General features: G+C 71.0%; 35 protein-coding genes and 1 rRNA gene. 18 read left to right on the top strand and 18 right to left on the bottom strand.

All coding sequences use genetic code 11. The features are described from left to right. Positions 1-117: ribosomal RNA gene (gene rrf, locus FLX07_RS34770) — 5S ribosomal RNA — on the top strand. A gap of 221 nt (positions 118-338) precedes the next feature. Here rrf and FLX07_RS34765 read toward each other — a convergent pair. Next, positions 339-2,750 (bottom strand): ABC transporter permease, encoded by a 2,412-nt coding sequence (locus FLX07_RS34765; protein ID WP_142576019.1) that lies wholly within the window; start codon positions 2,748-2,750, stop codon positions 339-341. Continuing rightward, positions 2,750-3,484 (bottom strand): ABC transporter ATP-binding protein, encoded by a 735-nt coding sequence (locus FLX07_RS34760; protein WP_142576017.1) that lies wholly within the window; start codon positions 3,482-3,484, stop codon positions 2,750-2,752. The genes FLX07_RS34765 and FLX07_RS34760 overlap by 1 nt, the downstream gene beginning before the upstream one ends. Before the next feature lie 87 nt (positions 3,485-3,571). Here FLX07_RS34760 and FLX07_RS34755 point away from each other — a divergent pair, with 87 nt between their 5' ends. Both FLX07_RS34755 and FLX07_RS34750 read left to right on the top strand, forming a co-directional pair. Continuing rightward, on the top strand, positions 3,572-4,267 hold the full coding sequence (locus tag FLX07_RS34755) for a response regulator transcription factor (protein WP_142576015.1): 696 nt from the start codon (positions 3,572-3,574) through the stop codon (positions 4,265-4,267). Between the two features lie 10 nt (positions 4,268-4,277). After that, on the top strand, positions 4,278-5,351 hold the full coding sequence (locus FLX07_RS34750) for a sensor histidine kinase (protein WP_223854393.1): 1,074 nt from the start codon (positions 4,278-4,280) through the stop codon (positions 5,349-5,351). A 67-nt stretch (positions 5,352-5,418) separates the two neighbouring features. Here the strand turns inward: FLX07_RS34750 and FLX07_RS34745 are convergent, their stop codons facing one another. Then, a complete protein-coding gene (locus FLX07_RS34745; protein WP_142576011.1) occupies positions 5,419-5,892 on the bottom strand; it encodes an Lrp/AsnC family transcriptional regulator in 474 nt (157 codons plus the stop codon). Positions 5,893-6,053: 161 nt separating this feature from the next. On the opposite strand from FLX07_RS34745, the gene FLX07_RS34740 reads away from it, so the two are divergent. After that, positions 6,054-6,914 (top strand): phenylalanine 4-monooxygenase, encoded by an 861-nt coding sequence (locus FLX07_RS34740; protein ID WP_229689983.1) that lies wholly within the window; start codon positions 6,054-6,056, stop codon positions 6,912-6,914. Between the two features lie 18 nt (positions 6,915-6,932). On the opposite strand, the gene FLX07_RS34735 is transcribed toward FLX07_RS34740, so the two are convergent. The 4 genes from FLX07_RS34735 to FLX07_RS34720 all read right to left on the bottom strand — a co-directional run bounded on the left by FLX07_RS34735 (position 6,933) and on the right by FLX07_RS34720 (position 11,339). Further along, positions 6,933-8,402, bottom strand: a complete 1,470-nt coding sequence (locus tag FLX07_RS34735) for a phosphodiester glycosidase family protein (protein ID WP_142576007.1) — start codon at positions 8,400-8,402, stop codon at positions 6,933-6,935. A 132-nt stretch (positions 8,403-8,534) separates the two neighbouring features. Beyond that, positions 8,535-8,738 carry a hypothetical protein gene (locus FLX07_RS34730; protein ID WP_142576005.1) on the bottom strand — a complete coding sequence of 68 codons (204 nt, stop codon included), beginning with the start codon at positions 8,736-8,738 and terminating at the stop codon, positions 8,535-8,537. 205 nt (positions 8,739-8,943) lie between these two features. Next, entirely contained in the window at positions 8,944-10,554 is a 1,611-nt protein-coding gene (locus tag FLX07_RS34725) for a PucR family transcriptional regulator (protein ID WP_142576003.1), read from the bottom strand. 74 nt (positions 10,555-10,628) lie between these two features. After that, a complete protein-coding gene (locus tag FLX07_RS34720; RefSeq protein WP_142576001.1) occupies positions 10,629-11,339 on the bottom strand; it encodes a TetR/AcrR family transcriptional regulator C-terminal domain-containing protein in 711 nt (236 codons plus the stop codon). 81 nt (positions 11,340-11,420) lie between these two features. Between FLX07_RS34720 and FLX07_RS34715 the strand changes: the two genes are divergently transcribed. The 4 genes from FLX07_RS34715 (at position 11,421) to FLX07_RS34700 (ending at position 17,005) form a co-directional block, all read left to right on the top strand. Then, positions 11,421-12,890, top strand: a complete 1,470-nt coding sequence (locus FLX07_RS34715) for an MFS transporter (RefSeq protein ID WP_142575999.1) — start codon at positions 11,421-11,423, stop codon at positions 12,888-12,890. Between the two features lie 69 nt (positions 12,891-12,959). Next, positions 12,960-14,255 (top strand): aspartate aminotransferase family protein, encoded by a 1,296-nt coding sequence (locus FLX07_RS34710; protein ID WP_142575997.1) that lies wholly within the window; start codon positions 12,960-12,962, stop codon positions 14,253-14,255. Beyond that, entirely contained in the window at positions 14,242-15,735 is a 1,494-nt protein-coding gene (locus FLX07_RS34705; protein ID WP_142575995.1) for a CoA-acylating methylmalonate-semialdehyde dehydrogenase, read from the top strand. Before FLX07_RS34710 ends, FLX07_RS34705 begins: the two co-directional genes overlap by 14 nt. Before the next feature lie 73 nt (positions 15,736-15,808). Beyond that, positions 15,809-17,005 carry an extracellular solute-binding protein gene (locus FLX07_RS34700; protein ID WP_142575993.1) on the top strand — a complete coding sequence of 399 codons (1,197 nt, stop codon included), beginning with the start codon at positions 15,809-15,811 and terminating at the stop codon, positions 17,003-17,005. A 166-nt stretch (positions 17,006-17,171) separates the two neighbouring features. Here FLX07_RS34700 and FLX07_RS34695 read toward each other — a convergent pair whose 3' ends face one another. Continuing rightward, the gene (locus FLX07_RS34695; RefSeq protein WP_079318901.1) at positions 17,172-17,420 is read right to left on the bottom strand and encodes a hypothetical protein; all 249 of its coding nucleotides are present in this window, start codon (positions 17,418-17,420) and stop codon (positions 17,172-17,174) included. Between the two features lie 170 nt (positions 17,421-17,590). Next, a complete protein-coding gene (gene gabT / locus FLX07_RS34690; protein WP_142576034.1) occupies positions 17,591-18,940 on the bottom strand; it encodes a 4-aminobutyrate--2-oxoglutarate transaminase in 1,350 nt (449 codons plus the stop codon). 123 nt (positions 18,941-19,063) lie between these two features. Between gabT and FLX07_RS34685 the strand changes: the two genes are divergently transcribed. After that, positions 19,064-20,761, top strand: coding sequence for a PucR family transcriptional regulator (locus tag FLX07_RS34685; RefSeq protein ID WP_142575991.1), 1,698 nt, complete (start codon positions 19,064-19,066; stop codon positions 20,759-20,761). 6 nt (positions 20,762-20,767) lie between these two features. On the opposite strand, the gene FLX07_RS34680 is transcribed toward FLX07_RS34685, so the two are convergent. Then, positions 20,768-21,397, bottom strand: a complete 630-nt coding sequence (locus FLX07_RS34680) for a TetR/AcrR family transcriptional regulator (protein WP_142575988.1) — start codon at positions 21,395-21,397, stop codon at positions 20,768-20,770. A gap of 218 nt (positions 21,398-21,615) precedes the next feature. Here FLX07_RS34680 and FLX07_RS34675 point away from each other — a divergent pair, with 218 nt between their 5' ends. After that, complete coding sequence (locus tag FLX07_RS34675; RefSeq protein ID WP_142575986.1) at positions 21,616-23,061, top strand: aldehyde dehydrogenase family protein; 1,446 nt, start codon at positions 21,616-21,618, stop codon at positions 23,059-23,061. 69 nt (positions 23,062-23,130) lie between these two features. On the opposite strand, the gene FLX07_RS34670 is transcribed toward FLX07_RS34675, so the two are convergent. After that, positions 23,131-24,483: a S41 family peptidase gene (locus FLX07_RS34670; RefSeq protein ID WP_142575984.1), complete on the bottom strand. Its 1,353-nt coding sequence runs from the start codon at positions 24,481-24,483 to the stop codon at positions 23,131-23,133. Between the two features lie 87 nt (positions 24,484-24,570). On the opposite strand from FLX07_RS34670, the gene FLX07_RS34665 reads away from it, so the two are divergent. Both FLX07_RS34665 and FLX07_RS34660 read left to right on the top strand, forming a co-directional pair. Beyond that, positions 24,571-25,224 (top strand): response regulator transcription factor, encoded by a 654-nt coding sequence (locus FLX07_RS34665; protein WP_142575982.1) that lies wholly within the window; start codon positions 24,571-24,573, stop codon positions 25,222-25,224. Then, positions 25,221-26,312, top strand: a complete 1,092-nt coding sequence (locus FLX07_RS34660) for a HAMP domain-containing sensor histidine kinase (RefSeq protein ID WP_142575980.1) — start codon at positions 25,221-25,223, stop codon at positions 26,310-26,312. Before FLX07_RS34665 ends, FLX07_RS34660 begins: the two co-directional genes overlap by 4 nt. Positions 26,313-26,384: 72 nt before the next feature. Here FLX07_RS34660 and FLX07_RS34655 read toward each other — a convergent pair whose 3' ends face one another. Next, positions 26,385-26,951 carry a TetR/AcrR family transcriptional regulator gene (locus tag FLX07_RS34655; protein ID WP_142575978.1) on the bottom strand — a complete coding sequence of 189 codons (567 nt, stop codon included), beginning with the start codon at positions 26,949-26,951 and terminating at the stop codon, positions 26,385-26,387. Positions 26,952-27,045: 94 nt separating this feature from the next. Here FLX07_RS34655 and FLX07_RS34650 point away from each other — a divergent pair, with 94 nt between their 5' ends. Both FLX07_RS34650 and ppk2 read left to right on the top strand, forming a co-directional pair. Next, positions 27,046-28,011, top strand: a complete 966-nt coding sequence (locus FLX07_RS34650) for an aldo/keto reductase (RefSeq protein WP_142575975.1) — start codon at positions 27,046-27,048, stop codon at positions 28,009-28,011. Between the two features lie 116 nt (positions 28,012-28,127). Further along, entirely contained in the window at positions 28,128-29,045 is a 918-nt protein-coding gene (ppk2, locus tag FLX07_RS34645) for a polyphosphate kinase 2 (RefSeq protein ID WP_229689984.1), read from the top strand. A gap of 85 nt (positions 29,046-29,130) precedes the next feature. Here the strand turns inward: ppk2 and FLX07_RS34640 are convergent, their stop codons facing one another. Together FLX07_RS34640 and FLX07_RS34635 are read right to left on the bottom strand one after the other, a co-directional pair. After that, positions 29,131-30,240 (bottom strand): trypsin-like serine peptidase, encoded by a 1,110-nt coding sequence (locus tag FLX07_RS34640; RefSeq protein WP_223854394.1) that lies wholly within the window; start codon positions 30,238-30,240, stop codon positions 29,131-29,133. A gap of 51 nt (positions 30,241-30,291) precedes the next feature. After that, entirely contained in the window at positions 30,292-31,413 is a 1,122-nt protein-coding gene (locus tag FLX07_RS34635) for a trypsin-like serine peptidase (protein WP_142575973.1), read from the bottom strand. A gap of 242 nt (positions 31,414-31,655) precedes the next feature. Here FLX07_RS34635 and dxr point away from each other — a divergent pair, with 242 nt between their 5' ends. Beyond that, entirely contained in the window at positions 31,656-32,843 is a 1,188-nt protein-coding gene (dxr, locus tag FLX07_RS34630) for a 1-deoxy-D-xylulose-5-phosphate reductoisomerase (protein ID WP_142575971.1), read from the top strand. A 51-nt stretch (positions 32,844-32,894) separates the two neighbouring features. On the opposite strand, the gene FLX07_RS34625 is transcribed toward dxr, so the two are convergent. Beyond that, positions 32,895-34,046, bottom strand: a complete 1,152-nt coding sequence (locus FLX07_RS34625) for a lytic polysaccharide monooxygenase (RefSeq protein ID WP_208762548.1) — start codon at positions 34,044-34,046, stop codon at positions 32,895-32,897. Positions 34,047-34,381: 335 nt separating this feature from the next. Here FLX07_RS34625 and ispG point away from each other — a divergent pair, with 335 nt between their 5' ends. From ispG to FLX07_RS34610, 3 genes are all read left to right on the top strand, one after another. Then, the gene (gene ispG / locus FLX07_RS34620) at positions 34,382-35,548 is read left to right on the top strand and encodes a flavodoxin-dependent (E)-4-hydroxy-3-methylbut-2-enyl-diphosphate synthase (RefSeq protein WP_142575968.1); all 1,167 of its coding nucleotides are present in this window, start codon (positions 34,382-34,384) and stop codon (positions 35,546-35,548) included. Between the two features lie 124 nt (positions 35,549-35,672). After that, positions 35,673-37,343, top strand: coding sequence for an alpha/beta hydrolase (locus tag FLX07_RS34615; protein ID WP_142575966.1), 1,671 nt, complete (start codon positions 35,673-35,675; stop codon positions 37,341-37,343). 56 nt (positions 37,344-37,399) lie between these two features. Further along, positions 37,400-38,242, top strand: a complete 843-nt coding sequence (locus FLX07_RS34610) for a GNAT family N-acetyltransferase (protein ID WP_142576020.1) — start codon at positions 37,400-37,402, stop codon at positions 38,240-38,242. 66 nt (positions 38,243-38,308) lie between these two features. Here the strand turns inward: FLX07_RS34610 and FLX07_RS34605 are convergent, their stop codons facing one another. From FLX07_RS34605 to FLX07_RS34595, 3 genes are all read right to left on the bottom strand, one after another. Then, positions 38,309-38,710, bottom strand: a complete 402-nt coding sequence (locus FLX07_RS34605; RefSeq protein WP_142575964.1) for a DUF3037 domain-containing protein — start codon at positions 38,708-38,710, stop codon at positions 38,309-38,311. Continuing rightward, on the bottom strand, positions 38,707-39,546 hold the full coding sequence (locus FLX07_RS34600) for a HipA family kinase (protein ID WP_142575962.1): 840 nt from the start codon (positions 39,544-39,546) through the stop codon (positions 38,707-38,709). Before FLX07_RS34600 ends, FLX07_RS34605 begins: the two co-directional genes overlap by 4 nt. Before the next feature lie 67 nt (positions 39,547-39,613). Beyond that, positions 39,614-40,936, bottom strand: coding sequence for an alkyl sulfatase dimerization domain-containing protein (locus FLX07_RS34595; protein WP_142575960.1), 1,323 nt, complete (start codon positions 40,934-40,936; stop codon positions 39,614-39,616). Between the last annotated feature and the right edge of the window lie 516 nt (positions 40,937-41,452).

Below are 41,452 nucleotides of genomic sequence, written 5' to 3'. Positions count from 1 at the left end.
TACGGCGGTTATAGCGGCAGGGAAACACCCGGTTACATTCCGAACCCGGAAGTTAAGCCTGCCAGCGCCGATGGTACTGCACCGGGGACGGTGTGGGAGAGTAGGACGCCGCCGGACAATCTTTGTGGAGGGCCATCCCATTGGGGTGGCCCTTCCGCATTTGTTGGGGTTTTTTCCCCGTGTTTGTTCCTGGGATGTGGTGCCCCGGCTGTGGTTGGCCGGGGCTTTCGCATGTCCGGGGTTGCCGGCCGGCACCGGATGAAAACGTCGGCTGAGATTGTGGTGCAGGGCCGCCCCGGCTCCTCAGCAGCCAATCGGCCAAGCGATTGACGAAGGCATCATTCGAGGGACAGCCCTGCCGCTGGAGTGACCCGGGCGGCCCGGCGTGCCGGGAGGACAGCGGCGAGGAGTCCGGCAAGGGCGGTGATGAGGACGACGGCGCTGATAGACGGCCAGGGGACTTGCATGACGGCGTCGCTGACAGCCCGCTTCACGATGGTCTCGTAGCCGACCCAGGCGAACCCGACACCGATCACGGTGCCGAGCAGGGTGGCCACCACTGACAGCAGCACTGCCTCGGTCGCCAGCATCTGTCGCAGTTGTCTACGGGTGAGCCCGAGCGCGCGGAGCATCGCGTGTTCGCGGGCGCGTTCGAGCACGGAGAGGCCCAGGGTGTTGGCGATCCCGATCAGGGCGATCACGACGGCGATGCCGAGCAGGCCGAGCGCTGACCAGGTGTAGATCCCCAGCTGCTGGTCCAGCGATTCCCAGGTCCGCAACCCGTTCTCGATGGTCGCGCCGACCGGATCCGCGAGCTCGTCCAGGTCGATGCCGAGCCGAGCAGGGTCGGCCTGGGAGGAGGCGCGGATCCAGATGGCGCGCGGCTGGGCGGCGTCGGTGAGTGTCGCCAGCGTCTCGGGCGCGACCACGCCCACCGGGCCCCAGCCGGTGCCGACCGCGACCTGCAACTGGGCTTGCCGCTCGCCGACGCGCACGGTGACCCGGTCACCGGGCCGGAAACTCAGGTTCTTGCCGAAGGCCCCGGAATCCATTTTGATCTGCCCCGGTTCGACGCGGGCGAACGCCCCGCCGTCGCGGGCCACCTGCGCCACGGCCGGCGCGGCGACAACCGGGATCGGTTTGTCGAGCCCGGCCACTCGGGCCACGGCGCCGTCCACCGCAATGGCCTGCTCCACACCGGGCGTGTGACGTACCCGGACGAGGAGGTCGGTGGTGACCGGCTCCTTGGGCGAGGTGAGCGCGACATCGACGGGGTGGTCCCTGCCGATCTGCTCGTCCAACGACGAACGCCAGGTGGCCATCCCGGTGAGTACAGCGGTCGTCAAGGTGACGCCGACCAGCAGGGAGGCAGTGGTGGTGGCGGTCCGTCGCGGATTGCGCACAGCGTTCTTGGTCGCCAGCCGCCCGGCGGGGCCGAGCAGCGCGCCGATGATCCGAACCAGGCGGGGAACGAGCACCGGTCCGAAGATGAGCACGCCGGCGAACACCGCTCCGCCGCCTGCCACCATCACCGGCGTACTGCCTTGGGCCATCGCCACCCCGAGCAGGGCCAGCCCGGTGAGCAGGAGGATCGCCGCGAGCGCCAGCCGCACCAGGCCGGTAGCCGTCCGCACGCCGACCGGGGCATCCGGGCGCAGCGCCGCCAGAGGGCTCACCTGCACCACACGTCGAGTCGGCAACCAGGACGCGACCATGGTGACCACCAGGCCGACGGCGAAACCTCCGAGCAGCCAGGGCGTGGGCACCCCGGCGGCGCCCATCGGGATGGCGGGCGTGAAGGCGTTGATCAGGACGATCAGCCCATAGCCGAGACCGATACCGACCAGTGTCCCGGTCAGTGACGCGAGCACCCCGACGACGGCTGCCTCGCGGCGTACCGAACGCACCACCTGCCGCCGCGTCGCGCCGATGCACCGCAGCAGCGCGAAGTCGCGGAGTCGTTGCGCGAACAGGATGGAGAACGTGTTCGATATGACCAGGACCGAGACGAAGATCGCGGTGCTGGCGAACAACAGCAGCATCACTGACAGGCTGTCCACCCGGTTCTGGACATAGGTCAGCCGCTCCGCGGCGAACGCGTCCGGCGACTGCGCCTTCGCGCCTTCGGGGAGCTGACCCACCTCCCCGCGCACCGCCACCGCGGTCACGTGGAGTTGGTCGCGCCACTGCAGCAACTGCGGCCAGGTGACGTACATCGAGGCCTGGGCCGGAGGCGAGGGCGACTCCACGAGACCGACCACTCGTACGTCACGCGCGGCGGCGCCCTCGCCGATCCGAACCTGGTCGCCGGCCGCGATGTTCTCGGCCAGCGCGAAGTACACGTCCGCCACCGCTTCGCCCGTGCCTGCCGGGAAGTGACCCGAGCTGAGCTTCTGCCAGCGCCAATCCTCCGAGGTGGCGATCGGCCCTACGGTTGTTTCCGAGAGCCGTCGGCCGTTCGCGCGCGCCGACAGCATTGCCCGGCCGGTCGCGGCCGCGTTCTCACCGTGTCGCTCGGTGTAGGCGATCGCGGCCTTCGGGTCCAGCTCGTTTGATGGCCACCTCGCCGCCGAGACCACGTGGTCGGCATTGCGGTACGGCGCCCCCAGGCCGTCCAAGAGTCCGCTGTGTGCCCCGGACGTGAGCACGCCGACCACGACGACGAAGGCGACCGCGACGGCGACCGCGATGGCCGCTGCGACATACCTGCGGATGTGGGCGCGCAGCGACGCGAGGAGGACGGTACGCATCAGACGATCCGCCCGTCCTGCATGGTGACCACGTAGTCGGCGTACGCCGCCGCGTCCCGCTCGTGCGTGACCATCACGACGGCCTGGCCGAGCTCGCGCGACGACCGGCGCAGGTGATCCAGCACCTCCGCCGACGTGGTGCTGTCCAGGCTTCCCGTGGGCTCGTCGGCGAAGAGCAGATCCGGCTGGGTGATCAGCGCCCTGGCGATCGCGACTCGCTGCTGCTGACCGCCGGACAGCTCCGCGGGCCGGTGGCCGAGCCTGCCAGCCACGCCGAGGATGTCGGCAAGCATGCGCGCGCGCTCCCGCGCCGCGTCGTCGACCCGGCGACCGCCCAGCTCAAGGGGGAGCACGATGTTCTCGCCCGCGGTGAGCATCGGCAGCAGGTTGAACGACTGGAAAACGAAGCCGATGTGCTCGCGGCGGAAGATCGTGAGCGCGTCGTCGTCGAGTGATCCGAGGTCGGTGCCGGCCACGGTGACGGTGCCGCCGCTGGGTTGGTCGAGTCCGGCCAGGCAGTGCATCAGCGTGGACTTGCCCGATCCGCTTGGGCCCATGATCGCGGTGAACCTGCCTCGCGGGAGGTCGAGGTTGGCGCCACGCAGGGCATGCACCTTGGTGTCGCCTTGGCCGTGGCCGTAGGTCTTGGTCAGGTTCCGCGCGCTGGCGGCAACCGAGTCCCGGGTCTGGGCTGGGTGGCGGGGTGCTGTTCGCGCCGGTTCGCTGCAGGTCATGCCTGCAGTCAAGGCAGCATGGTGTTGTCAGGGCCTATGCGGTTTTCGATATGCCGAGGATATGTTCCGGCTCGTAGCCTCGAGAGTATGCGTGTGTTGATCGTCGAGGACGAGCCCTACCTGGCGGAAGCCGTCCGCGATGGCCTGCGCCTGGAAGCGATCGCCGCCGACATCGCCGGTGACGGTGACACCGCTCTGGAACTGCTGACCATCAACGCCTACGACATCGCCGTCCTCGACCGCGATGTCCCCGGCCCCTCCGGGGACGAGATCGCCAAGCGTATCGTCGCCTCCGGCAGTGGCATGCCCATCCTCATGCTCACCGCTGCCGACCGGCTCGACGACAAGGCCTCCGGATTCGGGCTCGGCGCCGACGACTACCTCACGAAACCCTTCGCACTCAAAGAACTCGTGCTCCGGCTCAGAGCACTCGACCGCAGGCGCGCGTACAACAGGCCACCCGTACGAGAGATCGCAGGCCTGCGTCTGGATCCGTTCCGCCGCGAGGTCTTCCGCGACGGCCGCTACGTCGCGCTCACCCGGAAACAGTTCGCCGTGCTCGAAGTCCTCGTGGCCGCCGAAGGCGGTGTCGTCAGTGCCGAAGAGCTCTTGGAGCGGGCGTGGGACGAGAATGCCGACCCCTTCACCAACGCCGTCCGCATCACCGTTTCCGCCCTGCGGAAACGACTCGGCGCACCCGAGATCATCGTCACCGTGCCCGGCGTCGGCTACCGCATCCACACGAAACCCGACGCCGGGCGTGAGGAACGGGACCGTGGATAGGGCGCCTGGGTTGAGCGTTCGCATCAAACTCACCCTCAGCTACGCCGGGTTCCTCATGCTTGCCGGCGCCTTGCTGCTCGCTGCCGTATGGATGTTCCTGCTCCGCTACGTACCCGACGGTTGGCCCGGCCTTCTCGGCATAGCACCCAACCGGTACCTCCTCCTGGTTGCCTTCGCCCCGGCCGCGGCCATCGTGTTGGTCTTCCTTCTAGTGTTCGGCCTCGTGGGAGGGTGGATTCTCGCCGGCCGCATGCTCGCTCCGCTGACCCGCATCACGGACGCGACACGCGTGGCCGCGAGCGGGTCGCTCTCGCACCGCATCCGGCTGGAAGGCCGCAGAGACGAGTTCCGCGAACTCGCCGACGCCTTCGACGCCATGCTCGCCCGGCTCGAAGCACACGTCGCCGAACACCAGAGATTCGCGACCAACGCCTCGCATGAACTGCGCACCCCGCTGGCGATCTCGCAGTCGATTCTCGACGTGGCTCGCAAGGACCCGAAACACGACCATGGCGAACTCCTCGCCCGCCTCCACGCTGTTAACGCTCGCGCGATCGACCTCACTGAGGCGCTACTCCTGCTCAGCCGTGCTGACCAGAGGTCCTTCACCCAAGAGCCCGCCGACCTGTCCCTACTCGTGGAAGAGGCCGCCGAGACACTGCTCCCGCTCGCCGAGAAGCGCGGTGTCACCATCGAGACCTCCGGTGAGATCACCGCGGTTTTGGGGTCGCACACGCTCCTGCTGCAGATGACGACGAACCTGATGCACAACGCGATCGTGCATAACCTGCCCGGACGCGGCACCGTGCGGGTCACGACCAGCGTCCGTCCCGAGACGGTGGTGCTCACTGTCGAAAACAGCGGCGAGACGCTGTCTCCAGAGTTGGCCGCGACACTCACCGAACCGTTCCAGCGCGGCACCGGAAGAGTATGCGACGCCCATCCAGGCGTCGGCCTCGGCCTGGCAATCGTCAAGAGGATCGCCCAAGCGCACGATGGATCCCTCACCATCGTCCCCTGCCCTGCGGGCGGACTCCGTGTCGTCGTCGAGCTGCCCACACCACCACCGAATGCAGTCGGCTAGGTACCGAAACGGCCCGAGCCGGTGTCTGTGCCCGTTCGTCTTCACTCGGTCCGCCGCAGCGCGGTCGTTACGGTGTGGGCGGCGTGACCGCGGCCTGCAGCAGGGGTTCGATGCGGAAGGGGATCTGGGTCGACAGGGCGATCGTCGTGTCGGTCCGCTGGATGGCGGGTGAGGCGAGGATCCGGGCGATGATCTCCTGGAGGTGCGGGGTGCTGCGGGCGGCCACGCGGCACAGCAGGTCGGCCTGGCCGCTGGTGCCGTACACCTCGAGGATCTCCGGGACGTCGGCCAGCCACCGCACGGCCTCGGTCAGCCGGCCCTGCGCGATCTGCAGGGACGCGAAGGCGAGGATGGGGTAGCCGATCTGCTCTGTCGTGATCGTCGGGCCGAAGTCGCTGATGACGCCGCGCGCGATGAGCTTGTCGAGTCGTGCCTGGACGGTGCCGCGAGCCACGCCGAGCAGGCGGGCCAGTTCGGTGAGCCCGATCCGGGGGTTGGCCCGCATGGTGGTCAGCAGGCGGCTGTCGAGCGCGTCGAGCATGCGCCGAGGGTACGCCTCGACTGAGCGAATCGACCAGTGCGACCGACCGCGAGTGCGCGGTTTTGAGCGTTTCGCACACTCTGACTGGTCACTCTTGCCAGCGAAGCGGTTACTTGCTGTCATATGGGAGTATGTTTGAAGAAGCGCAGTATTTCGCTCCGGTGGCGACGAAGGATGACGGATCCGTCGTCGTCGAGTTGGCCACGAGCCATCCCGGTTTCGCGGACGCCGTCTACCGTCAGCGGCGCAACGCGATCGCGGCGCTGGCGCTCGGTCACACCCCCGGTGATCCCATCCCGACGGCCGAGTACACCGACGAGGAGCACCAGGTGTGGGCGCTCGTCACCAAGGAACTGGCGGTCAAGCATCGGAAGTACGCGGTGCGCGAGTTCCTCGACGCGACCGGACGGCTCGGCCTGCCCAAGGACCGCATCCCGCAGCTCCAGGAGGTCGGCGACCTTCTTGAGCCGCTGACCGGATTCCGCTACCTGCCGGCGGCGGGGCTGGTCCCGCTCCGTGAGTTCTACGGCGTCCTGGCAGACGGCCTGTTCCACTCCACCCAGTACATCCGGCACCATTCCGTGCCCCTCTACACCCCCGAGCCGGACGTCGTCCACGAGGTGATCGGGCACGCGAACACCCTGGCTTCGCCTCGTTTCGCCGCGCTGTACCGGGCCGCGGGCCGGGCGGCGCGCCAGGTGGAGACCAATGAGGCGCTGGAGTTCGTGTCCAAGGTGTTCTGGTTCACGCTGGAGTTCGGCGTCATGCGGGAGGACGGCGAGCCCAGGGCGTACGGCGCGGGGATTCTCAGCTCGTACGGCGAGATCGAGGAGTTCCGCGGGATGGACATCCGCCCGCTCGACCTCGCCGCGATGGGGACCACCCACTACGACATCACGAAGTATCAGGAGGTGCTCTTCGAGGCGGCCTCGTTCGACCACCTCGAAGACACGGTCGGTGCGTTCTGGGACACCTGCGACGACGACACTGTCGCTCGTCTGCTCGCGGCGTCTCCGGTGTGAGCAGACCCAGGAGCAGGCTCAGCGCGCGCCGACGATCAGCAGGGCGTCGCCGACTCCCCGCTCAGCGCCGTCGGAGGGACGGTTGGCCGGCTTCTTGCCGATGACCATGGTGGTCGACCCGCCGCCGTCCAGGTTGATCGCGTCGCGTGCGCCGAGCCAGCGCATGAGCTCGGCCGCCTCGAAGAACGACGCGCCGATCGTGCTGCCCGGCGCGCGGCCGTCGACGACCGCGATGACGAGCTTGCCGTCGCGGGTGACGCCGGCGAGCGTGCGCGGGTGGCGCCGCAGGATCATATTGGTGTTGGCCATGCCGTCCCGCGAGGCGGTGATGGAGGTCGTGCCGTTCCGGACCAGGCCGATCGCGCCCCCGATGATGTTGGTCTCGGGGGTCAGCGGGATGGCCTTGTTCGTCCGCAGGTCGGTGACCCGGGTCGTGACCGTGACGGTCGTGCCGTCACCGGCGTGCTGCGACAGCCAGTCGGCGGCGGCTCCGACCCCGTGCAGCACGCGTGTGCCGCGCTTCACGGCGCCGCCGGACTGACGGACGGCGGTGACCCTGCCGGATTCGTCGAGGACGACCTCGGTCCCGCCGTCCTCCGGGGTGTCCCGCCCGAGTTCCTCGGTGTACATCACCAGCTCGTCCGGCTTCGGCACCCGGTTGAGGCCGGTCACCTCCGCCGTGGTCCCGTCGGCGGCACGGGCGGCGACCGAGGACGACAACTCAGTGACGCGGGCCGTGCGCCCCCGCAGGACCAGGCCCACACGGCCGGCGACGGCCTCGCTGAGCAACTTGCCTCCGACGACGGAGATGCCGGTGGGGTCGCCGCGGAAGGCGGGCAGCGTGTGGATGTCGAAGAAACCGCCGTTCACGGCGGCGAGCGCCTTGGCGGCGGAGGCCATGGCCGAAACCGTCTCCCGCTTGGCGACGCTCGTGCCCACAGAGGCCTGGTAGGAGCCGCGGAACGTACGCGGGTCGACGACGATGACCCGCACGCTCCAGGGGCCGGTGGTGACGAAGCCGTCGTCGCCCTGGAAGTCGACCTTCGCGCTCACCCCGGCGTCCTTGAGCTGCTTGACGACCTCGGCGGCCTCGGCCTTCCCGTCGAGCGGCCAGCTGCCCACCCGGACCATGAAGTAGTCGCCGGCGGGGTGGTCCGCGACGGCCGGTCGGGTGAACTTCACGATGAGGGGCGCGAGACCGGCCATCTGCACGGCCGTCGCCTGGGCCTGCGCCTTGGCCTCGGACATGAAGTCCTTGCCCTTGACGACGACGCTGACCGTGTACCCGTCCTGTGGCGTGCCGTGGTGAAGGGTGAAGTAGCTGACTCCGGGGGCCAGGCTCTTGGCCGCCGACTTCGGTATCCCGGGCTCGCCGAGAGGGAAGCTCGTCGTCGGCAGTCCGGCGACGGGCTCGGCGGCGACCGGTGCCGAAGGGATGGTCGTCGTCAGGGCCAGTACGGCGGCCCCGACGACAAGGCGGCGTCTCATGCGATTACTCCCCATTGGTGATCCTTGCGGGACCATCGTGGCGACATTCACGTACGGAGACGACGGAAACGCGCAAATGGCATGAAATTCCCGACGGAGAATCAGTCGTTTGGGGACATAAGTGCATGAACGTCAGGGGGTGTCGGCGTCGATCGCCCGGGCCCGCTGGACGAACTCCTGGGCGGATCGGGCCTCGATGTGGACGAGCAGCCCGTCGCGCCGCCGGGACATGCCCCAGTAGTGCGCGGTGGCCTGGCCCCACCAGATGGTCCATTTGGGGAAGCGTGCGGACAGGGCCCGCACCACGACCGTCGGGCTGATTTTGGGTTCGCTCATCGTGGGCACGTTTCGAGGTAAGCACGATTCACCCAGTGAGCGCGAGTATACGGAAAGTAGTCGGGTGCGATAGGACTTACACCCTGGACGACATACCTACTTTCCGGGTGTCAGCATCTCCGCAAAGAGCCGCCCACCGAGCCCTGTAACGGGTCAAAAGTCCTCGCTCGCCTCGACGACCGGGTACACGACAGCCCCTTCCCGATCAGGTGCTCTCGCGGCGGAAGGTCTCCAGGGCCAGCAGCGCGACGTGCAGCGACAGGCACGACTCGACGTCGTCGAGGTCGGTGTCGAGGACCCGCTCCAGCCGCCGCAGGCGGTCGTAGAACGCGGGGCGGGACAGATGGGCCCTCTGCGCGGCCACCGCCTTGTTGCGTCCGGCGTCGAGGTAGATGCGCAGGATCCTGGTCAGGTCGCCGTGCCGCTGGGCGTCGTAGGCCAGCAGGGCCCCCAGCTCGCGCTCGGCGAAGGTCTGCAGCCGGGCGTCGTCGCGCAGCAGGTGGAGCAGGCCGCGCAGCCGCAGGTCGGGCAGGCGGTAGAACGGCCGCCCGTCGGGCTGGCGCACCGCCACCTCCGCCACCTGCTCGGCCTCCAGGAAGCTGCGCCGTACGTCCTTGATCGACTCCACGACCGAGCCGGCCGCCAGCACGAACGGGGTGGCGAAGCTCGCCCGCAGACGCTCGGCCAGCGCGCCGAGCGCGGTCTCGGCGGTCGTGCGGGGCGGCAGCGGCAGCAGCACTCCGACGCGGCTCTGGTCCAGCGCCCCGACCAGGGCGGGCAGCTTGGCCTCGCGGCAGGCGGCGGCGCCGGCCTCGGCGAGCTCGCCCAGCCTGGCCTGCTCGCCCAGCGCGGTGCCGACGGGCGCTGTCAGCCGGATGACGACGCTGACGAGCCTGCGGCCGGTGAGCGGGACCCCGACGGCGCGGGCGCGGGCGGCGGCCTCGTCGGGGTCGGCGTACGCGTGGGTGAGGATGCCGGTCAGTATGGTCCCGTGTGCCTGCCGCTCCAGGGACTCCTGGTGCCGCTCCAGCAGGCGGCTCAGCGCGAGCGTGGTCGCCGCGCGTTCGGCGAGCACGATGTCGCGGGGGCTGGGCGGTCCGTCGTGCAGCAGGATGAGCCGTCCCCAGTCCTGGCCGCGGGCGCCCACCATGGTCACCAGCCACCCGGCGGCCGCGTCGTAGGCGGTCCGCTCGGAAGGCATGACGGCGCGCGACCTGGTCTCCCAGTTGGCTAAAAGGCTCCCCGTGTCGCCACCGGCGGCGTCGCACGCCAGGACCTGGTGGGCCAGGTTCTCCAGCAGCACCGGGAGGCCGGAGAAGCGGGTGACCTGGTTGAGCACCTCGGCCGGGGACGCGCCCTCGACCGACAGCTCGGTGAACACCTCGTGCAACTGTTCCGAGGCACGCAGCTCCTGCAGCTGGATGTCGATGATCCGCGCGTGGACCGACTCGGTGATCTGCACGAAGGGCGTCTCGCGGGCCAGCGTGATCAGGGGGAGCCCGTGCTCCTCCGCGGCCTCGACCACCGCTGCCGGCAGCTCGCGGACGAACCGGCGGCCGAGCTCCACGATCAGGCCCGAGGCGCCGACGGCGGCCAGCTCGCCGATGTAGTCGGCCAGCTTGCCGGGCTCGCTCGGCAGCGCCACTCCGGTCGTGAGGACCAGCTCGCCGCCGCGCAACAGGTGCGCGATGTCGTGGACCTCGCCGACATGGACCCACCGGACCCGGGTGTCGAGCCGGTCGCCACCCGCCACCACCCGGGGACTGCCACGCCGGACCGTGTCCAGTGCCAGCACGTCGGCGACCGTGGGGAGCATGTTCCGAGGCTACCTGATCAATATGTAAGGATGACCAGCCAGTAGCTGACAGTGTGCGAGCCCGAAAAGGACAGTCAGCGCAGGCGGGCGCCGAGACCGTTGAGGAGGGCCGTCAACCCGAATTCGAAGGCGAGCCTGCGGGCGACGAGGGGGTCGAAGCCCTCGTTCGCGTAGGACCGGTAGCGCTCCAGCAGGTTGGGCCGGTCGGCCGCCATCTTCATCAGGATCGGGTCCACCGCGGCCTGCAGCTCCGTCATGCTCTTGCCGGTCGCCTTCAGCGAGCTGAGGAAGGCGACCTCGGGGATCGTGGCGCCCAGCGTGTACGACACGACGGCCGTCATGGCGTAGTCCACGTCGATGCCCTCGAACCCGGCGCGGACGAAGGCGCCCATCAGCCGGTCGGACGCGGTGAGCGCGTTCGGCCCGAGCGCGGGGACCACGCCGATGAGGCTCGCGCTCCAGGGATGCTCGAAGACCGCATGGCGCATGCCGTAGGCGAACACCCGCGTCGCCTCCCGCCAGTCGGCGGCCTCGGGCAGCACCACGGTCGCGTAGACCTCGTCCATCACGAGCTCGATCAGCTCGTCCTTGTTGGCGACGTGCCAGTAGAGGCTGGTCGCGCCCGCGCCGAGCCGGGCGCCGAGCTTGCGCATGCTGAGCGCGTCGAGGCCCTCGGCGTCGAGCAGCTCCACGGCCGCCCGGACGATCTGGTCGCGGCTGAGGCCCTGCTCGCGCCCTCCTCTGCGCTCGCGGGTCCAGACCGAGGAGAACGGCTTCGCTGACACGGCTTCACAATATTCGCTCGCACAGTGTTCGATGGAGTCGTACAGTGTCCGAGACTACTCGCACACTGTTCGAGGTGACTTATGTCCCATCCCCGCCGCTGGTGGATCCTCGGCGTCCTCTGTCTGAGCCTGCTGACTCTGGTCGTGGACAACACCGTCCTCAACCTGGCGATCCCGTCGCTCATGCGCGACCTCGGCGCCACGCCGTCCGATGTCCAATGGGTCATCGACGCCTACGTCCTGGTCTTCGCGGGGCTGCTGCTCACCGCCGGCAGCCTGTCCGACCGGTTCGGCAGGCGGCGGATGCTCGTGATCGGTCTGGCGTTCTTCGGCGGGGCCTCGCTGGCGGCCACGCTCGCCACCGAGCCCTGGCAGCTCATCGCCGCCCGAGGGTTGATGGGCGTCGGCGGCTCCTGCGTGATGCCGTCGACCCTGTCGATCCTGATCACGGTGTTCGACGAGAGTGAGCGGCGCAAGGCCATCGCCGCGTGGAGCTCGGTCGCCATGGTCGGCGTCATCGCCGGTCCGACGGTCGGCGGGTTCCTGCTCCAGCACTACTACTGGGGGTCGGTCTTCCTGCTCAACGTGCCGATCGCGGTGCTGGCGATCGTCGCGGCCTTCGCGCTCATGCCCGAGACGTACGGCGAGACGCGGCGGGCCGACCCGGTGGGCGTGGTCCTGTCCACGGCCGGGATGGGCGGGCTGGTCTGGGCCGTCATCTCGGCGCCCGGCGGGCACTTCAACCCCCTCGCGGTGGCGGTCTCGGCGGCCGCGCTGCTGGCGTTCGTGCTGTGGGAGCGCCGCACCCCCCACTCGATGCTGCCGCTCGGCCTGTTCCGGGACCGTTCGTTCAGCGGGGCGTGCTTCTCCATCGTGCTGCTGTCGTTCGGCGCGGGCGCGCTGATGCTGGCCATCACGCAGTATCTGCAGTTCGTCCTGGGCTACGACCCGCTGAAGGCCGGCTTCGCCCTGCTGCCCTACGTGGTGGCCGCGATGGTGTTCAACGGCCTGGGCGCGGCGCTGGGCAAGAAGGTGAGCAACCGGGTGCTCATCGTCTCCGGCCTGCTCGTCATGGCCGCCGGGTTCGTCCTGCTGTCCACGCTCACCGGCGGCTACGGCACGCTGATCGCCGGCCTGATGGTCATGGGGGTGGGCGGCGGCCTGGCCGGTCCCGCGGCGTACGCGACGCTGATGGGCGCGGTGCCGCCCGAGCGCGCCGGCGTCGGCTCCGCGCTGAACGACACCGTGCAGCAGGTCGGCATGGCGCTGAGCGTGGCCGTCCTCGGCAGCGTGCTCGCCGGCGCGTACACCGCGGCGATGCCGGAGTCGGCGCCGCCTGCGGCGCGCGAGTCGATCGGCGTCGCGGTGAGCCTGGGCGATTCCGCCGTGGCCGCCGCCGGGCGTGAGGCCTTCGTGTCGGCGATGTCCGTCGGCACGTGGGTGGGCGCGGGCTGCTCGCTCGCGGCCGCCCTGGTCGCGCTGCTGGTCCTGCGCCGGAAGGCCGCCGGGACGGCTCCCGTGCCGGAGCCCGCGGCGCCCAGCACTGTGTAAGTGAAATTCGCGGCATCCCAGACAGGCTGACGGGTGAGGCGGTCACCCGTCAGCCGGGATACTCGGAACATGTCGGACCTTCTCGCACGCCATCGCGCGGTCATGCCGAACTGGATGGCCCTCTACTACAACGAGCCCATCGAAATCGTCGGAGGCAAGGGGAACCGCGTCGTCGACGCGAACGGGAAGAGCTACCTGGACTTCTTCGCCGGGATCCTGACCAACATGATCGGGTACGACGTGCCCGAGGTGCGGGAGGCCGTCGAGCGCCGGCTCGCCAGCGGCGTCGTCCACACCTCGACGCTGTACCTCATCCGCGGCCAGGTCGAGCTGGCCGAGAAGATCGCCCGGCTGTCGGGCATCCCGGACGCCAAGGTCTTCTTCACCAACTCCGGCACCGAGGCCAACGAGACCGCCCTGCTGCTGGCCACCTACGCCCGGGGGTCCGACCAGGTGCTCGCCATGCGGCAGAGCTACCACGGCCGGTCGTTCGGCGCGATCAGCGTGACCTCCAACCGGTCGTGGAAGAACAACTCGCTGTCGCCGCTCAACGTGCACTTCCTGCACGGCGCCGACAGGCACCTGACGCAGTTCCGCGGCATGTCGGACGCCGACTACATCGCCGCCTGCGTGGACGATCTGCGCCACGTGCTCGCCACGGCGGTCTCCAAGGACGTCGCCGCGCTGATCGCCGAGCCGATCCAGGGCGTGGGCGGCTTCACCATGGCCCCCGACGGGCTGTTCGCCGCCTACAAGGAGGTCCTCGACGAGGAGGGCGTCCTGTTCGTCTCCGACGAGGTGCAGACCGGCTGGGGCCGTACGGGCTCGGCGTTCTTCGGGATCCAGAACCACGGCGTGACGCCCGACATGATGACCTTCGCCAAGGGGCTCGGCAACGGCTTCGCGGTCGGCGGCGTCGTGGCGCGCGGCGACCTCATGGACGGGCCGCACGCCGCCGGTGTGGCCACGTTCGGCGGCAACCCGATCGCGATGGCGGCGGCCAACGCCACCCTCGACTACGTGCTCGACCACGACCTGCAGGCCAACGCCGCGAGGACCGGCGAGATCATCATCAGCGGGCTGCGCGAGGCGGCCCCCCGGCTGCCCGTGGTCGGCGACGTACGCGGCAAGGGGCTGATGTTCGCCGTCGAACTGGTCGACCCCGCCACCAAGGCACCCGCCCCGGCGCTCGCCGCCCGCTTCCTGGAGGAGACCAAGAGGCTCGGCCTGCTCGTCGGCAAGGGCGGGTTGTACGGCAACACGCTGCGCATGGCGCCGCCGCTCACCCTCACCGAGGACGAGGCCCGCGAGGGCCTGGGCATCCTCGTCACCGCTCTGGAGGCCGTCAACGATGAAGCACGTTAACCACTGGATCGGCGGCGAGATCGTCAAGGGCGCCGGCCGTACGGCCGATCTGTTCGACCCGGCGACCGGCGAGGTGAGCGGCCGGGTGTCGCTGGCCTCGGCCGAGGATGTCGACGCGGCGGTGGAGGCGGCCGCGCTGGCCTTCCCCGCGTGGCGCGACGCCTCGCTGACCAAGCGCACCCAGATCCTGTTCCGGTTCCGCGAGCTGCTCGACGCGCACCGCGACGACCTGGCCGAGCTCATCACGGCCGAGCACGGCAAGGTGCACTCCGACGCGCTGGGCGAGGTGGCCCGCGGCCTGGAGGTCGTGGAGTTCGCCTGCGGCATTCCCCACCTGCTCAAGGGCGGCTACTCGGAGAACGTCTCCACCCGCGTCGACTCCTACTCGATCCGCCAGCCGCTCGGCGTGGTGGCGGGCATCACGCCGTTCAACTTCCCGGCGATGGTCCCGATGTGGATGTTCCCGGTGGCCATCGCCTGCGGGAACACGTTCGTGCTCAAGCCCTCCGAGCGCGACCCCTCCGCGTCCCTGCTGATCGCGGAGCTGTGGCGGCGGGCCGGCCTGCCCGACGGCGTGTTCAACGTCGTCCAGGGCGACAAGGCGGCGGTGGACCGGCTGCTGGAGCACCCGGCCGTACGGGCCGTGTCGTTCGTCGGCTCCACGCCCATCGCGCGGTACGTGTACGAGACCGGCACGGCCCACGGCAAGCGGGTGCAGGCGCTCGGCGGGGCCAAGAACCACATGCTCGTGCTGCCCGACGCCGACCTCGACCTGGTCGCGGACTCGGCAGTCTCGGCGGGCTTCGGCTCGGCGGGGGAGCGGTGCATGGCGATCTCCGTGGTGCTCGCGGTCGACCCGATCGGCGACGAGCTGGTCGAGAAGATCGTGTCGCGGGTGCGCGATCTCCAGGTCGGCCCCGGGACCGACGCCGAGTCGCAGATGGGCCCGCTCGTCACCGCCGCCCACCGCGACAAGGTGGCGTCCTACCTCGACCTCGGCGTCGAGGAGGGGGCCAAGCTCGTGGTCGACGGCCGGGAGACCCCGGTGCGCGGAGATCGGGGGAACGGCTTCTGGCTCGGCCCGACCGTCCTCGACCACGTGCCGCCGAACTCCCGCGTCCACCGCGAGGAGATCTTCGGCCCGGTGCTGTCGATCGTGCGCGTCCGCTCGTACGAGGAGGGCCTGGAGCTGATCAACACCGGCGAGTACGGCAACGGCACGGCGATCTTCACCAACGACGGCGGCGCGGCCCGGCGCTTCCAGAACGAGGTCGAGGTCGGCATGATCGGCGTCAACGTGCCGATCCCGGTGCCGATGGCCTTCTACAGCTTCGGCGGCTGGAAGGCCTCGCTGTTCGGCGACACCCACGTGCACGGCACCGAGGGGGTCCACTTCTACACCAGGGGCAAGGTCGTCACCTCGCGGTGGCTCGATCCCTCCCACGGCGGCGTGAACCTGGGCTTCCCGACCAACGCCTGACGTCGTAGGCGACGTCCCCGGCCGGTGGGGCCCAGTAGGCTCGGGACGTCCGTCTTTCTCATGGGGGTCGTGCGTGCGCCGTACACACCTGGTCGCGACGGTCGCGGCCGTGGGACTGCTCGCCGCCGCCTGCGCCGGCCGGCCCGCGCCCGCGACGCACGTGGCCACGCCGGGCACCTCGCCGGCCGCGGCGGCGACGGCCTCCAGCGGCGCCGGCCCCAGCCCGTCGTCCGGCGGCCCCACGCCCACCCCGGTCGCGTCCGCCGGGCCGGGGGAGGGAACGGTCAGCGTGGTCGCGATCGACGGGTACGCCGAGTGGGGCGGTGTCGACCCCAAGGTCAGGTGGGTCGGCACGTTCGAGAAGGAGACGGGCTGCAAGGTCAGCCTGCGCTTCTACGACCCGCGCCAGGAGGAGAAGCCGGGCGACTTCCCGCCGTCGTCGTTCGACGTGATCTCCGCGACGCCCGAGGTGGGCGGCCGCCTGATGGACGACGGCAAGGCCGCCCCGCTCAACACCGCTCTGCTGGACGGCTACGACAAGATCCCCAAGCGGCTGCGCACGCTGCCGTCGGTCACCCGGGACGATCGGGTGTACGGCGTGCCGTACGTGTGGGCGACCAACGAGATCCTCTACGACGCAGGCAAGGTCAGCCCCGACGGCCCGGAGTCGCTCTTCACGGACAAGGGTCCCGTGATGTTCCGGGACCGTCCGCTGTCGCTGGCCGACGCCGCGCTGGTGCTCAAGGCCCAGGGCACGGACGTCGGCGCGGACATCAAGAACCCGTTCGACCTCACCGACGCCCAGCTCGACGCCGCCGCCCAGCTGTTCACCTCCGGCGAGGACGGCCGCCGCACCTTCTGGCGCGATCCCGTCGAGGTCGTCCAGGGCTTCGCGACCGGGTCCGTACGGCTCGCGCAGGCCACGCCCTACCATCTGGACGTGCTCAGGCGGGGGCACAAGCCGGTCAGTGTGCTGACGGCCCGGCCGGTGACCGGATGGGCCGACGCGTGGATGATGTCGGCCCAGGCCCCGCATCCCTCGTGCGCGTACAAGTGGCTCGACTTCACGATGTCGGCGGACGTGCAGCGCAAGGTGTCCGCCTGGATGGGCCTCGCCCCGGCCAACCCCGAGGGGTGCACCGGCGCGGCCCGCCGGATCTGCGCGGACTACCGCGTCGGCACCTCCCGGGCGTTCCAGGGGGTCTACTTCGCGGTGCGTCCCGAGGCGTACGACAAATGGGTGGAGCGCTGGTCGCGGATCGTGTCCTGACGGGCGGCGCGGCTGCACGCTCGTCATCGACGGCCTGACCATTCACGTCCTGGCCCGGCCGGAGTCGATGCCGCCGGGCCGCGTGAGCGCCGTGCCGGCCGCCCACCTGGAGGATCTGGCGACCTGAGGACCGGGCGGCCGAATTGGGCCGGGGCGAAACGGGTGGTCAGGACATGGCCGCCCGGGAGCGGCGGGGCAGCGGAACCTTGCCCTCGGGGGCGGGCAGCAGGGCCTCGGCGCAGTCGTCGCAGGCGTGGACGGGGGCGTTGTCGGGCAGTGTTCCGACCTTCACGCGGGGGCGGGGCCACTTCTTGTGGCAGACGACACAGGCGTCGCCGTCGCGCTGCGTGGTGGTCAGGCCGGCAGGGTCGAACGTCAGCATGAGCCGCTCGGCGCCGTTCGGGTTCCAGCCCATCAAAGTCCCCCCTCGATCGCCTATCGGAACCGTTATAACGCGGTTACCCTTCGTGATCGGCGCGAGTCGGGCCAAGCGATGGTTAAATCGAGGCATAACGCAAGCCGTACAACATCAAAAGGGACACCTTGGAACAGACCGGGTGCCCCTTTTGATGTTGTTCAAACTGTCTAGTCCACGTTGAGCGCCTTTTCCAGGATGGAGAGACCCTCTTCGAGCAGGTGATCCGGGATCACCAGCGGCGGCAGGAAGCGCAGCACGTTGCCGTACGTTCCCGCGGTGAGCACGAGCAGGCCCTGCTCGTGGCACCTGCGCGCGATCTCGGCGGCCGGGTAGGGCTCCTTGGTGCCGGGCACCACGAGCTCGACGGCGATCATCGCGCCGCGCCCGCGCACGTCTCCGATGATCGGGTTGTGCTCTTGAAGGGCGCGCAGACGGGGCAGCATGATCTCGCCGATGTGCCGGGCGCGCTCGACGAGCCCGTCCTGCTCGATGGTCTCCAGCACGCCCAGGGCCGCCTCGCAGGCGAGCGGGTTGCCGCCGTACGTGCCGCCGAGACCGCCGCTGTGGACGTGGTCGAGCAGGTCGGCCCTGCCGGTCACGGCCGCTAGCGGAAGGCCGCCGGCGATGCCCTTCGCGGTGGTGATGATGTCCGGGACGATGCCCTCGTCCTCGCAGGCGAACATGTGGCCGGTGCGGGCGAAGCCCGTCTGCACCTCGTCGGCGATGAAGACGATGCCGTTGGCGCGGCAATACTCCACGATCTTCGGCAGGAAGCCCCGGGCCGGCTCGATGAAGCCGCCCTCGCCCGCGATCGGCTCGATGAGCACCGCCGCGACGTTCTCCGCGCCGATCTGCTTGTTGATCATGTCGATCGCCTGGGCCGCGGCCTCCTCGGCGCAGTTGTCCGGGCCGGTCGGCCAGCGGAACGGGTAGGCGAGCGGCACCCGGTACACCTCGGGCGCGAACGGCCCGAACCCGTGCTTGTACGGCATGCTCTTGGCCGTCAGCGTCATCGTCAGCAGCGTGCGGCCGTGGTAGCCGTGGTCGAAGACGACGACCGCCTGCCGCCCGGTGGCGTGGCGGGCGACCTTGATCGCGTTCTCGACGGCCTCCGCGCCGCTGTTGACCAGGAACGTCCGCTTCTCGTGGTCGCCGGGCGTGAGCGCGTTGAGCTTCTCGCACACCGCGACGTACGACTCGTACGGGGCGACCATGAAACAGGTGTGGGTGAAGTCGGCGACCTGCTTCTGCACGCGCTCGACGACCCGGGGGGCGGCGTTGCCGACGTTGGTCACGGCGATGCCGGAGCCGAAGTCGATCAACGAGTTGCCGTCCACGTCGACGATCACACCGCCGCCCGCACGGGTCACGAAGACGGGCAGCGTGGTGCCGATGCCCGGAGGCACGGCGGACTGCTTGCGCGCGAGCAGTTCGCGCGACCGCGGGCCGGGGATCTCGGTGACGAGGCGGCGCTCCTGCGGGAGCCGCGGGCCGCCGTGCGTGGTGGCAGTGCTCATATCTCCGACGCTCATATCTCTGACGGTACGGCCGTCGCCTCCACCAGCCGATATGCCGCTATGTCAGAATGTGAACGTACTTTTGGCCGGTGAGGACAAGCCGGGAGTTCGGGGGGAAGAGCAGTGGCACCAGCGCTGCGCCGGATCACCGCGATCGTACCGCTCCACCTGGAGGTTCTCGCCGGGTGGAACGGCCTCGACCGCCCCGTCCGCTGGGTCGCGGTCAGCGAGCTGGAGGACCCCACACCGTTCCTCGAGGGCGGCGAGCTGGTGCTCACGACCGGCATGCGCCTGTCCGCCGGCGACGCCGAGCCGTACGTCTCCCGGCTCGTGGCCCGGGGGGTCGCCGGGCTGGGGTTCGGGGTGGGGCTGAGTCACGACGCCGTGCCGCCCGCCTTCGCCGAGGCGGCCGAGGCCGCCGGGCTGCCGCTGGTCGAGGTGCCGAGGGACACGCCCTTCATCGCGATCGGCAAGGCCGTCAGCGATCTGCTGGCGGGGGAGCAGTACGAGGAGATCAGCCGCGCCTTCGCCGCGCAGGGCAGGCTGACCCGGGCCGCCCTCCAGCGGGAGGGGCCGGTGGCCGTGGTGGACCGGCTGGCCCGGGAGATCGGCGGCTGGGCGCTGCTGCTCGACCCCGCGGGCGCCCTACGGCATGCCGCCGGGACGACCGGCCGTCGCGCGGCCGGCCTGCACGCCGGTACGGATGACAAGCGCGGCGTGGCGGGGGACTGGGCGCGGGAGACGGCCCGGTCGCTGGAGCCCGAGATCGCCCGGCTGCGGAGCGCGCCGTCCCTGTCGAGCCTCGCCCTGTCCACCCCGGACGAGCACGTCGTGGTCCAGCCGCTGGGCCGGAGGGGATTTTTCGCGGTGGGGTCGCCGCGGCCGTTCTCGCCCATCGCGTACACGATCGTCAACGCGGCCGGATCCCTGCTGACGCTGGCTCTGGAACAGGGCAGGGAGCAACGGTCGGCGGCGGCGCAGGTGCGGTCCGCGGTGCTCCGGCTGCTGCTGGCCGGCGAGGTGCGGGCGGCCGCGGAGACGCTCGCGGCCCTGGGCATGCGGCTGCCGGAGGAGCCGGTGACGGTCCTCGCCTGCGACACGCCCGATCCGGAGGCGCTGACCGAGGCGCTGACCGGCGCGGCGCCCGGCGCGGTGCCCGGCGCGCTGACCGGCGCGGTGCCCGGCCCGCGGGGCGCCTTCGCGGGCGTTGGAACGTTCACCGCGCCCTGGGAGGGGCTGCTCGTCGTGCTGGCCCCGGACGCGGGTGCCGACGAGCTCGTCGCGCTGGCCGCACAGCACGGCCGGGTGGGTGTGAGCGCGCCCGGGGTGGAGATCGCCCGATCCGAGGGCCGCGTGGACGGCCGTATGGAGGGCCGCGAACCCCCCGCGGCCGGAGCGGCCGGATCGGTGACCCGGAACGCGAGCCGCCCGGATCTCGACACCGGGCTCGACCGTGGCTACGAGCACGACCTCGACCGGGCCGTCGACCAGGCGCGGCGGGCGCTGGTCTCGGCCTCGCCGGTGGCGCGCTTCAGCGAGCTGGCCGGGCGCGGGCTGCTGTCGCTGCTCGATCCCGCCGCCGCCGCGTCGTTCGCGGCGGCGATCCTGGCGCCGCTCCGCGAGTACGGCTCACGCGCCGACCTGGTCGAGTCGCTGCGCGCCTACCTGGCCAGCAACGGCCACTGGGACGCCGCGGCGCAGCGCCTGGGCGTGCACCGGCACACACTGCGTTACCGGATGAAGCGGGTGAGCGAGCTGCTCGGGCGCGACCTGGACGATCCCGCGGTCCGGGCCGAGCTGTGGATCGCGGTGTGCCTGTGACGCCGGTCAGGCCGGGGGCCGCACGCGGAAGGCGCGCACGGCGGCGTCGGTGACGATCTCGTACGTCTTGCCGTCGGGAAGATGCCCGGCACGTTCCAGACTGAGCGCGCCCTGGGCCGCGGCCCACAGCGCGTCGGCGATCTTCCTCGGCTGGGTGGGCACGAGGTGACCGGCGGAGATGCAGTCGGCGATCACCCGGTCGACGATGTTGAGCGCGGCCCTCGCCAGCGTGCGAGCGCGCTCGCTCGGCACGAAGCCGGGGATGGCCCGCTCGAACATGAGGCTGTAGTAGCCGGGCTCGGCCAGCGCCGCCTCCCGGTAGGCGGGACCGAGCAGGCTCAGGTGCTCCAGCGGGTCGCTGCGCTGCGGCACGGCCTCCAGCCTGCGCCGGAACCGCTCGAAGCCCTCCAGGTAGAGCGCCTCGGCCAGGCCTTCCTTGCTGCCGAACATCGTGTAGATGACCTGGGTGGAGCAGCCGGCCTCGGCGGCGATCCTGCGTACGGTGAGGCTCTCCGGTCCGGCCGCGGCGAGCAGGTCGTTGGCGACGTCGAGGAGGCGGGTGCGTAACTCGTCATAGTTGCTTCGATGGCCGCGTGCGTAGGCACCCTGAAGACCGAGCGGCGCCGGCGTACCCATCAGCGACGAGCCCTTCTCATATTGGGGGTCCCGCGACAGACCCGGATGATGACTTAACCATGCTGCTCGGCTTTCAAACCGGAGCGAAACAGAAAACATCATGAAATTGCCGCGCATCTGTGACATGTGAGAAGTTGTCCATGATGGTGCGACGGGGGACGCTGATTGGCCCGTCCGGAGTAAGGACCGGCTTCCATCAGGTGGCATAGCGTGAAGACATGGACGTAGGCCGCACTTCCGAACCCCGCCCCTTCTGGCTCGCCGGGCGCCCCGCGACGGGGGACGCCGAGCAGGCCGTGACCAACCCGCACGACGGCCGGGTCGTCGGCGTCCACTCGGTGCCGACCCCCGAGCAGGTCGAGCAGGCCGTGGCCGCCGCGGACGCCGTACGCAAGCAGGCCGCCGCGCTGCCCGTCCACGTACGCGCCGAGGCGCTGGCCCACGTGGCCCGGCGGCTGACCGAGCGCGCCGAGGAGATCGCCCGCCTGATCAGCGAGGAGAACGGCAAGCCGATCTTCTGGGCGCGCGGCGAGGTGGGCCGCGCGATCTCCACGTTCCGCTTCGCCGCCGAGGAGGCCCGCCGCTTCAGCGGCGCGGTGCAGCGGCTCGACACCGAGCCCGCCGCGCAGGGACGGCTCGCCTACGTCTCGCGCGTGCCGCACGGACCGGTGCTGGCGATCACGCCGTTCAACTTCCCGCTCAACCTGGTGGCCCACAAGGTCGCTCCCGCCATCGCCGTGGGCGCGCCCATCCTGGTCAAGCCCGCGCCCACGACCCCGCTGTCGGCGCTCGTCCTCGGCGAGATCCTGGCCGAGACCGACCTGCCTGAGGGCATGTTCTCCGTGCTGCCGGTGCCCAACGACCGCGCGTCGTCCCTCGTGGAGGACCCCCGGCTGCCGGTCATCTCCTTCACCGGCTCGGGCCCGGTCGGCTACTCGATCATGGACAGCGTGCCGCGCAAGCACGTCACGCTCGAACTCGGCGGCAACGCCGCCGCGGTCGTGCTGGCCGACGCAGACCTCGACTGGGCGGCGAGCCGCGTGGCGCTGTTCTCCAACTACCAGGCGGGCCAGAGCTGCATCGCGGTGCAGCGCGTGATCGTGGAGGACGCGGTCGCCGACGCGTTCACCGCCAAGCTCGTCGCCGCAGTCGGCGCGCTCGTGACCGGCGACCCCGCGGACGACAAGACGCAGGTGGGACCCCTCGTCAGCGAGGACGCCGCGGTCCGCGTCGAGAGCTGGGTCAACGAGGCCGTCTCGGCCGGTGCGCGCCTGCTGGCGGGCGGCACCAGGGACGGCGCGACCGTCGCCCCCACCGTGCTGGCCGACGTGCCCGCCGACGCCAAGGTGGCCTGCGAGGAGGTCTTCGGCCCCGTCATGATCGTGCAGCGGGTCGCCTCGGTCGACGAGGCGTTCGCCGCGGTCAACGACTCCCGGTACGGCCTGCAGGCCGGGGTCTTCACCCGCAGCCTGGACGTCGCCTTCCGGGCCAACCGCGAGCTGGAGGTCGGCGGCGTCGTCATCGGCGACGTGCCGTCCTACCGGGCCGACCAGATGCCGTACGGCGGAGTGAAGGAGTCGGGCGTGGGCCGCGAGGGGCTGCACTCGGCGATGGAGGACTTCACCTACGAGAAGGTCATGGTGCTCACCGGCCTCACGCTGTAGAACCACGCGTCGGAAGGGCCCGGGGGACCACCGTCCCCCGGGCCCTCGTCGTGAGGGAGACCCGGCGCGTCAGAGGAGACCCAGCGCCTTGGCGAGGCCGGGGTCGCGGCCCGTGGCCAGGTCGAGCGCGGTCATGGGGGCGTGGTGGTCGGCGGGCACGCCGACGGTGTCGATGATCTCCCGGGCGGGGCCGAGATGCCGGACCCTGGGCAGCAGCAGCACGCTGTTGTCGTCGAGAAGGTAAGCCTCGGCCGGCCCGGAGACGGCCCCCGCGGTCCGGGTCCCGACGAGGGCGCCCAGGCCGTTGTCCTTCACGGCCGCGCTGAAGTGCTCGCAGGCCGAGGCGCACGCGCGGTCGGTGAGCACGACAAGGCGCAGCCCGAGCAGGGGGACCGAGTCGTCGGTGCGATTGGCCGTGCACTCGCCTGTGAGCGGGCAGAAGTAGCCGGTGACCTTGCCGTGCGCGAACGCGCCGAGCAGCCGGTTCACCTCCTGCGGCGACCCGCCGCCGTTGCCGCGCAGGTCGACGACCGCGGCCTTCGAGGCGCCCTTGAGCTTGGCGATGACCTGGTCGGCCGCGCCCTGGAAGAACCCGGGCACCTTGACGTAGGTGACGCCGCCGGGGAGCGTCTTCGACGTGACCGCCGGCTCCTGCTCTTCGAGGGGACCCTCCGTGAGCTGCACGGTCCGGACGCGTCCCGTGGTGGGCCGCTTCAGCGTGAGCCGTACGGTGGCGGAGGCGAACGCGTCGACGAGGCTCTGGTTCACCTTGTCCCCGATGAACGCCGGTATCCCGTCGACCTTCTGGATGATGTCGCCGGGCCGGATGCCGGCCGTGTCCGCCGGGCTGCCGGGCAGGACGCGGGTGACGAACAGGGGCGGCCGGGCTGCCGGGTCCAATCGCGGGCCCTGCGCGGCCGACAGACCGGCGATGCCCGTCCCCACCGGTCCGTCCTCCGACGGGGGAGCGATCCTTTCCACCCGGGCGTGGTCGTCGTGGAGCCCCGTGACCATGCCGGTGATCGCGGCGCGCAGCGCGGCCGGGTCGCCGGTGCCGATCATGCCGGCGAACGCGGCCCAGTCGGCGTCGCGGTTCCCCGTCAGCGCGGGCAGGCGGAGACCGGCCTTGTCGGCCCCGCGACGCATCAGCTCCTGGGTGTACGCGGCGAGGGCGTCCCGCAGCAGGACCTTCGAATCCAGCACGGGCCCGCTGTAGTAGTTGTCCAGCACGCACTCGTACGCCTGCCGGAGCGTGTTCACCGACGTCGGCGGCGCGGACTCGGGCGGCGGCGCGGTTATCCGGGCACACCCGCCGTCCGTGGTGGCCGGCACGGTGGTGGCCGGCACGGTGGTGGCCTGTACGGCGGTGGTGTGCAGGGTGGCGGCGGTGAGCAGCACGGCGGCGCAGACAGTTCTGATCATGTCCGTCAGCGTGGCCGCCGGCGGGTTGCACGGCCGTGAACGGCACCGTTAACGCCGCTGTTACCGCACCTGAGGTACGAACGAGGCATGCGGGTTCTTGTGGCCGAAGACGAGCGCGATCTGGCCGACCTCGTCGCGATGGGACTGCGCCGCCAGGCCATGGCGGTCGACGTCGTTTACGACGGCGCCGCCGCGGCCGAGCGGCTGGCGGTCAGCGACTACGACGTCCTCGTGCTGGACCGCGACCTGCCGGGGTTGCACGGCGATCTCGTGTGCCGCGAGCTGGTGGCGCGCGGGAGCCGTACGCGGATCCTGATGATGACGGCGGCGTCGTCGGTGCCGGAGCGCGTCGCCGGCCTCGGCATGGGAGCCGACGACTACCTGCCCAAGCCCTTCGACTTCACCGAACTGGTCGCGCGGGTGCGGGCGCTGGGACGGCGCAGCCGGGACCAGGTGCCTCCGGTGCTGACTCGCCACGGGATCGCGCTCGACACGCACCGGCTCCAGGCGTCCAGGGACGGCCGTCACCTGCACCTGTCGCTCAAGGAGTTCGCCGTCCTGGAGGTGCTGATGCGGGCGGAGGGCGCGGTGGTGAGCGCCGAGCGGCTCCTGGAGGAGGCGTGGGACGAGAACGCCGACCCCTTCACGACCGTGGTGCGGGTCGTGGTCAGCCGCCTGCGCGCGAAGCTGGGCGACCCGCCGTGCATCCAGACCGTCCCCGGCGCCGGATACCTGCTGTGACGACGGTGCGGGTACGGCTCACGCTAATCTACTCGGGGCTTTTCCTGCTCACCTCCGTCGTGCTGCTGGTCATCGTCAACACGCTGTTGCGCATGGCGCTGCACTCGCGGATCGAGCGCTTTTTCCCGTCTCCCATGGGAGAGGCCCCTGCGGCCCCGGCCGCCCCGCTCCCCGGATCGGCGGTGGAGCGGCTCCCGCCGCTGTCCGAGCTGGCGCGGGACGTGATCCACTATCAGTGGGACGTGAGCGCGCTGGCGATCGGGGTCCTGACCCTGGTGTCGGTGGCCGTGGGATGGGTGATCGCGGGGCGGATCCTGCGGCCTCTCCACCGGATCACCGCCACCGCGCAGCGGCTGTCCCTGTCCACCCTGCACGAGCGGATCGCCCTCGGCGGGCCGCGGGACGAGCTGAAGGAACTGGCGGACACGTTCGACGCCATGCTCGACCGGCTGGAGCGCTCCGTCGAGGGGCAGCGCCGCTTCATCGCGAACGCCTCCCACGAGCTGCGGACCCCGCTGGCCGTGCAGCGGACGGCGATCGAGATCGGCCTGCCCGAGGATGTCGGAGAGATCCGCGCCACGCTCCTGCTCCACAACCACCGCATCGAGGGCCTCATCGACGCCCTGCTGGTCCTCTCCCAGGCCGAGCACGGCCTGGAGAGGCGGAGCCGGGTGGCCCTGGACGAGGTCGTACGGCTGGTCCTGGCGGAGGCGGACCGCGGTGAGGTGACCGTCACGGCCCGGATCGAACCGTTCACCGTCCACGGCGACCCGGTCCTGCTCAACCGGCTTGTCACCAACCTCGTCGACAACGCCGTGCGCTACAACCACCCCGGCGGCACGATCGAGGTGACGCTTGCCGGGGGCGTGCTGACGGTCCGCAACACCGGTCCCGAGGTGCCGCCCGAACGCTTCGGCGACCTCTTCGCGCCTTTCCGGCGCCTGCACACGACGCGAGGACAGGGCGCGGGGCTCGGGCTGTCGATCGTCGCGTCGATCGCGACGGCGCACGGGGCTGACGTCCGGGCGCGCCCGAATCCGGGTGGCGGCCTGGAGGTCGCGGTGACGTTCCCGGCGGGCGTCCCTTAACAGCGGTCGCCTCATGACCGGTTGCCTCATGACCGTCGCCCCAGGACCGTCGCCCCAGGACAAAGGTCGTGGTCAGCCGCGGGGGCGCAGGCCGTCGAACAGGACGTCGAGCGTACGACGGCGCAGTTCGTCGCTCCACTGGTCGCGTTCGGCCGCCAGGCACACCCCGCACAGCAGGGCCAGCAGTTCGGGCATCCGGAGGTCGGCCCGCACCGCGTCCGCCTCCTGCGCGGCCGTGAGCAGCCGCCCGATCACCTGCCGCATGTCGCGGCTGACGTCGGCCGTCCCGGCCTTGGGATCGACGCCGGCCCCGGCGAGCAGGTCGGCGGCGGTCTTCTTCTGGGCCGCGTGCACCACGATCCGATCGAGGAACGTGAAGAAGGCCGTACCCGGATCCGGCGACGGCCGGTCCGCCTCCGCCAGGAGCCGTCGCGTACGGTCGATGATCACCGCTTGGTAGAGCGCCTCCTGGGTGGGGAAGTGCCGGTAGATCGTGCCGAGCCCCACCCCCGCCTCCCCGGCGACCGCGCGCACCGACGCGGACGTCCCTTCGCGGGCCAGCACGGCTTCGGCCGCCTCCAGGATGCGCTCCCGGTTGCGCTGCGCGTCGGCACGCCGGGGCCTGACTTCGCCGCTCATCGTCCTCCTCGTCGCGTTTGACAGCCGGAACACGTGTTCCGTATCGTCCCAGCCAACCGGAACAGATGTTCCTGATACTACGGGAGGATACGTGATGGAGTACGCCACGCTCGGCCGTTCGGGACTGCGGGTCTCCACGGCATGCCTCGGCACGATGAACTTCGGCGCCCCCGGAAGCTGCGACGAGACGGAGGCCGCCGGCATCGTGGACGCCTTCCTGGAGGCGGGCGGGAACGTCATCGACACCGCCGACGGCTACAACGGCGGCGAGGCGGAGCGGATCGTGGGGCGGGCCGTGCGGGGCAGGCGGGACTCGGTGGTGCTCGCCACCAAGGCGTTCCTGCCGCAGGGCCCGGGTCCCAACGACCGCGGGCTGTCCCGGGCCCACCTCACCAGGGCGCTGGAGGCCAGCCTGCGCCGGCTCGGCACCGACCACATCGACCTCTACCAGTGCCACCATTGGGACGACTCGACCCCGATCGAGGAGACCATGGCGACTCTGGACGGATTCGTACGGTCGGGCAAGGTGCGGTACATCGGCTGCTCGAACTTCACCGCGGCCCAGATCGTGGAGGCCCAGTGGGCCGCGCAGCGGGCCGGCGGGACGCCGTTCGTCAGCCTCCAGCCGGAGTACTCGCTGGTGGCCAGGGGCATCGAGGCGGAGATCCTGCCCGTCTGCCGGCGGCACGGGCTCGGCACGCTTGTCTGGTCGCCCCTCGGCGGCGGCGTGCTCACCGGCCGCTACCGCCCCGGCGAGACCCCCGGAGCCGACACCCGGCTGGGGCGGCTCATGGCGTCGCCCATCCCCGCGGCCCGTACCTGGGCCGAGGGCTTTCTGAACGAGCCCAACCTCGCGATCGCCGGGCACGTCGCCGAGGCCGCCGCGGAGCTCGGCGTCGCCCCGGCGGCCGTGGCGCTGGCCTGGGTGCGGAGCAGGCCGGAGGTGACCTCGGTCATCGTCGGCCCGCGCACGCTCGACCAGTTGCGCGGCAACCTCGCCGGGCTCGACCTCGCCCTGCCGCCCGAGGTCGCCGATCACCTCGACAAGATCTCCCGCTGACGGAGTGTGAACAGCGGTCGCCGTGGTGTACGACACCCGGCGTAGGGCAGCAGGACGTCCGCGGACATGCTGGCCAAGGGAACGGGACGCCTGAAATGCCGGAAGTATCACAGCAGGTGGAAGAGCATCCCGACGGGGTCGAGCTGCTGCGCCATACGCCGGGGATGAAGGTGCTGGACGACGATGACGACGATCCCGTCCTCGTACGCGCCGACGGCGGACCGGTGGACACCTGGCGCGAGCACTACCCGTACGACCACCGCATCTCCCGGCAGGAGTACGACCGGCACAAGCGGCTGCTGCAGATCGAGCTGCTGAAGCTGCAGTACTGGCTCAAGGACACCGGCGGCCGCCTGGTCCTCCTGTTCGAAGGACGGGACGCGGCCGGCAAGGGCGGCACCATCAAGCGCTTCATGGAGCACCTCAACCCCCGTGGCGCGACCGTGGTGGCGCTGGAGAAGCCCAGCGAGCGCGAGCGCGGCCAGTGGTACTTCCAGCGGTACGTCGAGCACCTCCCGGCCGCGGGGGAGATCGTGCTGTTCGACCGGTCCTGGTACAACCGCGCGGGAGTCGAGCGGGTCATGGGCTTCTGCACTCCGGAGGAGTACATGGAGTTCATGTACCAGGCTCCGCTGTTCGAGCGGATGCTCGTGCGCGACGGCATCCGCCTGGTCAAGCTCTGGTTCTCGGTGTCGCGGGCCGAGCAGCGCACCCGGTTCGTCATCCGCCAGGTGGACCCCGTGCGGCAGTGGAAGCTGTCGCCGATGGACCTCGCCTCGCTGGACCGGTGGAACGAGTACACCCGGGCCAAGGAGGACATGTTCCTCAACACCGACACCGAGGACGCCCCCTGGACGATCATCAAGAGCAACGACAAGAAGCGCGGCAGGCTGGAGGCGATGCGCTACGTCCTGTCCCTGTACGACTACGACGACAAGGACGCCTCGGTCGTGGGCGAGCCCGACCCCCTGATCGTCCGGTCCGCGGCCGACATCGTGGAGGAGGACAACGCCGAGCCGCTCTCGCCGTTCTGACCCCTCAGCCGACCTTCCACCCCGGGCGGACCAGCCCCGACTCGTACGCGATGACGACGAGCCTGACCCGGTCCGGCGAGTTCCGTTACGCCCGCTCGGCGGTGCGGTACAGATCGCGTACGGCGGAGCCGAAGTAGGGGCCGTACATCGTGCGGTGGTCATTGCTGTACTTGAAGCTGCTGACGGACGTCAGCGTGCCCCGGCCCGAGACCGGGTCGAAGCCGCTGAGCCAGGGCCCGCCGCTGGCCCCCGCCGTGAGGTTGCAACGCAGGCCCTGATCGCGGGTCTGCCCCTGCGGGTCGCCGTGGGGGACGCCCGCGCAGTACAGCAGTCGCTCGCCGTCGTACGGGGGATCCGCGGGGAACCCGAACCCGTAGGTCCGGCGGCTTCGGGGCGGGTCGAAGGCGATGGGCTGTCCGCCCACCAGGTCGGTCAGGTGCCGCCCGTCCCGGTCGTCCACGGCGACCATGCCCACGTCGTAGTCGTCGTTCCCGGACCGCGACCAGGGCCCGGCCACGAACATCCGCCGTGCCGGGAAGGCGCCGTACGGCTGCCGCCCTTCGTCGTATCCGGGGACGAAGGTCCAGTTCTCCGCCCAGTCCCCGGCGCCGTCCTTGACGCAGTGTCCCGCGGTGACGACCAGGTCCCTGTTCGCGCCGTGCACGGCGCTGGCGGAGCAGGAGAAGTCCACCTCGTTCAGCGTGAGGAAGACCCTGCCGGTCGTCCTCGTCACCGAGCCGCCCGCCGCCCAGCGCGTGCCGCTCGTCGTCGCCGGGGGCATCGCCGCCGCCTGCCGTGTCCTGGCCGTCCCCGTTGTCCGGGTCGTCCCGGCCGTTCCGGTGGACCTGCGCGCCGCCTGGCCGGGGGCGAGGACCGCTCCCGCGGCCGGCAGTAGGGCGGCGTGAGCGACGGGCGGCAGGGCGGTCCTGGCGACAGGCGGCAGCACCGATCCCGAGGGAGTGGCCGGCGGCAGTACCGACGGGGCGCCGGGCCCGGCGGTCGTGATCTTCTGGAGGCCCCCCAGCAGCCCGATCGGGACCGCCCGCGCCATCCGCTGCGGCGTCCAGTAGGTTCCGGAGGCGTGCCCGGCCACGTGCTCCACGACGTCTCCCACCGGGGAGACCTCCCGGCCGGGGGCTCCCAGGAGTCCGGTGACGAGGGTGGCGACGGCAAGCAAGGGGAGGCTCGGAGTCATGGCTCCCGAGTGTGGACCACGAGAAGTGCTCTCGTGGTTACTTTCGGTGAATCAGGTGAGGGCCGCCTTCTGGGCCGTGTTGTAGACCGCCTCGGCCTCCGGGCCGAAGTAGGGGCCGAACATCCAGTAGGACGCGAAGTTGTACTTGAAGCTGTTCACCGAGTTGAGCAGGCCCCCGCCGGTGCGCTCGCTGAAGTTGAGGAACCACGGGCCGCCGCTGGCGCCGCCGGTCATGCCGCAGCTCAGCCCCTGGTCCTGTGAGCTGAGGTAGTCGTCGAAGGTCCGCCCGCTGCAGTAGACCAGCTTCGACCCGTCGTAGGGCCCGCCCGCGGGGTAGCCGAAGGCGTACGTCTGGCGCCCGCGCGGCTGGTTGAACGCGACGCCCTGCCCCCCGACGACGTCGGTGAGGCTCTTGCCGCCCTGCGGCGCGACGACGGCGGCGGCGACGTCGTAGTTCATGTTCTCGCCGGAGTTCCACTGCGCGGTGGTGAGCAGGGTGATCGCCGGCCAGGTGCCGTGGGGCCTGTCGCCCTGGTCGTAACCCGGGACGAAGACCCAGTTGGCGTGGAAGGCGCCGTTCAGCTTCACGCAGTGGCCCGCGGTGATGACCACGCTCTTGTTGGCGCTGGTGACGGCGGTGCCCGAGCAGGAGGCGTTCCGCCCGGCGTCCGATCCGGCCGTGACCGTGAAGAACACCCTTCCCGTTGTCTTCGCCACCGTCCCGCCCGCCGTCCAGGACGAGCCGGAGGTCCGCGAGGAGACACGGGCCGCGGCGGTCAGCGACGGGGCGACGGTGGGGGGCCGCGCGGCGGAGGCGTCAGCGGGCACCTCAGCGGACACCCCGGCGGGCGCCTCGGCGGGCACCTCGGCTGGCGCTGAGCGGGCCGAGCCGCCCGTGGAGCCGGCCGCCGCGAAGTGCCGGTCGCCGGCGCCGGGGGCGTCGAGCGGCTTCGCGGTCTCCATCCGCGCGACGGTCCAGAACTTTTTGACCGTGCGCTGCTCCGTCGCCGTGTCGGCCGCCTCGTGTACGGCGGGCCGGGGACCGGCGGCGGCCGACCGCGTGACGGTTCCCGTCACGGTGGCCGCGGCGCCGTGAGCGGCGGGGAGCATCGCCCCCGCCGCGGCGAGGGCGGGGACCGCGAGAACGGCGAGACGTCGTGCCCTGGGGTGCATGCCTGGCTACCTCCATGTCGGGATGCCTGAAACGAGGCGAGATGTCCTGACGTGGGAAAGTAGCGACGCCTACACCCTGGTTTCGCGCAATCTGCCAATACGGTTATGGGCAGATTCGGGCATATATGTGCTGCTTTCTCCCCTGCACCTTTCTGCGCAGCACCTTCCGCGTCAGCTCCGGCGGTTCCGCGTACGGCGCGTGCCGTTGCGGGCCGGCGGACCGTCTCGGAGACAATGAGGGAATGAGCTCCCAATCCCTGCCGCAGCCCCGGTCTGTCGTCGTGCTGGGTTCGACCGGCTCCATCGGCACCCAGGCTCTCGACGTCGTCGCCAACGCCCCCGGACGGTTCCGCGTGACCGCGCTCGCCGCGGGCGGCGGCCGGGTCGACCTGCTGGCGAGGCAGGCGGCCGACTTCGGGGCCGAGGCGGTGGCGGTCGCCGACCCGGCGGCCGTACCGGCGCTGCGCGAGGCGCTGTCGGCGGCGGGCGCGCGGGCGAGGGTGCTGGCGGGCCCGGAGGGGGTGGCGGAGGTCGCGGCGTCGCCCTGCGACATCGTGCTCAACGGCATCACCGGGGCCCTGGGGCTGACCTCCACACTCGCCGCGCTGGAGGCGGGCCGGACGCTCGCACTGGCCAACAAGGAGTCGCTGATCGTGGGCGGCCCGCTGGTCAAGCGCCTTGCCGGGCCGGGGCAGATGATTCCCGTGGACTCCGAGCACTCCGCGCTCGCCCAGTGTCTGTGGGCGGCCGGGCCGGGCGGGGCCGACCCTGCGGCCGTACGGCGGCTGGTGGTGACGGCGAGCGGCGGCCCGTTCCGGGGCAGGAGGCGGGCCGAGCTGACGGACGTGACCCCGGAGATGGCGCTGAACCACCCGACCTGGAGCATGGGCCCGGTCATCACGGTGAACTCGGCGACGCTCGTCAACAAGGGCCTGGAGGTGATCGAGGCCCATCTGCTGTTCGACATCGGGTTCGACCGGATCGAGGTGGTGGTCCACCCGCAGTCGATCATCCACTCGATGGTGGAGTTCGCCGACGGCTCGACGATCGCGCAGGCGAGCCCGCCCGACATGCGGCTGCCGATCTCGCTCGCGCTGGCCTACCCCGACCGGGTGCCCGGCGCGGCCCGGGCGGTCGACTGGACCACCGCCCACACCTGGACCTTCGAGCCGCTCGACGACGAGGCGTTCCCGTCGGTCGCGCTGGCCCGTCACGTGGGCGCCCTGGGGGGCACGGCGCCGGCGGTCTACAACGCGGCGAACGAGGTGTGCGTGGAGGCGTTCCTGAAGGGCGCCCTGCCGTTCCTCGGCATCGTGGACACGGTGGAGAGCGTGGTGGCCGCCCACACCCCCGGCCCGGCGGCGTCCGTGGAGGAGGTACTCGCGGCGGACGCGTGGGCGAGGGCGCGGGCGGCCAAACTGACGAGCTAGGAGCCCGTGGCGCGACCCGGGTCAGGCGGGCCGCGCCGCGGGCCGACGGGGTCAGGCCGAGCAGGACAGCGTCGGGGTGCTGCCGCTCGACCCGTTGGCCAGGAAGCCGAACGTGGTCGAGGCGCCGGCGCCCAGACTGCCGTTGTAGTTCACGTTCGTCACGCTGACGTTGCTGCCGGATTGGCTGAGCGTGCCGTTCCAGACCTGCGTGATTGTCGAGCCGCTCGGTTGAGTCCAACTGGCGGTCCAGCTGCTGATGGACGAGGAGCCGGCCTTCACCGTCACCTCACCCTGGTATCCGCCTCCCCACGAGCTGACGACCTTGTAGGTGGCCGAGCAGGCGCCGCCGCCGCCGGGGTTCGGCGACGGGCTGGGCGACGGGCTGACCCGCGGGCTCGGCGAGGTGTTGGGCGTGGTGACGGGGGACGGCGACGGGGAGGCGGGCCGGGTGGGAGAGGGGCTGGGGCTCGGGTTGCCCGAGTCTCCGACACCGGTCACCTGGCCGTTGCCGCCGTCGAAGACGACGTCGGAGCAGCTGTAGAACGTCTCGTTGCTGTCCGAGCGCTGCCACACGGTGTAGATGATGTGGCGGCCGCTCTTACCCGACGGCAGGTGGGCGTCCCAGTAGTAGTGGCCGTCCTCGGTGCCCACCGAGCCGACGCTCGGCGGGTTGGTGACGCTGTCGAACGGCGTCGACTCCAGGTCGCTCCAGGCCAGCGAGCGGGTCGGGCTCCAGGAGTCCTTGGTGATGTACGACCGGAACGTGCCGGGGTGCGCGGCCCACTTGTTGTACTTGAACTGGATGGTCGCCCCGGACGTCAGGTGGGTGACCGGCCAGTCGTTGCGGGCGAGGTCGAATCCGCTGAAGTCGTAGACGACCGCGCCGCCGCTGCACAGCTGCCCGTCCGGGATGAAGCCGGACATCCGGCCGGCGCCGTCCGAGCGCAGCACGGCGAACCAGTTGTACAGCGCGTTGGTCCCGCCCTTGGCGACCGCGGCCGCGCAGGCGGGGTTCTTCGGCTGGATGGCTCCGCTCGAGGTCGTGCCGTCCTTCCAGCACAGGTAGGTGCGGCTGCCGGGCATCATCGGGGCGCCGTGCGCGGACGCCGGGGCGGCGAGCACGACGGCGGAGACGAGGGCGGACAGCGCTGCGACGATCAGCCCGATCGTCGCTTTCGACAGTTTTCTTCGTGGTCTACCCACGGGCTACCCTTTCGCGTGGTCATGGCTGCCGCACTCGTGGTGCAGCACGGCACCGCCGACGGCGGGAGCACGTCGGCCCGGGGAGACAGCCGTTGACTTGCCAACCAGGTGGTGCGTAGAGCGCTCTCGCGATTCGGACTCTAGGTCGGCTTCTGCCGCCTGCCCACCCGCGTGAGGGCCACTGCGCCCGTCCTCGCAGGTGGCGGCTCTTCCTACGGCCGCGGGTCATGAAACCTTCATTCCTCGTGAAAAGGTTTCGGGCCGCCCGGCGTCGCGGCACTCCTTAGACTGGGAGGGCCCCTATCGGGCATCGCCTATTACAACAAGGTGCAGAAATGTCTGTTGATCTCGGGATTCCCGCCGTACGGACCCAGCCGATCGCCAACCGGCGGGTGTCACGTCAGATCATGGTCGGCTCGGTCCCCGTCGGTGGGGACGCGCCGGTCTCGGTGCAGTCCATGACCACCACGCTGACCGCCGACGTCAATGCCACCCTGCAGCAGATCGCCGAGCTCACCGCCTCCGGCTGCCAGATCGTCCGCGTCGCGGTCCCCTCCCAGGACGACGCCGACGCGCTGCCGGCCATCGCGAGGAAGTCCCAGATCCCGGTCATCGCCGACATCCATTTTCAGCCCAAATACGTCTTCGCGGCGATCGAGGCGGGGTGCGCGGCCGTCCGGGTTAACCCCGGGAACATCAAGAAGTTCGACGACAAGGTCGGCGAGATCGCCCGCGCCGCCTCCGACGCCGGCGTGCCGATCAGGATCGGGGTCAACGCCGGCTCGCTCGACCCGCGCCTGCTGCAGAAGTACGGCAAGGCCACTCCGGAGGCCCTGGTCGAGTCGGCGCTGTGGGAGTGCTCACTGTTCGAGGAGCACGGCTTCCGCGACATCAAGATCTCGGTCAAGCACAACGACCCGGTCGTCATGATCCAGGCCTACCGGCTGCTCGCCGCGCGCTGCGACTACCCGCTGCACCTCGGCGTGACCGAGGCGGGGCCGGCCTTCCAGGGCACGATCAAGTCCGCGGTGGCGTTCGGCGCGCTGCTGGCCGAAGGGATCGGCGACACCATCCGGGTGTCGCTGTCGGCGCCTCCGGTCGAGGAGGTCAAGGTCGGCACGCAGATCCTCGAGTCGCTGGGCCTGCGCGAGCGCGGCCTGGAGATCGTGTCCTGCCCGTCCTGCGGCCGTGCCCAGGTGGACGTCTACACCCTCGCCGAGCAGGTGCAGGCCGGGCTGACCGGGCTCAAGGCGCCGCTGCGCGTGGCCGTGATGGGCTGCGTGGTCAACGGCCCCGGCGAGGCCAGGGAGGCCGACCTCGGCGTCGCCTCCGGCAACGGCAAGGGCCAGATCTTCGTGAAGGGCGAGGTCGTCAAGACCGTCCCCGAGTCGCAGATCGTCGAGACCCTCATCGAAGAGGCCCTGCGTATCGCCGAGGAGATGGGCGTCGACGTCGACCTCGACGACGACGAGACCGCCGGTCCGGAGGTCGTCGTCAGCTGACCCCGGCATTACAGTTCGCAATGCTCTGACTACACAATGGCAATGATCGGGTAGTACGGAGCGTACGCGGCCGATCGCATCGCGAAGCTGTCCTCTGCTGTTCGGAAGCAGAGGAGCAATGCCGGTGAAGCGGGTCGTTGGTGTGATCGCGGGCGTGGCGGCGCTGGTCGCCGGGCTGGTCGGTCCGGAAGGGGTGGCCGCCGGATCGGACCGGCCGGGGCACTGGGGGCCGCCGCAGCGTCCGCTCGAATGGAAGCAGTGCCCGCCGGAGACCAAGTCGGCCTCCGGCGGCCTGCTGGGCTTCGGCTCGGCCCGGCCGCTGTGGCCGGCCCGCCGCGGCGACCGGCGGGAGCCGGTGCAGGAGTGCGCGGAGCTGCGCGTCCCGCTCGACTACCACGAGCCGTACGGTCAGCAGATCACGCTGGCGCTCAACCGGATCAAGGGCACCGTCTCGCGTGACGGCAACCACCTCGGCGCGCTGCTGGTGAACCCCGGTGGACCGGGCGGCGAGGGGCTCAGCCTGGCCAGATACGTCGCGACACGGCTGCCCAAGGACGTCGCGGCGCGGTTCGACGTCGTCGGCTTCGCCCCGCGCGGGGTGGCGCCCAGTCAGCCCGCCATGTCGTGCGTGGACCCGGCCCGCTTCTACGCGGCGCCCCGGCCGGACAACGTGCCGAAGAACGACGCCGAGGAGCAGGTGCTGGTCGGCCGGGCCAGGCAGTACGCCGAGGGCTGCGGCAACCGCTGGGCCTGGTTCCTGCCCTACCTGACCACGGAGAACTCCGCCCGGGACATGGACGCCGTGCGCGCGGCGCTCGGCGAGGAGAAGATCAGCTACCTCGGCTACTCGTACGGCACCTACCTGGGTGCGGTTTACGCCACCCTGTTCCCGCAGCGGGTGCGCCGCCTCGTGCTCGACAGCGTGGTCGACCCCGACGGCGTCTGGTATCAGGCCAACATCGCCCAGGACCACAGCTTCGACCGGCGGCACCGCGACTTCCTCGCCTGGGTGGCCGAACACGACGACGTCTACAAGCTCGGCGCGACGCAGGCGGCGGTGTCCTTCGCGTGGTACTCCATGCGCTCCCGCCTGCGCGACAGGCCCGCGGGCGGGGTCGTGGGCCCGAGCGAACTGGACGACGTCTTCTCCAACGGCGCCTACAGCGACCGGCTCTGGCCGTACCTGGGCGCCGCCTTCTCGTCCTACGTCCGCAACGGCGACCCCTCGGTCCTGGTGAAACTGTTCCATGTGGAGGCCGAGATCGACGCGGAGGAGGAGAACTCCTACGCGGTCTACCTGGGCGTGGAGTGCCGCGACGCGGCCTGGCCCCGATCCTGGGACCGCTGGCGGGCCGACACGCGCCGGGCGCACGCCCAGGCGCCGTTCATGGCCTGGCCCAACGCCGTCTACAACGCGCCGTGCGCGTTCTGGCCGGAGAAGGGCGGCACGCCGGTCAAGGTGGGCACGTCGCACCTGCCGTCGGTCCTGTTGATCCAGGCCGAGCGCGACGCCGCCACGCCGTACGAGGGGGCGGCGCGCATGCGCCGCCTGTTCCCGACCGCGCGCCTGCTCACCTCGGGCGGCGGCAACCACGGCGTGTCGCTCGCCGGGAACGCGTGCGTGGACCGGCAACTGGCGGCCTACCTGCGCGACGCGGCGCTGTTGCCGCAGCGCAGGGGCAAACGGGGCGCCGACGCGACGTGCCCGGGTGCGCCGGAGCCGCGGGCCGCGCTGATGAAGGTGGTGGCGGGTGCGCCGGGAACGGCGTCCCACGTCTCCGCTGTACGGCGGTGAGCACGGCCGGGCCGATACCTCCCAAACGCGAAGCGTTCGCGTAGGCTAAGCCCGTGATGCTGCGAACATCGGCGTCGCGCGTGCTCGACGACAGCGATCGTGACGAGGTGCTGGCGCTCCTCGACACCGATCCGGTCGCCAATGTGTTCGTAGCGGCCCGGGTCAGGGCTGTCGGCCTCAGCCCTGCACGGCTCGGTGGCCAGATGTGGGGTTACGGCCCGCGCGGAGGGCTGGTGTCCCTGTGCTACGCGGGCGCCAACCTGGTGCCCGTGAACGCCACCCGCGAGGCCGTGCACGCCTTCGCCGACCGGGCGCGCAAGCAGGGCCGTCGCTGCTCGTCGATCGTCGGCCCGGCCGGCGCCGTGGAACAGCTCTGGGAGCGGCTGGAACCGCACTGGGGCGGTGCCCGGGCCATCCGGTGGGCACAGCCGGTCATGGCCACGAGTTCCGCGCCCGCCGTCGAGCCGGACCCACTCGTACGGAGAGTCCGCCCCGAGGAGTTCGGCATCCTGCTGCCCGCCTGCGTGGCGATGTTCACCGAGGAGGTGGGCGTCTCGCCGGACAACGGCGACGGCGGAGCGCTTTACCGGTCCAGGGTCGCCGAGCTCATCCGCATCGGGCGGTCGTACGCGCGCATCGACGACGGCCAGGTGGTCTTCAAGGCCGAGATCGGCGCGGTGACGCCGCAGGTGTGCCAGATCCAGGGCGTGTGGGTCCACCCCGACCTGCGCGGGCGCGGCCACGCCGCGGCGGGCATGGCCGCCGTGGTCGAGCAGGCGCTGAAGTACCTCGCCCCGGTCGTCACCCTCTACGTGAACGACTTCAACCTCCCGGCCAGGGCCGTCTACCGCAAGGTGGGCTTCCAGGAGGTCGACACGTTCATGTCCGTGCTGTTCTGATCGGGCTGTTCTGACTACGTCGTTTGAACTGGGCCGCTCTGGTCGTGCTGGTTCAACGTGTGAGCTTCAGGCGCTGAGACCCGCCTGCGCCGGTCGCACCAGCCGGGTCAGCAGGTGGTCCAGCTCGGCCGCCGGGTCGCCGGTCAGCCCCGCGTGCACCGGCCCGGTCTGCACGACCGTGCTGCGTGGCGCGGTGAGCCAGCGGAACCGGGCGCCCAGCGGCTCCCCGCGCAGGGGCCCCGCCTCCTCACCACACGCCCGCTCGTAGGCGGCGAGCGCCAGCCGTACGCCGGGAAGATCGATCGGCACGCTCAGCGCCAGCAGCCGGGCCTCGTCCAGCTCCACCCGCGCACACAGGTAGCCGCGAGGCTGGCAGTAGAGGATGACCCCCGCGTTGACGAGTTCGCCCCGCTCCACGCTGGGCACGACGCGGATGACCGCGTACTCGTAGACGTCCAGATCGCTCATCGGCCGCCCTCTCGCGCCGCACGCCAGAAACCGCCGATCGTCGCGCTCCGCTCACCGCGGCGCGGCGCGGGAGCGGCGGCGGTGTTACTGGCGGCGTCGGGCAGCCAGTCGCGGTGCCCGGCGACCCGGGCGAGCAGGTGCTCTGCGTAGGCCCGCCGCACGGCCTGCGCGTCCGCGAAGCCCGGCTCGCCCTCCAGCCACTCGTCCGGCACCAACGCGGTCACCTCGTCGAGCAGCGGGCGGGTGACGAGCCCGGCCAGGTCCGCGTCGGCCTGCCCCAGCTCCGTCGCGAACGGCGCGAGCACGTGGTCGCGACCGTCGAACCGGCGGCGAGGGTCGGCCGTCGGCCAGTTGTGGTGGAACCACAGGGCCGCGCCGTGGTCGATCAGCCACACCCCGCCGTGCCAGACGAGCAGGTTGGGGTTGCGCCAGCTCCGGTCGACGTTGTGGACGAACGCGTCGAACCACAGCACCCGGGAGGCGAACTCGGCGTCGGGCTCCCATGCGAGCGGGTCGAAGCCGAGCGCTCCGGGCAGGAAATCGATTGCGAGGTTGTGCCCGGCGCTCGCCGTGAGCAGATCCTGGATCTCCTCGTCGGGCTCGCGGACGCCGAGCTGCGGGTCGAGGTCGATGACCTTGAGCTCCGGCGTGGCGAAGCCGAGCCGCCTGGCGAGCTCGGCGCAGATGATTTCGGCGACCAGCACCCGCCGGCCCTGCCCGGCACCGCGGAACTTCACGACGTATGTGCCGAGGTCGTCGGCTTCGACGACTCCGGGCAGCGACCCGCCCTCGCGCAGGGGCGCGACGTACCGGGTCGCCGTGATCTGTTCGAGCACGAGAGGAAGGCTACCGGCAGGACCGGCGGGCGCTCCCCTCCACGCGCCCGCCGGCCGTTCGGCCGACTCAGTGGGCCTGGCTCGGCAACCACCACATCCGGCCCTCGGCGACGTCGTGGTAAACGTCGAGCAGATCCATGCCGGTGGTCTTGCTCCGTGACTCGGCGGCGGCCCAGGCGTATACACCGCGTGCGATCGAGCCGCGCTCCTGCTGGACCCGCAGCGCGTAGACGAGGGCCCTGATCTCGTGCACCCTCCGGTTCTCCGGCTCGGCCTGCGCCGCGAGCTCGGCGAGCTGGCAGGCCAGGCGCAGGTCGCCGTCTGCCGCTGCGGCGACGGCCCGGCCCGCGACCGACGCCGCGCCCGCCGACAGCTCGGCGACCGCGCGGGCGAACACGGCGTCCGGTGCGGGCTTGAGATTGGCGGGGTTGCCGTCGTGCCAGCCGCCGTGCAGCCGCCAGATGTTGCGCACGATGAACTCGGGCTCGTCGTGACGCTCGCGCAGGTAGGGCCGCCCGGCGAGCGCCGGCGGCGGCTTGACCGAGTGCAGGACCTCGTCCAGGCGGGCGCCGGCGTTCATCAGGTCGAGCGTCTGCTCCACCAGGCTGTCGAGATAGTCGGCCGTGTCGATGAGCGCCCGGCGCACCCGTGCGGGCCCGCGAATCGGCAGCCCTCTTCCGGGGAGCAGCAGATCGGCGTCGAGTGCGGCCATGGCACGCAGCGCCACCGCCCAGTCGTCCGGATAGCGCTGGATCCGCTGTGGGTCGCCCGCTCCGGGGACCGTCCAGGCGAACAGGTCGCCGGTCAGCAGCACCCCCCGCTCGGGCAGGAACGCCCAGGTGGCGTCGTCGGTGTCGCCGCGGGCATGGGTGAGCTGGAAGGTGACGTCTCCCAGTGACAGGGACAGCCGGTCGCGGTAGGTCAGGTCGGGGAGCCGCTGCGGCGGCGGCCAGACCACGCGGGGGAAGCCCTGCTCACGCAGGTCGACGACCGCGTTGTAGCCGGCCGCCCTGCCCCGCTGGGCGAGACCGTGGGCCAGCCCCTCCTGCGCCACTACCAGCGGGCGGGGGCCCGGCTCGGCGTCGAACTCCTCCATCCCGGCCAGCCGGTCGGCCCGGCTGCGGGAGAAGATCGCGTATTTGAGCGATTCGGCCGACCACTTCCTGATCGCGCGGTACGACTGCTCGGCCTCGTGGGCGTCGCCCGTGTCGAAGAGACCCAGCCCGTCCTCGCCACGGACGACGTACACGTTGCCGCACGCCGGCCACATCGCCACGCCGTAGGCGATCTCCTGCACGCCGTCGCGGCGCAGCTCCGCGTAGGGCACGTCCTCGGGGCGCACCGAACCACGCCAGACCTCGTCGGCGTACGACAGGATCGGTGATTCCATGGTCAAGAGCCTGATCCTCCGGGCGGACGGTGCACAGTAGGGAGATCCCTAATGTCCGGCGACACCGCTGTCCCGATGCGCGGTGCCAAGCGGTGCCAAGGACAAGTGGCGTCTAAAACGGCGGCACTTCGAGGTCGCTTCTGAAGGAAGCTCCTCCGGTTTCGGTGTCGGCCTGCTCACTGGCGCCGTGTCTGGCGCCGTGTCCGGCACCGCTTCTGACGCCGTGTCCAGCACCGTGTATGGCACTGTGTCCGGCGCCATGTCCGGCGCCATGTCCGGCGCCATGTCCGGCACCGTGTCTGGCGCTGTGTCTGGCGCCCTGTCTGGTTTCGCTGTCCGCCTCGCCACTGGTCGTGTCGTGACGTCCGCCGCTGTGACTGGGAGTTGTTTGAGGTCGGGATGGAGTCATGATGGTGTCCGGTGTTCCGGCGGGGTTGGCGGGCAGGTGTCCGGGCGGGGTGTCGGGCCAGTTGCGGGGCTGGGGGTCGGGGGCGGGTTGGATGATCTTCGGGAGTG

The organism is Microbispora bryophytorum, from assembly GCF_006874465.1.
Taxonomy (GTDB): domain Bacteria; phylum Actinomycetota; class Actinomycetes; order Streptosporangiales; family Streptosporangiaceae; genus Microbispora; species Microbispora bryophytorum.
This window is presented reverse-complemented; position numbering and strand designations above follow the sequence as displayed.

Bases quoted from the DNA above. Each gene is read 5' to 3' on its own strand.
- FLX07_RS34725 (WP_142576003.1), bottom strand. From the start codon at position 10,554: ATGCTCCCCACGGTCGCCGACGTGCTGGCACTGGACACGGTCCGGCGT.
- FLX07_RS34730 (WP_142576005.1), bottom strand. From the start codon at position 8,738: ATGAGCGAACCCAAAATCAGCCCGACGGTCGTGGTGCGGGCCCTGTCC.
- dxr (WP_142575971.1), top strand. From the start codon at position 31,656: ATGAGCTCCCAATCCCTGCCGCAGCCCCGGTCTGTCGTCGTGCTGGGT.
- FLX07_RS34595 (WP_142575960.1), bottom strand. From the start codon at position 40,936: ATGGAATCACCGATCCTGTCGTACGCCGACGAGGTCTGGCGTGGTTCG.
- FLX07_RS34610 (WP_142576020.1), top strand. From the start codon at position 37,400: ATGCTGCGAACATCGGCGTCGCGCGTGCTCGACGACAGCGATCGTGAC.
- FLX07_RS34745 (WP_142576011.1), bottom strand. From the start codon at position 5,892: ATGCTCGACGCGCTCGACAGCCGCCTGCTGACCACCATGCGGGCCAAC.
- FLX07_RS34605 (WP_142575964.1), bottom strand. From the start codon at position 38,710: ATGAGCGATCTGGACGTCTACGAGTACGCGGTCATCCGCGTCGTGCCC.
- FLX07_RS34695 (WP_079318901.1), bottom strand. From the start codon at position 17,420: ATGGGCTGGAACCCGAACGGCGCCGAGCGGCTCATGCTGACGTTCGAC.
- FLX07_RS34765 (WP_142576019.1), bottom strand. From the start codon at position 2,750: ATGCGTACCGTCCTCCTCGCGTCGCTGCGCGCCCACATCCGCAGGTAT.
- FLX07_RS34735 (WP_142576007.1), bottom strand. From the start codon at position 8,402: ATGAGACGCCGCCTTGTCGTCGGGGCCGCCGTACTGGCCCTGACGACG.
- FLX07_RS34670 (WP_142575984.1), bottom strand. From the start codon at position 24,483: ATGATCAGAACTGTCTGCGCCGCCGTGCTGCTCACCGCCGCCACCCTG.
- FLX07_RS34650 (WP_142575975.1), top strand. From the start codon at position 27,046: ATGGAGTACGCCACGCTCGGCCGTTCGGGACTGCGGGTCTCCACGGCA.
- FLX07_RS34655 (WP_142575978.1), bottom strand. From the start codon at position 26,951: ATGAGCGGCGAAGTCAGGCCCCGGCGTGCCGACGCGCAGCGCAACCGG.
- FLX07_RS34755 (WP_142576015.1), top strand. From the start codon at position 3,572: ATGCGTGTGTTGATCGTCGAGGACGAGCCCTACCTGGCGGAAGCCGTC.
- ispG (WP_142575968.1), top strand. From the start codon at position 34,382: ATGTCTGTTGATCTCGGGATTCCCGCCGTACGGACCCAGCCGATCGCC.
- FLX07_RS34635 (WP_142575973.1), bottom strand. From the start codon at position 31,413: ATGCACCCCAGGGCACGACGTCTCGCCGTTCTCGCGGTCCCCGCCCTC.
- FLX07_RS34675 (WP_142575986.1), top strand. From the start codon at position 21,616: ATGGACGTAGGCCGCACTTCCGAACCCCGCCCCTTCTGGCTCGCCGGG.
- FLX07_RS34715 (WP_142575999.1), top strand. From the start codon at position 11,421: ATGTCCCATCCCCGCCGCTGGTGGATCCTCGGCGTCCTCTGTCTGAGC.
- FLX07_RS34710 (WP_142575997.1), top strand. From the start codon at position 12,960: ATGTCGGACCTTCTCGCACGCCATCGCGCGGTCATGCCGAACTGGATG.
- FLX07_RS34760 (WP_142576017.1), bottom strand. From the start codon at position 3,484: ATGACCTGCAGCGAACCGGCGCGAACAGCACCCCGCCACCCAGCCCAG.
- FLX07_RS34640 (WP_223854394.1), bottom strand. From the start codon at position 30,240: ATGACTCCGAGCCTCCCCTTGCTTGCCGTCGCCACCCTCGTCACCGGA.
- gabT (WP_142576034.1), bottom strand. From the start codon at position 18,940: ATGAGCACTGCCACCACGCACGGCGGCCCGCGGCTCCCGCAGGAGCGC.
- FLX07_RS34680 (WP_142575988.1), bottom strand. From the start codon at position 21,397: ATGGGTACGCCGGCGCCGCTCGGTCTTCAGGGTGCCTACGCACGCGGC.
- FLX07_RS34705 (WP_142575995.1), top strand. From the start codon at position 14,242: ATGAAGCACGTTAACCACTGGATCGGCGGCGAGATCGTCAAGGGCGCC.
- FLX07_RS34665 (WP_142575982.1), top strand. From the start codon at position 24,571: ATGCGGGTTCTTGTGGCCGAAGACGAGCGCGATCTGGCCGACCTCGTC.